59 protein-coding genes (1 of these 59 running past the window's edge) are annotated in these 55,906 nt (G+C 68.5%); 23 read left to right on the top strand and 36 right to left on the bottom strand.

Annotated features, from left to right (window positions below):
• Together H7J06_RS06060 and H7J06_RS06065 are read right to left on the bottom strand one after the other, a co-directional pair.
• Positions 1–19, bottom strand: the beginning of a protein-coding gene (locus H7J06_RS06060) for a dienelactone hydrolase family protein (RefSeq protein ID WP_264037761.1). Its footprint begins 785 nt before the window's first position; 19 of the gene's 804 nt are visible here — the first part of the coding sequence; its start codon is at positions 17–19; the stop codon falls past the left edge of the window.
• 8 nt (positions 20–27) lie between these two features.
• Positions 28–660 (bottom strand): DUF4245 domain-containing protein, encoded by a 633-nt coding sequence (locus H7J06_RS06065; protein WP_264037762.1) that lies wholly within the window; start codon positions 658–660, stop codon positions 28–30.
• A 53-nt stretch (positions 661–713) separates the two neighbouring features.
• Between H7J06_RS06065 and glpX the strand changes: the two genes are divergently transcribed.
• Both glpX and H7J06_RS06075 read left to right on the top strand, forming a co-directional pair.
• Positions 714–1,775, top strand: coding sequence for a class II fructose-bisphosphatase (gene glpX, locus H7J06_RS06070; RefSeq protein ID WP_264037763.1), 1,062 nt, complete (start codon positions 714–716; stop codon positions 1,773–1,775).
• A 42-nt stretch (positions 1,776–1,817) separates the two neighbouring features.
• Positions 1,818–3,233 carry a class II fumarate hydratase gene (locus H7J06_RS06075; protein WP_264037764.1) on the top strand — a complete coding sequence of 472 codons (1,416 nt, stop codon included), beginning with the start codon at positions 1,818–1,820 and terminating at the stop codon, positions 3,231–3,233.
• On the opposite strand, the gene H7J06_RS06080 is transcribed toward H7J06_RS06075, so the two are convergent.
• The 6 genes from H7J06_RS06080 to H7J06_RS06105 all read right to left on the bottom strand — a co-directional run bounded on the left by H7J06_RS06080 (position 3,230) and on the right by H7J06_RS06105 (position 10,532).
• Positions 3,230–4,435 carry a cation:proton antiporter domain-containing protein gene (locus tag H7J06_RS06080; RefSeq protein WP_264037766.1) on the bottom strand — a complete coding sequence of 402 codons (1,206 nt, stop codon included), beginning with the start codon at positions 4,433–4,435 and terminating at the stop codon, positions 3,230–3,232. The two genes, H7J06_RS06075 and H7J06_RS06080, sit on opposite strands and share 4 nt — an antisense overlap.
• Before the next feature lie 9 nt (positions 4,436–4,444).
• A complete protein-coding gene (locus tag H7J06_RS06085) occupies positions 4,445–5,320 on the bottom strand; it encodes a polysaccharide deacetylase family protein (RefSeq protein WP_264037767.1) in 876 nt (291 codons plus the stop codon).
• Between the two features lie 86 nt (positions 5,321–5,406).
• Positions 5,407–6,693 carry an RNA 5'-3' helicase PhoH2 gene (gene phoH2 / locus H7J06_RS06090; protein WP_308205712.1) on the bottom strand — a complete coding sequence of 429 codons (1,287 nt, stop codon included), beginning with the start codon at positions 6,691–6,693 and terminating at the stop codon, positions 5,407–5,409.
• Between the two features lie 240 nt (positions 6,694–6,933).
• On the bottom strand, positions 6,934–7,761 hold the full coding sequence (locus tag H7J06_RS06095; RefSeq protein ID WP_264037768.1) for an acyl-ACP desaturase: 828 nt from the start codon (positions 7,759–7,761) through the stop codon (positions 6,934–6,936).
• 58 nt (positions 7,762–7,819) lie between these two features.
• Positions 7,820–9,277 carry a glycine hydroxymethyltransferase gene (locus tag H7J06_RS06100; protein ID WP_264037769.1) on the bottom strand — a complete coding sequence of 486 codons (1,458 nt, stop codon included), beginning with the start codon at positions 9,275–9,277 and terminating at the stop codon, positions 7,820–7,822.
• A 46-nt stretch (positions 9,278–9,323) separates the two neighbouring features.
• Positions 9,324–10,532 carry a DUF885 domain-containing protein gene (locus tag H7J06_RS06105; RefSeq protein ID WP_264037770.1) on the bottom strand — a complete coding sequence of 403 codons (1,209 nt, stop codon included), beginning with the start codon at positions 10,530–10,532 and terminating at the stop codon, positions 9,324–9,326.
• A 30-nt stretch (positions 10,533–10,562) separates the two neighbouring features.
• Here H7J06_RS06105 and coaA point away from each other — a divergent pair, with 30 nt between their 5' ends.
• Entirely contained in the window at positions 10,563–11,501 is a 939-nt protein-coding gene (coaA, locus tag H7J06_RS06110; protein ID WP_264037771.1) for a type I pantothenate kinase, read from the top strand.
• Here the strand turns inward: coaA and H7J06_RS06115 are convergent, their stop codons facing one another.
• From H7J06_RS06115 to H7J06_RS06130, 4 genes are all read right to left on the bottom strand, one after another.
• Positions 11,502–11,912 carry a hypothetical protein gene (locus tag H7J06_RS06115; protein ID WP_264037772.1) on the bottom strand — a complete coding sequence of 137 codons (411 nt, stop codon included), beginning with the start codon at positions 11,910–11,912 and terminating at the stop codon, positions 11,502–11,504.
• A gap of 104 nt (positions 11,913–12,016) precedes the next feature.
• Complete coding sequence (locus H7J06_RS06120; protein ID WP_264037773.1) at positions 12,017–12,427, bottom strand: hypothetical protein; 411 nt, start codon at positions 12,425–12,427, stop codon at positions 12,017–12,019.
• Between the two features lie 99 nt (positions 12,428–12,526).
• The gene (locus H7J06_RS06125) at positions 12,527–13,894 is read right to left on the bottom strand and encodes a hypothetical protein (protein WP_264037774.1); all 1,368 of its coding nucleotides are present in this window, start codon (positions 13,892–13,894) and stop codon (positions 12,527–12,529) included.
• A 56-nt stretch (positions 13,895–13,950) separates the two neighbouring features.
• On the bottom strand, positions 13,951–14,748 hold the full coding sequence (locus tag H7J06_RS06130; protein ID WP_264037775.1) for a (2Z,6E)-farnesyl diphosphate synthase: 798 nt from the start codon (positions 14,746–14,748) through the stop codon (positions 13,951–13,953).
• Between the two features lie 56 nt (positions 14,749–14,804).
• Between H7J06_RS06130 and trhA the strand changes: the two genes are divergently transcribed.
• Positions 14,805–15,536 (top strand): PAQR family membrane homeostasis protein TrhA, encoded by a 732-nt coding sequence (gene trhA / locus H7J06_RS06135; protein WP_264037776.1) that lies wholly within the window; start codon positions 14,805–14,807, stop codon positions 15,534–15,536.
• A 74-nt stretch (positions 15,537–15,610) separates the two neighbouring features.
• Here the strand turns inward: trhA and H7J06_RS06140 are convergent, their stop codons facing one another.
• The 4 genes from H7J06_RS06140 to mca are packed head-to-tail and all read right to left on the bottom strand — an operon-like array spanning position 15,611 to position 19,118.
• Positions 15,611–15,985 (bottom strand): nuclear transport factor 2 family protein, encoded by a 375-nt coding sequence (locus tag H7J06_RS06140; protein ID WP_264037777.1) that lies wholly within the window; start codon positions 15,983–15,985, stop codon positions 15,611–15,613.
• 10 nt (positions 15,986–15,995) lie between these two features.
• On the bottom strand, positions 15,996–17,981 hold the full coding sequence (locus H7J06_RS06145) for a thioredoxin domain-containing protein (protein WP_264037779.1): 1,986 nt from the start codon (positions 17,979–17,981) through the stop codon (positions 15,996–15,998).
• Positions 17,971–18,255, bottom strand: coding sequence for a hypothetical protein (locus tag H7J06_RS06150; RefSeq protein WP_264037780.1), 285 nt, complete (start codon positions 18,253–18,255; stop codon positions 17,971–17,973). The genes H7J06_RS06145 and H7J06_RS06150 overlap by 11 nt, the downstream gene beginning before the upstream one ends.
• Positions 18,252–19,118 carry a mycothiol conjugate amidase Mca gene (gene mca / locus H7J06_RS06155; RefSeq protein WP_264037781.1) on the bottom strand — a complete coding sequence of 289 codons (867 nt, stop codon included), beginning with the start codon at positions 19,116–19,118 and terminating at the stop codon, positions 18,252–18,254. The genes H7J06_RS06150 and mca overlap by 4 nt, the downstream gene beginning before the upstream one ends.
• 132 nt (positions 19,119–19,250) lie before the next feature.
• On the opposite strand from mca, the gene H7J06_RS06160 reads away from it, so the two are divergent.
• From H7J06_RS06160 to H7J06_RS06170, 3 genes are all read left to right on the top strand, one after another.
• Complete coding sequence (locus H7J06_RS06160; RefSeq protein ID WP_264037782.1) at positions 19,251–19,673, top strand: DUF4307 domain-containing protein; 423 nt, start codon at positions 19,251–19,253, stop codon at positions 19,671–19,673.
• Between the two features lie 217 nt (positions 19,674–19,890).
• Positions 19,891–20,382, top strand: a complete 492-nt coding sequence (greA, locus tag H7J06_RS06165) for a transcription elongation factor GreA (protein WP_264037783.1) — start codon at positions 19,891–19,893, stop codon at positions 20,380–20,382.
• A gap of 19 nt (positions 20,383–20,401) precedes the next feature.
• Positions 20,402–21,064 (top strand): GOLPH3/VPS74 family protein, encoded by a 663-nt coding sequence (locus tag H7J06_RS06170; RefSeq protein ID WP_264037784.1) that lies wholly within the window; start codon positions 20,402–20,404, stop codon positions 21,062–21,064.
• On the opposite strand, the gene H7J06_RS06175 is transcribed toward H7J06_RS06170, so the two are convergent.
• Positions 21,050–22,228 (bottom strand): cystathionine gamma-synthase, encoded by a 1,179-nt coding sequence (locus tag H7J06_RS06175; protein ID WP_264037785.1) that lies wholly within the window; start codon positions 22,226–22,228, stop codon positions 21,050–21,052. The two genes, H7J06_RS06170 and H7J06_RS06175, sit on opposite strands and share 15 nt — an antisense overlap.
• Before the next feature lie 56 nt (positions 22,229–22,284).
• Here H7J06_RS06175 and H7J06_RS06180 point away from each other — a divergent pair, with 56 nt between their 5' ends.
• Positions 22,285–23,451, top strand: coding sequence for an acyl-CoA dehydrogenase family protein (locus H7J06_RS06180; RefSeq protein WP_264037786.1), 1,167 nt, complete (start codon positions 22,285–22,287; stop codon positions 23,449–23,451).
• Here H7J06_RS06180 and H7J06_RS06185 read toward each other — a convergent pair.
• The 6 genes from H7J06_RS06185 to H7J06_RS06210 all read right to left on the bottom strand — a co-directional run bounded on the left by H7J06_RS06185 (position 23,435) and on the right by H7J06_RS06210 (position 28,726).
• Positions 23,435–23,935, bottom strand: coding sequence for an RDD family protein (locus H7J06_RS06185; RefSeq protein WP_308205713.1), 501 nt, complete (start codon positions 23,933–23,935; stop codon positions 23,435–23,437). The two genes, H7J06_RS06180 and H7J06_RS06185, sit on opposite strands and share 17 nt — an antisense overlap.
• A complete protein-coding gene (locus H7J06_RS06190) occupies positions 23,920–24,519 on the bottom strand; it encodes an Rv1078 family RDD domain-containing protein (RefSeq protein WP_264037787.1) in 600 nt (199 codons plus the stop codon). Before H7J06_RS06190 ends, H7J06_RS06185 begins: the two co-directional genes overlap by 16 nt.
• 19 nt (positions 24,520–24,538) lie before the next feature.
• Entirely contained in the window at positions 24,539–25,639 is a 1,101-nt protein-coding gene (locus H7J06_RS06195; protein ID WP_264037789.1) for a DUF2189 domain-containing protein, read from the bottom strand.
• An 83-nt stretch (positions 25,640–25,722) separates the two neighbouring features.
• Positions 25,723–26,073 carry a DUF4190 domain-containing protein gene (locus H7J06_RS06200; protein ID WP_264037790.1) on the bottom strand — a complete coding sequence of 117 codons (351 nt, stop codon included), beginning with the start codon at positions 26,071–26,073 and terminating at the stop codon, positions 25,723–25,725.
• 176 nt (positions 26,074–26,249) lie between these two features.
• Entirely contained in the window at positions 26,250–27,644 is a 1,395-nt protein-coding gene (locus H7J06_RS06205; RefSeq protein ID WP_264037791.1) for a cystathionine beta-synthase, read from the bottom strand.
• Positions 27,645–27,673: 29 nt separating this feature from the next.
• Complete coding sequence (locus H7J06_RS06210) at positions 27,674–28,726, bottom strand: alpha/beta hydrolase (RefSeq protein ID WP_264037792.1); 1,053 nt, start codon at positions 28,724–28,726, stop codon at positions 27,674–27,676.
• Positions 28,727–28,920: 194 nt separating this feature from the next.
• Between H7J06_RS06210 and H7J06_RS06215 the strand changes: the two genes are divergently transcribed.
• Entirely contained in the window at positions 28,921–29,886 is a 966-nt protein-coding gene (locus H7J06_RS06215) for an SGNH/GDSL hydrolase family protein (protein ID WP_264037793.1), read from the top strand.
• Positions 29,887–29,937: 51 nt separating this feature from the next.
• Entirely contained in the window at positions 29,938–31,155 is a 1,218-nt protein-coding gene (locus tag H7J06_RS06220; RefSeq protein WP_264037794.1) for an acetyl-CoA C-acetyltransferase, read from the top strand.
• 55 nt (positions 31,156–31,210) lie between these two features.
• On the opposite strand, the gene H7J06_RS06225 is transcribed toward H7J06_RS06220, so the two are convergent.
• The gene (locus tag H7J06_RS06225) at positions 31,211–32,083 is read right to left on the bottom strand and encodes a DUF559 domain-containing protein (RefSeq protein ID WP_264037795.1); all 873 of its coding nucleotides are present in this window, start codon (positions 32,081–32,083) and stop codon (positions 31,211–31,213) included.
• Between the two features lie 166 nt (positions 32,084–32,249).
• Entirely contained in the window at positions 32,250–33,101 is an 852-nt protein-coding gene (locus tag H7J06_RS06230; RefSeq protein ID WP_264037852.1) for a Bax inhibitor-1/YccA family protein, read from the bottom strand.
• A gap of 170 nt (positions 33,102–33,271) precedes the next feature.
• Between H7J06_RS06230 and H7J06_RS06235 the strand changes: the two genes are divergently transcribed.
• The 3 genes from H7J06_RS06235 to H7J06_RS06245 are packed head-to-tail and all read left to right on the top strand — an operon-like array spanning position 33,272 to position 36,807.
• On the top strand, positions 33,272–34,333 hold the full coding sequence (locus H7J06_RS06235) for an enoyl-CoA hydratase/isomerase family protein (RefSeq protein WP_264037797.1): 1,062 nt from the start codon (positions 33,272–33,274) through the stop codon (positions 34,331–34,333).
• Positions 34,330–35,103 carry an enoyl-CoA hydratase gene (locus H7J06_RS06240; protein WP_264037798.1) on the top strand — a complete coding sequence of 258 codons (774 nt, stop codon included), beginning with the start codon at positions 34,330–34,332 and terminating at the stop codon, positions 35,101–35,103. Before H7J06_RS06235 ends, H7J06_RS06240 begins: the two co-directional genes overlap by 4 nt.
• Before the next feature lie 9 nt (positions 35,104–35,112).
• Positions 35,113–36,807, top strand: coding sequence for an alpha/beta hydrolase (locus H7J06_RS06245; RefSeq protein ID WP_264037799.1), 1,695 nt, complete (start codon positions 35,113–35,115; stop codon positions 36,805–36,807).
• Here the strand turns inward: H7J06_RS06245 and H7J06_RS06250 are convergent.
• Both H7J06_RS06250 and H7J06_RS06255 read right to left on the bottom strand, forming a co-directional pair.
• Entirely contained in the window at positions 36,778–37,191 is a 414-nt protein-coding gene (locus H7J06_RS06250; RefSeq protein WP_264037800.1) for a rhodanese-like domain-containing protein, read from the bottom strand. The genes H7J06_RS06245 and H7J06_RS06250 overlap by 30 nt on opposite strands.
• A complete protein-coding gene (locus tag H7J06_RS06255; RefSeq protein WP_264037801.1) occupies positions 37,192–37,731 on the bottom strand; it encodes a cysteine dioxygenase in 540 nt (179 codons plus the stop codon).
• 123 nt (positions 37,732–37,854) lie between these two features.
• Between H7J06_RS06255 and lpqV the strand changes: the two genes are divergently transcribed.
• The gene (gene lpqV, locus H7J06_RS06260) at positions 37,855–38,292 is read left to right on the top strand and encodes a lipoprotein LpqV (RefSeq protein WP_264037802.1); all 438 of its coding nucleotides are present in this window, start codon (positions 37,855–37,857) and stop codon (positions 38,290–38,292) included.
• A gap of 148 nt (positions 38,293–38,440) precedes the next feature.
• Positions 38,441–38,665: a hypothetical protein gene (locus H7J06_RS06265; protein WP_264037803.1), complete on the top strand. Its 225-nt coding sequence runs from the start codon at positions 38,441–38,443 to the stop codon at positions 38,663–38,665.
• On the opposite strand, the gene H7J06_RS06270 is transcribed toward H7J06_RS06265, so the two are convergent.
• Positions 38,662–39,030, bottom strand: coding sequence for a VOC family protein (locus H7J06_RS06270; protein WP_264037804.1), 369 nt, complete (start codon positions 39,028–39,030; stop codon positions 38,662–38,664). The genes H7J06_RS06265 and H7J06_RS06270 overlap by 4 nt on opposite strands.
• Positions 39,031–39,082: 52 nt before the next feature.
• On the opposite strand from H7J06_RS06270, the gene H7J06_RS06275 reads away from it, so the two are divergent.
• Positions 39,083–40,057 (top strand): patatin-like phospholipase family protein, encoded by a 975-nt coding sequence (locus tag H7J06_RS06275; protein WP_264037806.1) that lies wholly within the window; start codon positions 39,083–39,085, stop codon positions 40,055–40,057.
• On the opposite strand, the gene H7J06_RS06280 is transcribed toward H7J06_RS06275, so the two are convergent.
• A complete protein-coding gene (locus tag H7J06_RS06280; RefSeq protein WP_264037807.1) occupies positions 40,046–40,900 on the bottom strand; it encodes a patatin-like phospholipase family protein in 855 nt (284 codons plus the stop codon). The genes H7J06_RS06275 and H7J06_RS06280 overlap by 12 nt on opposite strands.
• A 77-nt stretch (positions 40,901–40,977) precedes the next feature.
• On the opposite strand from H7J06_RS06280, the gene H7J06_RS06285 reads away from it, so the two are divergent.
• Entirely contained in the window at positions 40,978–42,021 is a 1,044-nt protein-coding gene (locus H7J06_RS06285) for a zinc-binding dehydrogenase (RefSeq protein WP_264037808.1), read from the top strand.
• Positions 42,022–42,029: 8 nt separating this feature from the next.
• Here H7J06_RS06285 and H7J06_RS06290 read toward each other — a convergent pair whose 3' ends face one another.
• Positions 42,030–43,085 carry an NAD(P)H-dependent amine dehydrogenase family protein gene (locus H7J06_RS06290; protein WP_264037809.1) on the bottom strand — a complete coding sequence of 352 codons (1,056 nt, stop codon included), beginning with the start codon at positions 43,083–43,085 and terminating at the stop codon, positions 42,030–42,032.
• Between the two features lie 109 nt (positions 43,086–43,194).
• Between H7J06_RS06290 and H7J06_RS06295 the strand changes: the two genes are divergently transcribed.
• Positions 43,195–44,394, top strand: a complete 1,200-nt coding sequence (locus H7J06_RS06295) for a lipid-transfer protein (protein WP_264037810.1) — start codon at positions 43,195–43,197, stop codon at positions 44,392–44,394.
• Here the strand turns inward: H7J06_RS06295 and H7J06_RS06300 are convergent.
• On the bottom strand, positions 44,391–46,025 hold the full coding sequence (locus tag H7J06_RS06300; RefSeq protein ID WP_264037811.1) for a fatty acid--CoA ligase: 1,635 nt from the start codon (positions 46,023–46,025) through the stop codon (positions 44,391–44,393). The genes H7J06_RS06295 and H7J06_RS06300 overlap by 4 nt on opposite strands.
• 96 nt (positions 46,026–46,121) lie before the next feature.
• Between H7J06_RS06300 and H7J06_RS06305 the strand changes: the two genes are divergently transcribed.
• Together H7J06_RS06305 and H7J06_RS06310 are read left to right on the top strand one after the other, a co-directional pair.
• A complete protein-coding gene (locus H7J06_RS06305) occupies positions 46,122–46,451 on the top strand; it encodes a hypothetical protein (protein WP_264037812.1) in 330 nt (109 codons plus the stop codon).
• A 75-nt stretch (positions 46,452–46,526) separates the two neighbouring features.
• The gene (locus H7J06_RS06310; protein WP_264037813.1) at positions 46,527–46,835 is read left to right on the top strand and encodes a hypothetical protein; all 309 of its coding nucleotides are present in this window, start codon (positions 46,527–46,529) and stop codon (positions 46,833–46,835) included.
• Positions 46,836–46,895: 60 nt separating this feature from the next.
• Here the strand turns inward: H7J06_RS06310 and H7J06_RS06315 are convergent, their stop codons facing one another.
• Positions 46,896–48,263, bottom strand: coding sequence for a cation:dicarboxylate symporter family transporter (locus tag H7J06_RS06315; protein ID WP_264037814.1), 1,368 nt, complete (start codon positions 48,261–48,263; stop codon positions 46,896–46,898).
• 123 nt (positions 48,264–48,386) lie between these two features.
• Here H7J06_RS06315 and H7J06_RS06320 point away from each other — a divergent pair, with 123 nt between their 5' ends.
• Together H7J06_RS06320 and H7J06_RS06325 are read left to right on the top strand one after the other, a co-directional pair.
• On the top strand, positions 48,387–49,946 hold the full coding sequence (locus H7J06_RS06320) for a sensor histidine kinase (protein WP_264037815.1): 1,560 nt from the start codon (positions 48,387–48,389) through the stop codon (positions 49,944–49,946).
• A complete protein-coding gene (locus H7J06_RS06325) occupies positions 49,943–50,632 on the top strand; it encodes a response regulator (RefSeq protein WP_264037816.1) in 690 nt (229 codons plus the stop codon). The genes H7J06_RS06320 and H7J06_RS06325 overlap by 4 nt, the downstream gene beginning before the upstream one ends.
• A 3-nt stretch (positions 50,633–50,635) precedes the next feature.
• On the opposite strand, the gene H7J06_RS06330 is transcribed toward H7J06_RS06325, so the two are convergent.
• Positions 50,636–51,652, bottom strand: coding sequence for an MmpL3/TtfA transport complex stabilizer (locus tag H7J06_RS06330; RefSeq protein WP_264037817.1), 1,017 nt, complete (start codon positions 51,650–51,652; stop codon positions 50,636–50,638).
• A gap of 538 nt (positions 51,653–52,190) precedes the next feature.
• Complete coding sequence (locus H7J06_RS06335; protein ID WP_264037818.1) at positions 52,191–52,853, bottom strand: DUF3060 domain-containing protein; 663 nt, start codon at positions 52,851–52,853, stop codon at positions 52,191–52,193.
• Positions 52,854–52,956: 103 nt separating this feature from the next.
• On the opposite strand from H7J06_RS06335, the gene H7J06_RS06340 reads away from it, so the two are divergent.
• A complete protein-coding gene (locus H7J06_RS06340) occupies positions 52,957–54,129 on the top strand; it encodes a YbfB/YjiJ family MFS transporter (RefSeq protein ID WP_264037819.1) in 1,173 nt (390 codons plus the stop codon).
• On the opposite strand, the gene H7J06_RS06345 is transcribed toward H7J06_RS06340, so the two are convergent.
• Together H7J06_RS06345 and H7J06_RS06350 are read right to left on the bottom strand one after the other, a co-directional pair.
• Positions 54,105–55,040: a LysR family transcriptional regulator gene (locus H7J06_RS06345; RefSeq protein WP_264037821.1), complete on the bottom strand. Its 936-nt coding sequence runs from the start codon at positions 55,038–55,040 to the stop codon at positions 54,105–54,107. The two genes, H7J06_RS06340 and H7J06_RS06345, sit on opposite strands and share 25 nt — an antisense overlap.
• Positions 55,041–55,095: 55 nt before the next feature.
• On the bottom strand, positions 55,096–55,875 hold the full coding sequence (locus H7J06_RS06350; RefSeq protein ID WP_264037822.1) for an SDR family NAD(P)-dependent oxidoreductase: 780 nt from the start codon (positions 55,873–55,875) through the stop codon (positions 55,096–55,098).
• Positions 55,876–55,906 lie beyond the last annotated feature (31 nt).

Raw genomic sequence — 55,906 nt, forward strand, 5'->3', positions numbered from 1 at the left:
CTGATTCCGGTCCGGGCATTTGTTCTCCTAGACGACGGGCAGCGGAGGCTGCGACTGCGTGGCCGCCGCCAGCGTACGGTACTCGGCGGTACCCGCCGGTCCGGTTACCGCAATCTGCGCCGGGCCCGTCGGACCCGCGAGGCGGGTCGTCCACACCGGGCGGGAGTCGTCGCCGCCCTCGTAGACGATCCAGCGCACGCCGTCGACGTCCTGGGTTCCCGTGGGCACCACGTCGGCGTCGATCCACCTGACGAGGCTCGGCTCGTCGGCGTCGCTCTGAATCAGGCTGATGAACATCCCCGTCGGGGCCAGGAAACCGGTCCGGGAGATGACCGCCCGCGCCGGACGTCCGTTCTCGCTGCGGCCCCCGTCGATGCTGGCGCGCGAACCGGAGTTGGCGTGCCACCCGTCGGGCAACCGCGGCAAACGGATCGGAATCTTCAGCGTCTGCGCGTCGGCCTTCATCGCCGCGGCGGTGTCATACGGCATCACAGGACCCTGACCAGGCCCGTTCGGCGCAAAGGAGCACATTCCCAGCACCCCCGCCAGCAGGATGCAGACCAGGACCAGCGGCGCCATCGACCAGAACATGTCGCGGCCGTCCTGCAGGAGCCGCGACTTGGCCGGCTTTGGTTCCGGAGCCGCCTGGGGTGTGGTCACTCCGCCAGTATCCCAGCTCCCCAACCGTGAATCGCTAATGGGAGAATCTGCACATGACTGCGCCTGATGCTCCTTCCGCAAGCGGCTCGTCGCGATCGCGACGCGAGGCCCCGGATCGCAACCTCGCCCTGGAGTTGGTGCGGGTCACGGAGGCAGGCGCGATGGCCGCGGGTCGCTGGGTCGGCCGCGGCGACAAGGAGGGCGGCGACGGAGCCGCCGTCGACGCCATGCGTGAGCTGGTCAACTCGGTGTCCATGCGCGGCGTCGTCGTCATCGGCGAGGGCGAGAAGGACAACGCCCCGATGCTCTACAACGGCGAAGAGGTCGGCAACGGCGACGGTCCGGACTGCGACTTCGCCGTCGACCCGGTCGACGGCACCACGCTGATGGCCAAGGGCATGCCCAACGCCATCTCGGTGCTCGCGGTGGCCGAACGCGGCGCCATGTTCGACCCGTCGGCGGTGTTCTACATGAACAAGATCGCCGTCGGCCCGGACGCCGTCGACGTCCTCGACATCACCGCACCGATCGGCGAGAACATTCGCCGCGTCGCGAAGGTCCGCAAGTCCTCGGTCGCCGACATCACGGTGTGCGTGCTCGACCGACCCCGGCACAGCCAGCTGATGGCCGACGTCCGCGAGGCGGGCGCCCGCATCCGGCTGATCTCCGACGGTGACGTGGCGGGTGCCATCGCGGCCTGTCGCCCCGGTTCGGGCACCGACATGCTGGCAGGCATCGGCGGCACCCCCGAGGGCATCATCACCGCCGCCGCCATCCGCTGCATGGGCGGCGCCATCCAGGCCGTCCTCGCCCCCACCGACGACGCCGAACGACAGAAGGCGATCGACGCGGGCCACGACCTCGACCGCGTGCTGCACACCGAGGACCTGGTGTCCGGGGAGAACGTGTTCTTCTCCGCCACCGGCGTGACCGACGGCGATCTGCTCCAGGGCGTCCGCTACTTCGGCGGTGGCTGCACCACGCAGTCGATCGTGATGCGCTCCAAGTCCGGCACCGTCCGCATGATCGAGGCCTACCACCGCCTCTCCAAGCTCAACGAATACTCCGCGGTCGACTTCACCGGCGATACCTCCGCCGCATATCCGTTGCCGTAGCACAGTTTTCATCCCCCACACCACCAACGAAACAGGGAGCAGATGTCCTCCGACAGCGCAGTCGAGACCGAGTACCGCATCGAGCACGACACCATGGGTGAAGTCCGGGTGCCGAAGAGCGCCCTGTGGCGCGCTCAGACGCAACGCGCGGTGGAGAACTTCCCGATCTCGTTCCGGCCCCTGGAGCGCACCCAGATCCGCGCCCTCGGCCTGCTGAAGGGCGCCTGCGCCCAGGTGAACAAGGACCTCGGTCTGCTCGACGCCGAGAAGGCCGACGCCATCATCGCCGCGGCCGCCGAGATCGCCGACGGCAAGCACGACGACCAGTTCCCCATCGACGTCTTCCAGACCGGGTCGGGCACCAGTTCCAACATGAACGCCAACGAGGTGATCGCCTCGATCGCGAAGGCCAACGGCGTCGAGGTCCACCCCAACGACCACGTCAACATGTCGCAGAGCTCCAACGACACGTTCCCCACCGCGACGCACATCGCCGCCACGGAAGCCGCTGTCCGGCACCTCATTCCGGCACTCGAGGTGCTGCACGAGTCACTCGGCAACAAGGCCAGGCAGTGGCGCACCGTGGTCAAGTCCGGCCGCACGCACCTGATGGACGCCGTCCCGGTGACCCTGGGCCAGGAGTTCGGCGGCTACGCCCGCCAGATCGAGGCCGGCATCGAACGGGTCAAGGCCACGCTCCCCCGCCTCGGCGAACTGGCCATCGGCGGCACCGCCGTCGGCACCGGCCTCAACGCGCCCGACGGCTTCGGCGCCAAGGTCGTCGACGTGCTGGTCGACCAGACCGGGATCGCCGAATTGCGCACGGCCGTCGACTCGTTCGAGGCGCAGGCCGCCCGCGACGGACTCGTCGAGGCGTCCGGCGCGTTGAAGACCATCGCCGTGTCGCTGACCAAGATCGCCAACGACGTCCGGTGGATGGGCTCCGGACCGCTCACCGGCCTTGGCGAGCTTCAGCTGCCCGACCTCCAGCCGGGCAGCTCGATCATGCCGGGCAAGGTCAATCCCGTTCTCCCCGAAGCCGTTACGCAGGTGGCCGCCCAGGTGATCGGCAACGACGCCGCGGTCACCGTCGGCGGCCTGTCGGGCGCCTTCGAACTCAACGTCTACATCCCGATGATGGCGCGCAACGTGCTCGAGTCCTTCACGCTGCTGTCCAACGTCTCGAAGCTGTTCGCCGAGCGGTGCATCGACGGCCTGGTCGCCAACGAGCAGCACCTCCGTGAGCTCGCCGAGTCGTCGCCGTCGATCGTCACGCCGCTCAACTCGGCGATCGGCTACGAGGAGGCCGCGAAGGTCGCCAAGGAAGCCCTCAAGGAGCGCAAGACGATTCGGCAGACCGTCGTCGACCGTGGCCTGATCGGCGACAAGCTGTCCGAAGAGGAGCTGGACAAGCGCCTCGACGTGCTGAAGATGGCGAAGGTGAAGGACGGCGACTAGGTCGCCGCGCGCGCCGGGGTCGAGCTCAGCCACCTGATCCCCGGCCACGCCGACAGGCTGTGCAACACCAGGCTCAGTGACACGGTCACCGCGACCACCTGGATGATCAGCGACTCCTGCTCGATGCTGCCGCGTTCCAGCACGAGTAGGCCCAGCACCAACGTGCCGATGCCGCGCGGGCCGAACCAGCCGATGAACACCCGCTCGCGCACCGGCACGTCACTGCGCAGCAGTGCCAGGCACACCGCGACGAGGCGTACGCCGAACAGTGCGACGATCGCGAACACCACGACGCGCCAGCTGACGTCGCGCCACCCCACGATCACCGCGTAGCCGCCGAACAACGCGAAGACGGTCAGCTCGAGCAGCTGGCCGGCGGCGTCGGACACGTGCGTCTCGGGCCGCGAGCCCGCGCGGCGCGCCGCATGGGCGAAGGCCAGACCCCCGGCGAAGGCCGCGACGAAGCCGCTGCCGTGCAGTATCTCGCCGACCTGGAAGCACACCAGCGCGACGGCCAGCGTGGCGAGCTGCGCCCAGATGTCGCTCATCCAGCCGCGTCGTCGCGACCTGCCAATCACCCAACCGCCGGCAGCCCCGATGGCCAGGCCGACGGCCACCGACACCAGTTCGGTGCGCACCAGGAAGTACCCCCAGTGCACGTCGGAGTCGGTTCGCTCCGAGGCGAACGCCACCGCCGCCAGAAGGGCCGCGAGGGCGAAGCCGTCGTAGAACCCGCTCTCGGTCGACAGGGCGTGGCGGATCCGCTCGGGAACGCTGTCGTTCTCCAGGAGCGCGTCGATCAGCGCAACCTCGGTCGGCGCGACGATCGCGGCCAGACACACCGCCTCCCACGTCGGCATCACCGGGAACAGCAGCACCGCGGTCCCGACGCCGAGCGCGATGGCCAGCGGGATGCCGATCACCAGCAGACGGAAGGTGACCTTGCGGCGACCGACGACCGCGGACAGGTCGAGCTCGGCAGCCTGGTTGAACAGGATCACCGTCAACGCGAGCTGCGCCAGCACCGTGAACGTCGAGGTGTCCGGACCACCCTCGAGAAGGTTGAACCCGAACGGCCCCAACGCCATTCCGCACAGCACGAAGATCAGCGCGGGCGCCAGGTACCACTGCTTGACCAGACCCGAGACGACCGCGTAGGCGAGCACCAACAGCGTCAGAACGAACGCGGTGGCCGTCGTCATGAGGTGTGGTCAGGCCCCATTGTTGGGGCCACCGGAGTTCTGGTTCGGAATGTCGGTGATCGGGAAGTTCGGCATCGGCGCGGGTGACGGCGTGTTGGGCAGCGTCGGGATCTCCCCGGGCGGGATGTCGACCAGCTCGTTGACGGGCGGGCCGTTGTCGCGGCTGCCGTAGGTGCTGCCCGGCGCACGCTCACCGAGCATCTGGGTGACGGTCACCATGTGGTAGCCGTTGGCCTTGAGCACCGGGAGGAACTGCTGCACCAGGTCGACGGTCGAGGAATACGAATCATGGAACAGCACCACGGAATTCGGCTTGATCTGGCTCATCAGCATGTAGCGGGTGGCCGCGGTGTTGCCGTCGTTGGCCCAGTCGAACGGGATGACGTCCCAGTTGATGTCGGCCAGCCCCTGCTTCTTGGCCTCCGCCAGCACCTGGTCGTCGATCAGACCGCCTGCAGTGCGAACGAGCTTGGGGCGTTGACCCGTCGCGGCCTCGATGGCGTCACTGGCCTTGCTGAACTGGGCCGGGATGTCCTCGGGCGGAATCGTGGTCATGTTGGGGTGTTCCCAGGTGTGGCTGCCCAGTTCCATGCCCGCCTCGACCACGCGCTTGGCGCCCTCGGGATTGGCGGCCACCTTGTTGCCGATCTCGAAGAACGTCGCCTTGGCGTCGTTGGCGGCGAGGACCTGAAGCAACCGGTCGGTGTACGGGCTCGGACCGTCGTCGAACGTCAGCGCGATGCACTTGTACTGCGAGCAGTCGACCTCGTCGGCCTTGGCCACGTGGCCCGTCAGACTGCCCACCACGACGATGGCCACCCCCGCGCACACGCCGATGACGGTGCGCCAGTAGGACCAGCTGGGCTTTTCGGGGCGCTTTCGCACCAGCACACCTTACCGACCGGGCCTGACTCTGCGTCCAGCGCGACGACGTGCGAGTACGGGTCGCACTGGACGCAGAGTCGGGGACGTCAGGGCAGCGCGCCCGGGCTGAACTCCTCGAGCATCTCGGTCACCAGCGCGGCGATCGGCGAACGCTCACTGCGCAGCAGGGTGATGTGGGCGAACAACGGGTGGCCCTTGAGCTTCTCGATCACCGCCGCCACGCCGTCATGCCGCCCCACCCGCAGGTTGTCGCGCTGGGCGACGTCGTGGGTGAGCACCACCCGCGAGCCGGCGCCGAGGCGCGACAGCACGGTCAGCAGGACGTTGCGCTCCAACGACTGCGCCTCGTCGACGATGACGAAGGAGTCGTGCAGCGAGCGGCCGCGGATGTGGGTCAGTGGCAGCACTTCGAGCATGCCGCGGGCATGCACCTCGTCGAGGACCGCCGGGCTGGCCAGTCCCTCCAGGGTGTCGAAGACGGCCTGCGCCCACGGGCCCATCTTCTCGCTCTCGCTACCCGGCAGGTAGCCGAGATCCTGGCCGCCGACCGCGTACAGCGGCCGGAAGACGACGACCTTGCGATGGGTGCGGCGTTCCAGCACCGCCTCGAGGCCGGCGCACAGCGCGAGCGCCGACTTGCCGGTGCCCGCCTTGCCGCCGAGGGAGACGATGCCGACCGACTCGTCGAGCAACAGGTCCAGGGCGACGCGCTGTTCGGCTGACCTTCCCCGGAGGCCGAACACCTCCCGATCGCCACGGACCAACTGGACCCGCTTCTCGGCGTTCACCCGGCCCAGCGCCGACGAGTTGCCGCTGAGCAGGCGAACACCGGTGTGGCAGGGCAGGTTTCGGGCCTCTTCGAGGTCGACCTCGCCGTCGGTGAACAGCGCGTCGATCTCGTCGGCGGCCACGTCGACCTCGGCCATGCCGGTCCAGCCCGACGCCACGACGTCTTGGGCGTGGTACTCGTCGGCGGGCAGGCCGACCGCACCCGCCTTGACGCGCAGCGGGATGTCCTTGCTGACGAGGGTGACCAGTTTGCCCTCGGCGGCCAGATTGGCGGCGCAGGTCAGGATCCGCGCGTCGTTGGTGCCGGTGCGGAAGCCCGCGGGCAGCACCGACGGGTCGCTGTGGTTGAGCTCGATCTGGAGCGTTCCGCCTTGCGTGCCAATGGGAATCGGCTGATCGAGTCGCCCGTGTTCGAGGCGAAGGTCGTCGAACATCCGCAAGGCCTGCCGCGCGAACCAGCCCAGCTCGTGGTGGTGCCGCTTGTCCTCCAACTCACTGATGACGACGAGGGGCACGACGACTGCGTGTTCGGCGAACCGACTGCATGCCCAGGGATCGGACAACAGCACGGAGGTGTCGAGCACGTAGGTTCTCACCGGGGTTGAGGCGGACGAATCGATCACGTGGCGCTCCTAGGCCCGTGCGGCACCGCACGAACTCCCTCGGTGGATACCGCGGTACCAGGACCGGGGCCGGCCCCTTCGTCGAAACGACGGGTACCGCCCGGATAGCAGAGCATGTCGGCCATCGAAGCCGACGCTACTCCCGTGCCGAGGATTGCGCCGCGCAGGCGCGCCGTGGCCGAAATGTGACCACGCTGTTAACTATTTGGCGACGAATTCCGCCAGTGCGGGAGCGTCCGCGACGCCCCACGCGCCGACGCGATCGGAGAGCACCTTGCGGCGGGCCGCGTCGTCGAAGATCCCGGCGTCGGCGACGACGCGGACCTTGTCGGCGTAGGCGTCGATGTCGGCACCGATGGCCTCGAACTCGGCGGCGCGGCTGGCGATCGCGGCGATCGTCTCGTCCCGCTGGGTGGTGAGGCAGTGCGCGACGAGGTTGGCGAAGAACTCCTCGTGACGCTCTTCGTCCTTGGCGATCCGGCCGACCATCGACGCCAGGATCGGCTCGGTGATCTGGGCCTGCAGGTTGCGGCAGAAGACGGCGTGCGCGCGCTCGAGGAACGCCATGAAGACCAGCGTCTCGATCTGGCTGTACCTGTCGGCGCGGTAGCCCTTCATCACGTGCTGGACGCGGACGTCCTCGTTGGCGCTGGGGTCGATCTCGCGCGTGACCACCAGGTAGTTGCGCAGCGCGACGGCGTGCAGATGCTCCTCGGCGGTCCACCGGCCCAGCCAGCGGCCCCACTTGTCGTCGAGGATGAAGTGCTCGACGAGCTCGCGGTGATACCCGGCGAGGTTGTCCTTGACGATGAGGAGGATCTCGAGCGCGTCGGTCACCGGCTTGGGCAGCGTCACCGACGACTCGTCCCAATCCGTGCCGCCGAGGAAGGCGAAGTTCTCCCCCTTGTCGAACGGCACGAAGTCGTGCGCGTACCACATCTCCTCGGTCGCGACGTGGCGCGCCAGGTTCTCCTCGACGACGGGCTCGAGCTCGAGGGTCAACGCATTGGCTACGGGCTTCTCTGCCATGAAACTAACTGTAACCCGTGGACACACGTTCCCCGAAATCGCCGGGCGGCGTGTCCCGTCAGAGGGTCAGACCGGGGTACAGCGGGTTCGCGGCCAGCAACTCGGCCGACGCGCTGCGGACGCGCGCGGCCACGCCGTCGCCCAGCACGTACTTGGCCTTCGAGGAGCCGTCGGGCTGGGTGTTCTTCAGCACCTCGACGACCAGTTCGGCCACGCGGTCGAAGTCCTCCGGACCGAACCCACGGGTCGTCAACGCCGGGGTGCCGAAGCGGATGCCGCTGGTGTACCAGGCGCCGTTGGGGTCGGCCGGGATCGAGTTGCGGTTGGTCACCACGCCGGCGTCGAGCAGTGCCGACTCGGCCTGGCGGCCGGTCAGCCCGAACGACGTGACGTCGAGCAGCACGATGTGGTTGTCGGTGCCGCCGGTGACCAGACGGGCACCGCGGGTCAGGAAGCCGTCGGCCAACGCCTTGGCGTTGTCGGCGATGCGCTGCGCATATTCCTGGAACGACGGCTGACGGGCTTCGGCGAACGCGACGGCCTTCGCGGCCATCACGTGTGACAGCGGGCCGCCGAGCACCATCGGGCAGCCCTTGTCGACTGCCGCCGAGTACTCCTCGGTGGCCAGCACCAGACCGCCACGCGGGCCGCGCAGCGACTTGTGCGTCGTCGTCGTGGTGACGTGCGCGAACGGCACCGGATCCTCGTCGCCGGTGAACACCTTGCCGGCCACCAGACCGGCGAAGTGCGCCATGTCGACCATGAAGGTGGCGCCCACCTCGTCGGCGATCTCACGCATCTTGGCGAAGTTCACCCGGCGCGGATAGGCCGAGTAACCCGCCACCAGCACCAGCGGCTTGAACTCGCGCGCGGCCGCGGCGACTTTCGCGTAGTCCAGCAGACCGGTCTCGGGATCGGTGCCGTAGCTGCGCTGGTGGAACATCTTGCCGGAGATGTTGGGCCGGAAGCCGTGCGTCAGGTGACCGCCGGTGTCCAGCGACATACCCATCAGACGCTGGTTGCCGAGCTTGGCCCGCAGCTTCTCCCAGTCGGCCTCGGACAGGTCGTTGACGTTCTTGGCGCCCAGCTCGGCCAGCTCGGGAGCTTCGATGCGCGTGGCGAGGATCGCCCAGAACGCGACCAGGTTGGCGTCGATGCCGGAGTGCGGCTGCGCGTAGGCATACGGCGCGCCGAACAACTCGCGAGCGTGCTCGGCGGCCAGCGCCTCGACTGTGTCGACGTTCTGGCAGGCCGCGTAGAAGCGGTGCCCGATGGTGCCCTCGGCGTACTTGTCGGAGAACCAGGTGCCCATGGTCAGCAGCACGGCCGGCGAGGCGTAGTTCTCGCTGGCGATCAGCTTGAGCGAATCGCGTTGATCGGCGAGCTCCTGGCGCGTCGCCGCGGCGATGCGCGGTTCGACGGACTCGATGACCTTCAGGGCGGCCGTGTATGCGGCGCTCGCGGTCTCGGCGTACTCGGCGCCCAGCGCGGGCGTGGTCACGGCGTCTGCGGTCATGTCACAAGGGTAAACCGCCGGGCGGCGCCGTTACAGACTCGCCCTGCTAGGCCACGTCGGCGCGCAACCCCGACGGCACCAGCGGCTCGTCGAGAAGCCTGCCGAACCGCTCCGTCAGCGTGACCTCGGCGGGACGCGCGTCGAGCCACGCCCGCAACAATCGGTATCCCTCGACGTAGGTGCTGGTGTAGGCGCGCCACAACGGGGAGGACAGGAAGCGCAGCGACTGACGGGCCCGCGTCTCGCTGGTGAGTTGCCACCGCTGCAGGAACGCGACCACGTCGTCGACGTCGCGGTGCTCGTCGTGCAGCATCAGCGCGGCGTCCTGCCGGACGTCGGCCAGCGCAGCCGAGGCCTGCGACACGGCCACCGCCCGTTCGCCGTCGAACCGCAGCCCCAGGTCGGCGTAGATCTCGGTCGCCCACTGACCCCAATCGGGCCCGATCGCCGCGTACAGCGCCAGGTCGGCAAGGCCCTCCGCCATCAGACACTGCGGCGTGTTCACCAGGAAGATCGTCTGCTCGGTCTGATTTTGACCGGCCACTAGCCGTTCTTCTTTGCGGCAATGCTCGGTGTGATGACCCGGGTAGGACTCGTGGGCGACCAGCCGGGGCAGACCCGACATCTGCTGCTTGAGGTCGGCGTTCACCGCGACGGTGGACCGGTAGTCGCCCTCGTAGTAGTTGAATCCCGACCACGGCTTGTCGGTGACGATCTCGTAGTTGATCGTCTCGGCGTCGGGCAGCGGGAAGTCGGCTCGGACCCGGTCGCGCAGGGCGCTCGAGAACGCGTGGATGCATTCCTCGAGGCGTTCCGGTGGGATCTCCTCTGCGCTGCGGTAGCTCTGCATGCGTTCGGCGAGATCGCCGGTGCCGCCCAGGGCTTCGTCGAGCTTGCGGTGCGCCTCGCGGTACTTGTCGGGATCGCCCTTCGCGATGTCCACGTCGAAGTAGTCGTGCACCTCCTGGACGAAGCCGATGTCCTCGCCGGCGAACTTGCGGCCAGCACTGGCCAGCGCCCGCAGGTGCGCCGCTATGTAGTCCGCCCGCTGATCGTCGAGACCGTCGGCGCCGGCCATGTCGGCGATCAACCGCTGCGCCCGACGGGCCAGATCGGCGGGATCCGGCGGCGGTTCCGCGGCGACGACGGCCCGCAGCGCGGGGTCCCCGGTGTAGGAGTCGACATAGCCCTCCTCGATGCGGTCGAACCTCAGACCCAGGAGCAGATACTTACGAATGACGGTGGTGGCGTCCATGCCGTCAACCGTAAATGCAAGACTGACTCCATGGCGCGGACGAGCGAGCCGAGTCCGTACGTCGAGTTCGACCGGAGTCAGTGGCGTTCGTTGCGGATGTCGACCCCGTTGAAGCTCACGGAGAGTGAAGTCCTCGGACTTCGCGGTCTCGGCGAACAATTGGACCTGCTGGAAGTCGAAGAGGTCTACCTCCCGCTGGCCCGGCTGATCCACCTTCAGGTCGCCGCACGCCAGCGTCTGTTCGCCACGACCGCGGAATTCCTCGGTGAGCCGCACCAGAATCCCGACCGCCCGGTGCCGTTCGTGATCGGCGTCGCAGGCAGCGTGGCCGTCGGGAAGTCGACGACCGCCCGTGTGCTGCAGGCGCTGCTGGCCCGCTGGGAACACCATCCCCGCGTCGACCTCGTCACCACCGACGGCTTTCTGTACCCCAACGCCGAGCTGCTGCGGCGAAACCTGATGCACCGCAAGGGCTTTCCCGAAAGTTACGACCGACGCGCGCTGATGCGGTTCGTCACGGCGGTGAAGTCGGGATCGGATCAGGTGTCGGCGCCGGTGTACTCGCATCTCATCTACGACATCGTCCCCGGCGAGCAGATGACCACCAAGCACCCCGACATCCTGATTCTCGAGGGTCTCAACGTGCTGCAGACCGGTCCGGCGTTGATGGTGTCGGACCTGTTCGACTTCTCCGTATACGTCGACGCCCGCATCGAGGACATCGAGGGGTGGTACGTGTCGCGTTTCCTGGCGATGCGGGCCGGCGCATTCGCCGACCCGCAGTCGCACTTTCACCACTATTCGACGTTGACCGACGAGCAGGCGGTGTTCGCCGCCCGTGACATCTGGCATTCGATCAACCGGCCCAACCTGATCGAGAACATCCTCCCCACCAGGCCGCGGGCCACGCTGGTGCTGCGCAAGGACGCCGACCACGCCATCAACCGGCTGCGCCTGCGCAAGCTCTGACTACGCGCGCAGGCGGCGCAGACCCAGATACTGCAGGTCGGCCATCACCAGGGTGTACACGCCGCTGCCGAGGGTCAGCACGATCCCCGTGGTGGTGAGCGGCCACACCCCGGCGAGGACGACGGCGACCGCCGCCACGGTGAAGACGACGTTGCCCACGGTGACGAGGACGCCAGGCGTGCGGACGTGCCTCAGCCGCGACAGGGCGTACACGGCGATCCCGTAGGCGACCAAGAAGGCGGCCAACGAGTACTCCATGGCCGGGGTGGTGCCCGACAGTTCGGCGATGCGGGGCGCCAGCGCGAGGCCCGCGAGTCCGACGACGCCGCTCACGATTGCGTCCAGCCGCATCGCGAATCTCAGGAACGCGTCCTTGGTCCCGGTGCGGGCGGCGGTGGTGATGGTGGTCATGAATCTTCCCTTCCTGGTTGTTTCTTCGAACACTCGATGGCCGATGCGGGCCGCCCGCGGTGACCTCTCGCCTCGCGCGACCGCGCACCGGTGCTCGCGGGGGGTCAGGCCAGCCGGCGGACCCCGAGGTACTGCACGTAGGCCAGCCCGAGGGTGGCGGCGACGGTGGCCAGCATCATGGCCACGCCAAAGCCGGTGAGCGGCAAGACCCCGGCCGCCACGACGGCGACGGCGGCGACCGCGAAGACCACGTTGGCCGCGACGATCCCGACGCCGACGCGCCGGACGAACGACGCGGCGGCCAGCACGTAGAGCGCCGCGCCGTAGCCGCCGAGGGCGGCCCCGGCCAACCACTCCGCGGTGGCCGACAGACCCGAGAGCCGCGACAGCGGATCAGCGGCGAACGCGAGCATCAGCCCAAGGCCCGCGCATACCGTGGCGTCGGCCCGCATGGCGAAGCGCAGCAGGCTGTCCGAACTGTCGGACAGGGGTCCGTGGGAAATGGTGGCGGTCATGGCGGCTCCTCGACGGTGAGGGATGTGGACCCCTCCGACGATGGTCGGAAAGCACTGCCACATCGACGCCGAACGCTGCCAAAGACTGCCAGCTGCAGGTCAGGACGTGTTGTTGACCGACGTCACCCGACTGCCGCGCAGATCGGCGGCGATGACGCGGGCGGCCGCGTTCTGCCAGTTGTGGAGTGAGCGCTGCGGGACCTCCGTGACGAACCACTGCCACGCCTGCTTGGCGACGGGGTCCAGGCCCGCGGCCGTCGCGTTCTGCGCGTACGCCCGCACCCCGACGACGTACGGAAAGTACAGCGAGTTGTAGTGCCGCCACTGCTCGGTGGTGCCGAACTCCCCGCCGTCGCGTGGCCGCAGCGCGGCGATCCGGTCGGCGAGCAGTGCCCGCAGCTCGTTGGCCCGCTCCAGCGGCTGATCGGGTACGCCGCGGCGAGCCAGCCGCTCGTCGAGGACGGGCAGCGCAGTCAGCGGGCTGGCCACCAGTTTGGACAAGTCTCCGTAGTGACCCAGCGCGCGGCGGGTCAACCGGACGAAGGTCTCGTCGTCGACGCCGCGCAACGGATCATCCGACCGCAGCGGCAGCGCGGACTCGGTGCGCCGCAGCGCGGCACGGTCGGCCCGCAGGGTGGGCGAGCGGGAGAACGCAAACCGGTCCAGCACGCCCGCCAACGGGTCGGCCATCACGTTGATGCCGATCGCCACCGCAAGGCTGGTGAACAGCAGCACCGACAGCGCCGAGTGTTCGTCGGTGACCGCCATGCCGACGAGTACCTGACCTCCGAAGAGCGCGGCGACGACCACGCTCCCGGCGAACGACCGCAACATGTCGGCCCGCAGCGCCTGACCCTCGTCGAACGAATCCCACAGTGCCACCGCCACACCCAACAACAACACGTCACAACCCGTGGACGCCAACGCCAGCCAGCTCGGCACCAGGCCCAGCGGAATCACCAGGATCGCGTTGCCCAGGGCGAAGAAGAGGGTGGCCAGGACCACCGAGCCCGTCACCGAGCTGGGCCGCCGCCCGCCGGCCAGCATCCTCGCCATCGCCCCGAGGGTCGCCGCCGAGACGACCGCGAACATCACCCAGTGTCCGGTGCGCAGCGGGCCGTCGACGGAACCGGCCATCGAGGCGCCCAGCAGCGCCAGTGCGGCGACCACCACGACCGCCGAGATCTCCCCGACCCGGCCACGCCAGGTGTCGCCGGGCCGCGCCAGCTCCAACAGCACCGCGAACCACGCCACGCCGGGCACCACGACCAGGTACACCTCGACATGGCTGAGCAGCCCCGCGTGCGACGTGCCGAGGTGGCGGACCGCGTCGAGCGCCACCACCACCGCGAAACTCGACAGCCCCACCGCGGCGAGGACGAGAACGGGTTTGCGGGGATCGCGCGCCAGGAGATACAGCCCGAGCCACCAGCTCAGGCCGAACACCACTGCCGACATCGCGGCCACGGGTTCAGTCTGACATGGTCGTCATCCCCGGTCGCTGCGCTCCTGCCCGCCGGGGCCTAGCGGCCGTAGCGCCGGTCTCGCAGGGTGTAGTCGCGCAGGGCACGCAGGAAGTCGACGCGACGGAAGGCCGGCCAGTGCGCCTCGGTGAACCACATCTCCGAGTACGCGCTCTGCCACAGCAGGAAGCCCGACAGCCGTTGTTCGCCGGAGGTCCTGATCACCAGATCGGGATCGGGTTGGCCGGAGGTGTAGACGTTCTCCGAGATGGCTTCGACGGTGACCGAGTCGACGAGCTGCTCGGCCGTCGCACCGTTGGCGAGTTCCTTGCTCAGCACCGCGCGGACGGCGTCGGCGATCTCCTGACGACCGCCGTAGCCGACGGCGACGTTGACGTGGAAGGCACCCGCGGGTGCCGTGCCGACGGTGCCGTCCACGGCGTCGCGGAGGCGTCGCGCCGACTCCTGCCCGAGCAACTCGAGATCGCCCACGGTGCGGACGCTCCAGCGGTTGACGGGCGCGCAGATCTCCTCGACGACGTCGGTGATGATGGCGATCAGCGAGGCCAGCTCGGCCGGATCGCGCTGCAGATTCTCGGTGGAGAGCAGGTACACGGTCGCCATCTCGACGCCGGCCTCCTGGCACCAGCGGAGCATCTCGGCGATCTTCGCGGCACCCATCAGGTAGCCGTAGCTCACGTCCGCGTGACCCTCGTCACGCGCCCAGCGCCGGTTGCCGTCGCACAAGACCGCGATGTGCCTTGGCAGTTGGGATTTCGATCTCGACAGCTGGTGACGCAGCCGTGCCTCGTAGACCCGGTAGGCCGGTTCCTTGAGCCGCGGGGGAATGAGTTCCACGAGGATCCAGACTACTGTGATGAACGGGTCCACCCATGCCAGATGGCGGAGGCGACATGGCTACTTCGATCGACACGACCGACTCAGATCCGCCCGTCGGCCACCGCGAGGCGGAGGATCTGCCCGAGGCCGTTGCGCAGTTCCTCGGTCGGCCACGCGCACGCGGTTGGATTCACCTCTACTCGGCGATCGTCGCCACCATCGCGGGCACCGCGCTGGTGTCGGTGTCCTGGGCGCTGGAGGGCACCCGCGCGGGCGTCGCGACCCTTCTCTACGCGCTCACGATCGTGGCGATGTTCGCGGTCAGCGCGACCTACCACCGGGTGACCTGGGTGTCGCCGACCAAGCGCAAGTGGATGAAGCGCCTGGACCACTCGATGATCTTCCTGTTCATCGCGGGGAGCTACACGCCGTTCGCCCTGCTGGCGTTGCCGTCCAACCAGGGCATGCTGCTGTTCTGGATCGTCTGGGCGGGTGCCCTGGCGGGTGTGCTGCTGAAGATGTGCTGGCCGTCGGCGCCGGCGTGGGTGGGCGTGCCGCTCTACCTGCTGCTCGGCTGGGTGGCGGCGTTCTTCATCGTGCCGATCATGCACGGCGCGGGCGTGGCGGCGCTGGTGCTGCTGATCGTCGGCGGCGCGCTGTACAGCATCGGCGGCGTGCTCTACGGGCTCAAGTGGCCGAACCCGTGGCCGACGACGTTCGGTCATCACGAGTTCTTCCACGCGTGCACCGCGGTGGCGGCGATCTGCCACTACATCGCGATGTGGTTCGCGGTCTTCAGCAACTAGAGCTCGCCGAGACAGCGTCCACGGTCGTCGGGCAAGCCGATCGACGACCGTGACTGCTGTCTGGACGAACGTCGCTAGAGCTGCGTGACGTTCTCCGGGCCCCAGTAGGCCTTCATCGCCGTGATCTTGCCCTCGTCGTCGAATGCCATGACGCTGAGGAGCTCGAGCCGCATCCGGCCGCTCTCGCCGAGATCCAAGGTCAGCGTCCATAGGTAGGCCGCCTCGTGGCCGAGTGCCCGCAGCGTGATGATCTCGGTCTCGCCCTTGGCGCCAAGGGCGCCCTTGTAGAACCCGAGGATCGCCTGCCGCCCGATGTGCACCTCGCCGCCGACCGGATCCTCGACCGTGGCGTCGTCGGCGTACAGGTCGGCGATCTCGTCCGGCTTGGCCTCGCCGACGAGTTCGAGGTAGCGATTGACGTTCTGCGTGATCAGCTCGGCGCTCGGCATGTGCCGCACGCTACACGGCTGCGCCGAGCGCGGCAGCGAGATCTTCGGCCGTCGTGACGGGAAGGTCGCACACGTGCCCGCGGCACACGTAGGCCGCGTCGCGACCACCGATCCGGTCACGCCCGCGCAGTAACTCCGACGAGTCGACCGCTCCCCCGACCACCATCGCGCCGCCCGGCGCCAGCCGTCTGGCGTCGTCCAGCAGCGCCGAATCGAGGGGGTCGCACGCCACTGCGATCTGCAGCGGTCCGCGCACCGCGGCCTCCGCCACGGCGAGCCAATGACCGCCCGAGCGTGGCAGTTTCGCCAGAATCGTGGTCGCCGCCGCAAGCGACGCATGGGCCGCCGAGGCGTACCGCTCGGACCCGGTCAGGTGCGCGGCGAGCTGCAGCGCCTCGGTGATCAGCGACGCCCCCGACGGGGTTGCGCCGTCCAGCGGATCCGACGGCCGGACCATCAACCGCTCCGCGTCGTCTGCGGTGTCGAACCAGCGTCCCTCGCGGTCCGGATCGGCGAAGTGGTCGAGCGCGACGTCCAACAGCCCGGTGGCCGCAACCAGCCACTCGGGGTCACCGGTCGACTGGAACAGCACCAGCAGCCCCGTCGCCAACCCGGCGTGATCTTCGAGAATGGCCGCGCTGTCGCCGACGCGGCCGCCGAGGCTGGCGCGGCGGAGCCGGCCGTCGACGACGTGCAGGTCGACGATGGAGCGCGCGCATTGCGTTGCGGCGTCCAGGAATTCGGGTCGATCCAGGGCGACGGACGCCTCGGTGAGCGCCGTGATCGCGAACCCGTTCCAGGCCGTCACCACCTTGTCGTCACGGGCGGGCTGTGGCCGCCCGAGCCGCGCGGCGAGCAGCATCGTGCGCGCCCTGACGAAACGCGACAACGAGTCGGGGTCGTCGCGCAGTTGCAGCACCGAGGTGCCGTTTTCGAACGTTCCACCCTCGGTCACCCCGAAAAGCGTTGCGGCCCAGTCGCCGTCGTCGTCGCCGAGCACCTCGCGCAGCTGTGCCGGTGTCCACGCGTACGTAAGCCCCTCCACGCCGTCGGCGTCGGCGTCCAGGGACGAGGTGAACATCCCGCCCTCGCCGAGATCGCGCACGATGAACGAGGCTGTCTCATCGGCGATCTTGCGCGCCAACGTCTCTCCGGAGCGTCGCGCCCAATGCGCGTACACCCGCAGCAGCAGCGCGTTGTCGTAGAGCATCTTCTCGAAGTGCGGCACCACCCACGACGCGTCGACGCTGTAGCGGGCGAAGCCGCCGGCCAGCTGGTCGTAGATGCCACCGCGAGCCATGGCGCCGAGCGTGCGCTCGACGGTCGCGAGCACGCCCGCGTCACCGGTGCGCTCGACGTTGCGCAGCAGTGCCTCCAGCAGTGCCGACGGCGGAAACTTGGGGGCCCCGCCGAAGCCGCCGCGTGCGACGTCCTCGTCGGCGAGCACGCCGGCGACGGCCCGATCGCATACCGCGGGTTCCAGTGCGGGACCACCGCCAGGCAGTCCGGACGCCATCGCGGCGAGTTCGCCGGCGATGTCGTCGGAGGCCTGCTCCACCTCGGCGCGCCGGCTGCGCCACGTGTCGGCGACGGCGGCCAACAACTGCAGGAACCCCGCCTTGGGGTAGTACGTGCCGCAGAAGAACGGCCGACCGTCCGGAGTCAGGAAGCACGTCATCGGCCAGCCACCCTGACCGGTCAGCGCGACCGTCGCCGTCATGTACACGGCGTCGAGGTCGGGGCGTTCCTCGCGGTCGACCTTGACGCAGACGAAGTCGGCGTTCATGGCCACGGCCACCTCGTCGTCGGCGAACGACTCGTGTGCCATCACGTGGCACCAATGGCAGGCGGCGTAACCGATCGACAGCAGGATCGGCACGTCCCGCGCCGCCGCCTCGGCCAGCGCGTCGGCGCTCCACTGCTGCCAGTGCACCGGATTGTCGGCGTGCTGGCGCAGGTAGGGGCTGGTGGCGACCCCGAGGGCGTTAACCGCCACCGTCTGGACGACCGCCCTTGGTCAAGCCGGGATCACCGGGCTCGACGACGGTTCCGTCGTCGACGGCCTGATCGGGTTCGGGGTGCTCGGGATCGAACGATTCCGGCAGCTTCTTGAGGTGCTTGTTCATCGACCAGACCAGCAGGAACGTGCCGATGAGCAGCACCACGATGACCACCAGGCCGAACGGGCTGGCCTTGCCGAAGTCCGGCCCGGTGTCGCGCGGCGCGTCGTCGGCAAGCAGCCCGACGACGAACAACAGGTTGTCGGTCACGGGTCGATCCCGGCGAACAGGTCGTCCTCGGGCAGCGTCACGGGGATGCGCGACCGCGCCAACTCGTACTCCTCCGTCGGCCACAGCCGCTGCTGCCACTCCATCGGAGTGGTGAAGAAGAAGCTCTTCGGGTCGATCTGCGTGGCGTGCGCGATGAGGGCCGCGTCACGCTGCGCGAAGTACTTCGAGCACTCGACGCTGGTGGTGATCCGGCTGTCGATGACGTCGAGTTCGGGATCCCAGTCCTTGAGCCACTTCTCGAACGGCCCCACTTGGCCGTTCCTGGCGAACTCGTCCTGAAACGCCTGCATTCGCTTCCGCAGGAATCCGTGGTTGTAGTACACCTTCGACACGGCCCACGGCTCGCCCGCGTCGGGAAACAACCGATAGTCGGCGGCGGCCTCGTAGGCGGCCATCGACACCTCGTGGCACCGGATGTGGTCGGGGTGCGGGTAGCCGCCGTTCTCGTCGTACGTGGTCAGCACGTGCGGCCGGAACTCGCGGATCGACCGGACCAGACGCTCCGTCGACTCCACCAGCGGCACCAACGCGAAGCAGCCCTCGGGCAGCGGTGGCAGCGGGTCGCCCTCGGGCAGACCGGAGTCGACGAACCCCAGCCATTCGTGCTCGACGCCGAGGATCTCCGCGGCCTTCGCCATCTCGTCGATCCGGATCTCGTGGATCCGGCCGTGCACCTCGGGCAGGTCCATGGCGGGGTTCAGGATGTCGCCCCGCTCGCCGCCGGTCAGCGTCACCACCTTCACGCGGACGCCCTCGTCCACGTACTTGGCCATCGTGGCGGCGCCCTTGCTCGACTCGTCGTCGGGGTGGGCGTGCACCGCCATCAAACGCAGTTCGCTCACGTATGCCTATCTTGATCTCTCGCCATGGTCGTCACGGTTCAACCAATTGGGGTGCCCCTATAGTTCCAGTCCTAGTCCGATCTTCCGAACCCAGACCCATGCTGGCCATCCGACGGAGGGGTGAATCACCACGTGATCGAGCGCCCCGCCGCCCGCTACGGGCGGCAACGGCTGGCAGGCAGCTCTCGTCGCCGGCTGGTAGCCGTGCTCTTCGTCGTGATCGTGGCCGCGGGCGTCGCCCTGGCGCTCGTCGCCTACCAGCGGCTCGGCACGGGTGAGGTCAAGGGCGACCTGGGCGGCTACCGGCTGGTCGGTACGGACGGAGTCGAGGTCACCATCAGCGTCACCCGCGACGACCCGTCGCGGCCGGTGGTGTGCATCATCCGCGCCAGATCGGTCGACGGCGCCGAGGTGGGTCGGCGCGAGATCTTGGTGCCGCCGTCGACCGCGGCAACGGTTCAGGTCTCGGCGATGGTGAAGGCCACCCGGCAGCCCGTCGTCGGCGACGTCTACGGCTGCGGCACCGAGGTTCCCGGATACCTCAAATCACCCTGACGACGTTTGGCCGAGACGGGCGTCGGGCAACCGTTCGAAGAACGCCGAACAGCCAATACGTGAAAAACGGTTGACTTGGCGGTGCTAAGATGGGGTTGTACACGGTTCCCATCGGAGCCGTGTATTGCTGATTTTATGCGCCCTCAGCGCCTGCGATTGCGGCATACGCCGAACATTCCCCGCTGACTAGCGCGAGACGAAGACAGGAGCGCGAGACATGACGGATACCCAGGTCACCTGGCTCACCGAAGAGGCTTTCGACCGGCTGAAGGCCGAGCTCGACCAGCTCATCGCGAACCGACCAATCATCGCCGCCGAGATCAACGACCGTCGCGAAGAGGGCGACCTCCGCGAGAACGGCGGCTACCACCAGGCCCGCGAGGACCAGGGGCAGCAGGAGGCCCGGATTCGACAGCTCCAGGAGTTGTTGAACAACGCCAAGGTCGGCGAGGCCCCGAAGCAGTCCGGCGTCGCGTTGCCCGGCTCGGTGGTCAAGGTCAAGTTCGTCGACGGCGGCGACGTCGAGACCTTCCTGATCGGCACTCGCCAGGAGGGCGTGACCGACGGCAAGCTCGAGGTCTACTCCCCCAAGTCGCCGCTCGGCGGCGCGATCATCGACGCCAAGGTCGGCGACAAGCGCAGCTACGTCGTCCCCAACGGCAGCACCATCGAGGTCGAACTGCTCAGCGCGGAGCCGTACCACTCCTGACCTGATCGACGGTCCGTTCATGGCGCAGATTGCCGAAGACCTCTTTCTCCTGCTTCTGGACAACGCCACCGCTCAACCCGCGCTGGAGCGTCAGCGGCGGGAACGCGTGCTGGCGGCCGGCGTTCTGCTGGACCTCGCGTTGGCGTGCCGTGTTCGGCCGTCGGCACCCGGTGACGCCGTCGAGCAGGGCCGGCTGGTCGCGTTGCAGGCTGGCGCCTCCGCCGATCCCGTCGGAGAACCCGCGTTCGCGCTGCTGCAGAGGCAGCCGCTGTCGCCCGAGCGCGCGGTGGCCAAGGTGAGCAAGGGCGTGCAGGACGTCGTGGCGGTTCATTTGGAGCGGCTCGGGCAGATCAGCCGCGTCAAGGTGCCGTCGTCGCGCTTCAAGCCCCTCTACGCCTGGCCACTAACCCGTCGCGAACGCGTCGCCGCGGCCCGGACCGATCTGCTGGCGGCGTTGTTCGACCGACGACCGCCCACTGCGGCGACGGCGGCCATCATCACGGTGCTGCACGCCGCCGACGGGCTCGGCGCACTTCTGAGCCTCAACGACCGAGGCTGGCGATGGGTGCACTCGCGCGCCACCGAAATCTCCAGCGGCAGCTGGGTCGACGAATATCCGACGGCGCTGCCGGAGGTCAACCTGGCGGTCACCGCCTCCGCGTTGCGCTCAGCCCTTTCCTAGCGCCTGTTCCAGGTCGCCCAGCAGGTCGGCGACGTCCTCGATGCCGACGGACAACCGGACCAGGTCGTCGGGGACCTCGAGCTGCGAACCCGCGGTGGACGCGTGGGTCATGGCGCCGGGATGCTCGATCAGCGACTCCACGCCGCCGAGCGATTCGGCGAGGATGAAGATCTCGGTGCGCGCGCACAGGTGGTGCGCCGCGTCCCGGCCGCCCTTCAACCGGGCGGACACCATCCCGCCGAACCCCGACATCTGCCGGGCCGCGACGTCGTGGTTGGGGTGGGTGGGCAGGCCGGGGTAGAGCACCGCGTCGACGGCGGCGTGCTCGGCGAGGAACTCCGCCACCCGAGCGCCGTTGGCGCTGTGCCGTTCCATCCGCAGCGACAGCGTCTTGAGCCCACGCATCGTCAGGTAGGCGTCGAACGGGCCGGGCACCGCGCCCGCACCGTTCTGCAGGAACGCAAACGCCTCGTCGAGTTCCTCGTCGTTGGTGAGCAGGGCGCCGCCGACGACGTCGGAGTGCCCGCCGATGTACTTCGTCGTGGAGTGCAGCACGATGTCGGCGCCCAGGGCCAGCGGTTGCTGCAGGGCCGGTGAGGCAAAGGTGTTGTCCACCAACACTTTCACGCCCGCGGCCGAGGACAGCTCGGCGATGCCGGCGATGTCGGCGATCGTCAGCAGCGGGTTCGTCGGCGTCTCCACCCACACCAGCTTGGTGGCCGGGGTGATCGCGGCGCGAACGGAGTCGAGGTTCGACAGCGCTACGGGGGTGTGCGTCACGCCCCACTGGGAGAAGACCTTGTCGATCAGACGGAAGGTGCCGCCGTAGGCGTCGTCGGGGATGACGACGTGATCGCCGGGGCGCAGCACGGCCCGCAGCGTGCAGTCAGTGGCCGCCATGCCCGAACTGAAGGCGCGCCCGAACGTGGCGCCCTCGACCGCCGCCAGGCCCGCCTCGAGGGCCGCGCGGGTCGGGTTGCCGGTTCGCGCGTACTCGTAGCCGCCGCGCAAGCCGCCGACGCCGTCCTGGGCGAACGTGGAACTCGCATAGATCGGCGCGTTGACCGCGCCGGTCGCCGGATCGGGCCGGTAACCGGCGTGGATGGCCCTGGTCGCGGGACCGTAGGCGCGGTACGCATCTGCCTTGGAACGCTGCTCACTCATCGCCGTTCAGGGTAACGGTGTCGAGTATCGGCGAGCGCCGGTGTAGAACTTTCAGCATGTCCACGACGATCGAAAGTCTCCTCGACCTCGACACGCTGCTGACGCCCGAGGACCTCGAGCTGCGCACCATGGTCCGGCAGTTCGGCGATTCCCGCCTGCGCCCGCACATCGCCGAGTGGTTCGAGACCGGCGACGTCCCGGTCCGCGACCTCGCCGTCGAGATCGGCAAGCTCGGCCTGCTCGGGATGCACTTGCAGGGATACGGCTGCAGCGGGTCGTCGGCCACCGCCTACGGGCTGGTGTGCCAGGAGCTGGAGGCCGTCGACAGTGGCTTGCGCAGCCTGGTGTCGGTGCAGGGTTCGCTCGCGATGTTCGCCATCCACCGCTGGGGCAGCGAGGAGCAGCGGGAGCAGTGGTTGCCCGGCATGGCCGCGGGCGAGCTGATCGGTTGCTTCGGATTGACGGAGCCGGACTTCGGTTCCAACCCCGGCGGCATGCGGACGACCGCCCGCCGCGACGGGTCGGACTGGATCCTCAACGGGTCCAAGATGTGGATCACCAACGCCTCGATCGCCGACGTGGCCATCGTCTGGGCCCGCGCCGACGAAGGCGTGATCGGGTTCGCGGTTCCCACCTCGACGCCGGGCTTCTCCGCGCGGGCGATGACGCACAAGATGTCGCTGCGCGCCTCGGTCACCTCCGAGTTCAGCCTCGACGACGTCCGCCTGCCCGACGACGCCAAACTACCTGGCGCACGCGGCCTCTCCGGTCCGTTGGCCTGCTTGTCCGAGGCGCGGTTCGGCATCGTGTTCGGGTCGGTCGGCGCCGCGCGGGATTGCCTGGAGACGACGTTGGACTACGTCGGCACGAGGGAGGTCTTCGACAAGCCGCTGGCCGGCTACCAGTTGACGCAAGCCAAGATCGCCGACATGGCCGTGGAACTGGGCAAGGCGCAACTGCTGGCGCTGCACCTCGGCAAGCTGAAGGACGACGGCAAGATCAAGCCGGAACAGGTAAGCTTCGGCAAGCTCAACAACGTACGCGAGGCCATCAAGATCGCCCGTCAGTGTCGAACCCTGTTGGGCGCCAACGGCATCACGCTGGAGTACCCGGTCATCCGCCACGCCAACAATCTGGAGTCCGTCCTCACCTACGAGGGCACCTCGGAGGTGCACCAGTTGGTGATCGGCGAGGCGCTGACGGGCGTCAGCGCGTTCCGCTGACCACCGTCGACGACAGCTTGTCCGCGAAGGTCTGACTCCTTCGGTCCCACAGCGGCCACAGGAAGCCCACACCGACGGGCACCACGTCCGCGAGGTGGGTCAGGTGGCGAATCACCGACCGCCAGAAGCCAATCGGTTGCAGCGTCGTCGCGTCGAGCACCCGGATCCCCAGCAGGCCCTTGCCGAGGCTGGAACCGGAGCGTCCCTGACGCAGCCCGACGTTCCACAGCGCGTAGCCGACGATCGCCGACCAGCAGGCGACGAAGCACCACAGGCCCAACGTCGTCGCACCCGAGTCACCGCACTGCGGGCCGAGATCACGCACGGACGGATCCCCGTCGCACAACGGGTTTCGCGTCACCCAGACCAGAGCGACGGCCACGACCGCAAGCACTACGACGGGGAGCAGGTCGACCACGGTCGCCACCACCCGTCGCCACCACGGCGCGTAGGTCGCTCGCTCGGGGATCAGATCGGCACGCAGACGGTCTTGACCACCTTGTCGACCAAGGACTGACCCTTGGGATCCCACAGCGGGAAGAGCACCGCGACGAGCCACGGGACGAAGCACAGGGCGTAGGCGACGACGTAGACGACCTCACGCAGCAGCGACTTGCTGACGCCGACGGGTTGGCCCGTGTCCTCGCCGACGACCTTGAACTTCATGACACGCTTGCCGATGCTCGAGCCCGTGCGGCCCTGTTTCACGCCGAGGTTCCAGATCACGTAGAGCACTGCGACGACCTCCAGGACGGCGTAGACCGCCCAGGCCGCGCCCGTCGGGCCGTTGGTGCCCGTCGGGCAGAAGTCACCGATCTGATACCCGGAATCGTCCACGATGCAAGCGCTTTCGACGTTCTGCATGGTGAACAGGACGATCGAGCCGATCCCCGAGAGGATCGCGACCGGAACCCAGTCGACGAGCCACGCGAGCACACGGGTGAGCCACGGCGTGTACTGCAGGGCTCCGCGGCCACCGTCGGCCGCGGAGCCTCCGCGCTGTACGTAGCCACCACCCGGAGGAGGTGGCACGTATCCCCCACCGGGAGGCGGGGGTGGGTTCGTCATCGTCGACCCTTCGTCGTCGCTACGGAGTCAGTGGTGCGATCTGGCCGCCGGTCAGCGTGCGGTATGCGTGCACCAGGTACAGGTAGGCCACCGGCCCCGAGACCAGGACGCCGATGCCGCACACCAGCACACCGATCACGGCGATGACGGCGGTGATCAGCCAGGTGAGCAGTACCGCAACGAAGTTGGCCTTGACGATGTCAATGCTCGCCTTGATGCCGTCGATCGGCGACAGGCCACGCTCGACGATCGAGACGGTCGTGAACAGCGTGAAGATCGTCACGATGAGGCCCGGGATGATGCAGAGGATCGAGCCGATCGTGGAGGCGATGCCGACGATCAGGCTGGCGATCAGCACGCTGCCGACGTTGCGGGGCTTGAAGAACGAGCCGATCTGCACGGGTGTCCCGTTGGCGATGTCGAGCAGGCCGCCCCAGTACGCCGACGCAACCGCCCCACTGATGACGAACAGCACCAGGTAGCCGACGATCATGGTCAGGATGCTCGCCACGCCGAAGCCGGCGTCGTAGGAGTAGCTGAACCCGCTGCCGTCATACGAGTCGTAGGTGCTCGTCGACGTGGGCGCCAAGGCGCTCGCGGCGAAGTTGATGAGCCCGTAGATCGCGCCGAGTACGACTGCGTAGACGAGCGTCGCCACGATGAGCGGGACGGCGTTCTTGGTGAACTTGTTCCACGCCCAGCCGAACGTTTGACCGATGTCGACCTGGTTGTTGGCCGGGGGCGGGTAGCCGCCCCCGTAGCCACCCTGGGCTCCGTAGCCACCCTGAGCCCCGTAGCCACCCTGGGCTCCGTAGCCACCCTGGGCCGGGTAGCCGCCCTGCGGCGGGTAGTAATCGCCCTGGGGCGGAGGCGGATAACTGCCAGGAGGGGGCGGTGCGGATCCGCCCTGCGGTGGTGGAGGCGGCGGGTAGCTTCCCTGCGGCGGCGGAGGCGGCGGGTAGCCACCCGGGGGCGGCGGCGGTGCGCCGTAGCCACCCTGAGGAGATGGCGGCGGGTAGTTCCCCTGTGGGGGCGGTGGGTAGTTGCCCTCGGGCGGTGGGTAGTTGCCCTCGGGCGGTTGGTATCCGCCGCCCTCGGGCGGCTGGGGTGGGTTGGTCATGTCACGTCCTCAATCGGTCGGTCGTCGGGGAGTATCGTCACGCCGCCGAGCACGGCGAACGAAGTTGACTGTGCGAGTAGGGGTTACGTGGAGAAATAGACAAGGGACACGACGACGCTGAGCACCAGCGACACCGCGCCGACGATGACGCCCGCCAGGGCGAGCCCGTGCCCGGCCTGACCGGTCTTCTTGATCTGGTTCATGGCGACGATGCCCAGGACGATCCCGACGATGGCCCCGACTCCGCAGAAGAGTCCGATCACCGAGCAGATCAGGGAGGCGACGGCGAGGTTGTTGTTGCCGCGCGCCGGAACGGGCTCGAATCCGCCGTATCCCCCTGGTGGGGGATAACTTCCAGGTGGAGGCGGGGGCGGATAGCTCCCCGGAGGCGGGGGTGGGTAGTTCCCCGGAGGCGGCGGCGGATACTCGGTCATGAACGCCTTCCAGTGATCACGTGCGGGGTCTGAGCGCTGTTACCCTACCCGAGAACTTGCTGAGGGCGACGGCTAAAAAGCGAACCTGGTTACCCTGTTGATCTAGATGACAAACGCGGAGCGCCTGGCCTGGCCGACCGGTTTGCCCAGCATCGGGGGCCGTCAGCCCGGCAGTTCTACCGCCGTGCGCTGCCGTTGGACAGGAAGCCCAGCAAGTCGTGCCGCGTCAGCACGCCGACGGGCTTGCCCTCCTCGACCACCATCACGGCGTCGATTTCACGCAATGTCTTTGCCGCAGCACTCACGAGTTCACCGGCGCCGATCAGTGGCAGGGCCGGGCTCATGTGCTGCGACACCGCGTCGGCGAGCTTGGCCCTGCCCTCGAAGACCGCGGAGAGCAGTTCGCGCTCGGACACGCTTCCCGCCACCTCGCCCGCCATCACCGGGGGCTCGGCGCCGACGACGGGCATCTGGGACACGCCGTATTCGCGAAGGATCCCGATCGCGTCGCGCACCGTCTCCGAGGGATGGGTGTGCACGAGGTCCGGCAACGCACCCGACTTGCCCCGCAACACGTCTCCGACGGTGGTCTGCTCGACGGAGCCGTCGAGCCGGTCCCGCAGGAAGCCGTAGGACGACATCCACGAATCGCTGAAGATCTTCGAGAGATAGCCCCTTCCGCCGTCTGGCAGAAGGACGACGACGACGGCGTCGGGCCCGGCCTCCTCGGCCACCCGGATGGCGGCCACCGCGGCCATCCCGCACGACCCGCCGACCAACAGTGCCTCCTCGCGGGCGAGGCGGCGGGTCATCTCGAAGGAGTCGGCGTCGGAGACGGCGATGATCTGGTCGGTGACGGTGGGGTCGTAGGCCGACGGCCAGAAGTCCTCCCCCACGCCCTCGACGAGGTAGGGCCGGCCCGTGCCGCCGGAGTACACCGATCCCTCGGGGTCGGCGCCGATGATCTTCACGGCCCCGCCCGACACCTCCTTGAGGTAGCGACCAGCACCGGTGATGGTCCCGCCCGTGCCGACGCCGGCCACGAAGTGCGTGATCTTGCCGTCGGTGTCGGCCCAGATCTCCGGACCCGTCGTCTCGTAGTGGCTCGCGGGGCCGTTCGGGTTGGAGTACTGGTCGGGCTTCCACGCTCCGTCGATCTCGCGCACCAGGCGGTCCGAGACGCTGTAGTAGCTGTCCGGGTGGTCCGGCGGCACCGCGGTCGGCGACACGACGACGTCGGCACCGTAGGCGCGCAACACGTTTCGCTTGTCCTCGCTGACCTTGTCGGGGCACACGAAGATGCACTTGTAGCCACGCTGCTGTGCGACCAGGGCAAGCCCGACGCCGGTGTTGCCGGACGTCGGCTCGACGATCGTGCCGCCTGGCTTCAGCTCACCGCTTGCCTCGGCGGCGTCGATCATCTTGATCGCGATGCGGTCCTTGGAGCTGCCACCGGGGTTGAGGTATTCGATCTTGGCCGCCACGAGCCCGGCGCCTTCGGGCACAACGGAGTTCAGCCGAACGAGAGGCGTGTTGCCGATGAGCTCACTGATATGACCTGCGATACGCATGCGTCCATCGTGTCAGGCGCGCGTTCGGGTTACCAGGTCGCCTCTCGGATGTAGGCGCCGATCTGCTTCAGCGACCGCGTCGCCTCCTTCACACTTGGCGCCGCCAACTGGAAGACATGCATCTGACCAGGCCAGACGTGCACTTCGACGGGCACGCCCGCCGCGGCGAGCATGTGCGCGGCCTTCCTCGCGTCGTTGAGCAGAACCTCCGAGCCCGAGACGTGGATGAGGGTCCGCGGTAGGCCGGTCTCGACGTGGTCGAGCGGTTCGTACACTTCCTCGGCCCTGCCGTCGACGACGTGACGCTTGGCCGCGCGCTCGATCAGATCGACGAGCGCGTCGAAGGCCTTCGCCGGAAACATCGCGTCGGAGTGCGAGTTCGGATGTTGCGCGCGCCCCTCGTTGTCGATCTCGAACAGCGGTGACATGGTCACCATCGCCGCGGGCAGCTCGCCCTCGAGGTTCAGCCGCTCGGCCAGCGCCAGCGACAGGTAACCACCCGCCGAGTCGCCCGCCAGCACGATCTGCGACGGGTCGTAGCCCTTGAGCCGCAGCCACTGATAGGCGTCGTAACAGTCGTCGACGGCCTCGCCGATCGAATGCTTCGGGATCATCCGGTAGTTGACGACGAGCGCCGGACTGTCCGCAAACCGGGACAGGGCGGTCACCAGCCGTCCATGCGTGTTCGCCCCACACGTGAGGAATGCGCCGCCGTGCAGATAGAGAATGACGCTGCGTTTGCCGTCGGCGGGCAGTACTCCAGCCGCCCGGACGAGTTGAGCGGTGCAGTTCGGGAGCCCGATGGTGGCGCGGACGGTGCCGGGGGCGGGCCGCAGCACACGCGCGGCGAAGTCGACCACGCCGAACGGCCATGGCATCCGTGGGATGTAACTGCCGACGGCGAGGGTTGGCTTGATTGTCATCATCGCGCCTAGAGCAAACAACCTACCGGCGATGCTCGGGCCGTCTTCGACCACTTCGACCGGGGCGCCGTCACTGACGGGGAACCGCCGCGTTTTACGCGTCCTACCACCGCTTACGCCGGTTCCGTACGATCCCGAAACTTCACTAGGTGCGGTCATCGTCACCACTTCCCTACGCCAATGTAGTGCCCGGTGCGGTTAATGCTTAGCCAACCCCAGGTAATTTAGCTTGACACCTGCCAAATGTTCAACGAACGGAGAACCCGATTTCGTACCGCACTTGATACCGCACCGTGACCGGCCGTGACCGGTACGACGCAGATAACCCGTCGAGACGCCCCTAAACTGGTCGCGTGGTCATTCGTGCACCGCGTAGGTCGACCATTGCCTTGGCAGCGGCCGCCACACTCGCGTCGACGGGCTCCGCGTACGTCGGAGCCCGTAACCTTCTGCACGTCCAGGCCGACCAGGCCCGCCAGGTCATCCCCAAGTCGTGGGCCGTCCCACCGCGGGCCGACGGCGTCTACCTGCCCGGCGGTGGACCGTTCGAGAAGTGGCATCGCGGGGTGCCGTTCGACATCCATCTCATGGTCTTCGGCGACTCGACCGCGACCGGCTACGGATGCACCGTCGCCGACGAGGTGCCCGGCGTGTTGATCGCCCGCGGCCTCGCCGATCAGTCCGGCAAGCGAATCAGGTTGATCACCAAGGCAATCGTCGGCGCCACGTCGAAGGGCCTGTCCGGACAAATCGACGCGATGTTCGTGGCGGGCCCGCCGCCCGACGCCGCCGTCGTGATGATCGGCGCCAACGACGTCACCGCGCTCAACGGCATCGGGCCGTCCGCACGCCGCGTCGGAGCTGCGGTGCGCCGACTGCGTGGCAGCGGAGCCGTCGTCGTCGTGGGCACCTGCCCGGACTTCGGCGTCATCACCGCCATTCCGCAACCGCTGCGTACCGTCGCCCGCACCATCGGCCTCCGACTCGCCCATGCGCAGGCCGTCGAGGTGCGCGCCGCGGGCGGAGTCCCGGTGCCGTTCTCGGCGCTGCTGTCCTCGGAGTTTCAGCAGGCGCCCGAGGAGTTCTTCTCCGACGACATGTTCCACCCGTCGGCGGCGGGCTACGCGCTGGCCGCCCAGCAGTTGCTGCCCGCACTGTGCAAGGAACTCGGCGAGTGGAGCGACGACACCGACGTCGAGCCGGCGCTGGAGGCGCGGGCCGGCGACGATTCCGTGTTGGCTCGCCTCGGCGGGGTCACGCGGTTCTGGCGGCGCACGACGGGCGTACCCGCGCCGATCGTCGCCACGGTCACGGGTTAAGTTCGCTCTAGCCTTCACCGTTTCGAGAAGCCAATGAACTAGGAGTTCGCCATGCCCGAAGCCGTCATCGTCTCGACCGCCCGCTCCCCCATCGGCCGCGCCAACAAGGGTTCGCTGGTGGACATGCGGCCCGACGACCTGGCGGCGCAGATGGTCAAGGCGGCGCTGGACAAGGTGCCCGGGCTCGATCCGCGCGAGATCGACGACCTCATCATGGGCTGCGGTCAGCCCGCGGGCGAGGCGGGCTTCAACGTCGGGCGCGCGGTGGCCGTCGAGCTGGGCTACGACTTCCTGCCCGGCACCACGGTCAACCGGTACTGCTCGTCGTCGCTGCAGACCACCCGGATGGCGTTCCACGCGATCAAGGCCGGCGAGGGCGACGCCTTCATCTCCGCGGGCGTCGAGACGGTGTCGCGCTTCATGAAGGGCAGCGCCGACGGCTGGCCGGACGTCAAGAACGGCGTCTTCGCCGACGCGCAGTCCCGCTCGGATCAGGCCGCGGCCGGGGCGACGGAGTGGCACGACCCGCGCGAGGACGGCCTGGTGCCCGACGTGTACATCGCGATGGGCCAGACCGCCGAGAACGTCGCACTGTTCACCGGCATCAGCCGCGAGGACCAGGACCACTGGGGCGTCCGCAGCCAGAACAAGGCCGAGGAGGCCATCAACAACGGCTTCTTCGAGCGGGAGATCTCGCCCGTCACGCTGCCCGACGGCACGGTCGTCTCCAAGGACGACGGCCCGCGCGCCGGCACCACCTACGAGAAGATCAGCCAGCTCAAGCCCGTCTTCCGGCCCAACGGCACCATCACCGCCGGCAACGCGTGCCCGCTCAACGACGGCGCGGCTGCCGTGGTCATCATGAGTGACACCAAGGCCAAGGAGCTGGGGCTGACGCCGCTGGCGCGCATCGTGTCGACCGGTGTGTCGGGGCTGTCGCCGGAGATCATGGGCCTCGGCCCCATCGAGGCGTGCAAGCAGGCGCTGGCGCGGGCCGGCAAGTCGATCGGCGACATCGACCTCTACGAGATCAACGAGGCGTTCGCCGTGCAGGTGCTGGGCTCGGCCCGCGCGCTGGGCATGGACGAAGACAAGCTCAACGTCTCCGGTGGCGCGATCGCCCTCGGCCACCCGTTCGGCATGACCGGTGCCCGCATCACGGCCACGCTGCTGAACAACCTGACGACCTACGACAAGACGTTCGGCCTGGAGACCATGTGCGTCGGCGGTGGCCAGGGCATGGCGATGGTCATCGAGCGCCTGAGCTAGCCGCAGGCCGTCCAGGCACCCAAGCACCCGTCGAGTGTGCGTACAGATCGCGACTTCACGGATTTTCGCGATCTGTACGCACACGCGATTGCCAGGCCCGCTGCACCCGCGCCAGGACGTCCGCCGGCCGGTTGGCCTTCGCGACTCGAATGACCTGCCACCCAAGCTCGTTCACGAATTCCATGCGGACGATGTCCTTGGCGAACTGCGCCGAGTCGGTCCGATGGTGGTCGCCGTCGTACTCGACCGCGAGTTTGACGTCGTCCCATCCCATGTCGAGGAAGTACGTCGGCTGCCCATATGCGCCGCCTACCGGAATTTGCGTCCGCGGCCGCGGGTAACCCGCGCGAATGAGCACGAGCCGCAACCATGTCTCTCTGGGTGACTCCGCGCCTCGGTCGTAGAGTTCCAACACGGCAGGCAGCTTCCGCACGCCGGGCGATCCCGGGTGTCGACGCGCCACCGCCATCACCGCGTCGACGGCCAAACCCGTTGCGTTGCCAAGCGCGTCGATCCGCTCGATGCAACCGTCCAGCGGACCCCGGCGACCGAGGTCGAATGCCGTTCTCGCCACCGTGGTGACCCAGATGCCGTCAACTCGCTCGACTTCGCCGGACAGGAGGCGGTCGCGGCGGGTCTTGACGCCTCGTGGTGGTCGCGCATTCGGCCATATCAGTTCAACGGGCACGTCGTCGGCGATCCAGCGACTGCCGTGCATCGCGGCTGCTGCCAGTCCGCAGACGACGCCGTCACCGTACGTCCACTGCCACGCGCCGCGGGTCCGCTGCCGTAGCGTCGGCTCGGCATCTTTGGGCAGGTAGATGTCGGGAAGAATCGCTCGATAGCGCGTCCGCAATCGATACTTGTTCGGCACGCGTCCGTTGACCAGAGCCTCGCTGCCGATGAATGGGTTCGTTCTGTCGTTCACGTTCAGCAGCATCGCGACGGTGAACGACGCCAACGCCCGTCGAGTGTGCGGACAGATCGCGATCTGTGGATGAAACGCGATCTGTGAGCGCACTCGATGGAGAGGCCGTCCGAGACAGCAGAAAGCCCGTTCGCACTACGCGAACGGGCTTCCCTGGGTAGCGCTGCTAGTCGTTCTGGAAGTAACTCAGCAGACGCAGGATTTCGAGGTACAGCCACACCAGCGTCACGGTCAGGCCGAGCGCAATGCCCCAGCCCGCCTTCGACGGAACGCCCGCGCGGACCATCTGGTCGGCGGCGTCGAAGTCGATCAGGAAGCTGAACGCCGCGAGCGCGATGCAGAGCAGCGAGAAGCCGATCGCGATGGGGCCACCGCTGCGCAGTCCGAAGCCCTCGCCGCCGCCGACGCCGAAGATCGCGAGGACGACGTTGAGCAGCATCAGGGCCATCACGCCGAACAGGCCGGCGATGATCATGCGGGTGAGCTTCGGCGTGACGCGGATGGCGCCCGTCTTGTAAACCACGAGCATGCCGAAGAACACGCCGAACGTAGCCACGATCGCCTGGGCGATCATGCCGGGGCCACCCGTGGAGACGAGGTTCGCGAACAGGAACGACGCGGCACCGAGGAACAGTCCCTCGAGCGCGGCGTAGCTCAGCACGATCGCCGGGTTGTCCTGCTTGCGACCGAACGTCGCGATCAACACCAGCGCTAGGCCACCGAAGGCGCCGACGAGCGTGAACGGCATCATCAGGCCGAGGTTCTGCGACACCAGGAAGTACGACACCACGGCGACCGACGACAGCACGGCCAGCGTGATGCCGGTCTTGGTGACGACGTCGTCGATCGTGAGCGGTCGGGAGACCTGGCTCGACTGATCGGTGTACGGCTGAGCCGCGTACGGATCGGCCTGTGTTGCCGCCGCGCCGTAACCGGCGGCTCCGCCACCGAATTGGGCATATCCGCCGCCCTGCTGCTTGGGCAGGGAACGGAATACCGGGTTGCTGCTCTCGCGCACCGTCGGTTCCTCTCGTGTGCTGGGTTCGTCGGGGTGACGAACGTCGTCGAACATTCAGTCAACGTCTGGCGACTCGGACCGGTTCCCGGCCTCGTCGGTCTAGCTGTGAACTTCTTGGGAAAGATTACCCGTGTCGCTTCGGCCTGGGGTCACGATCTAGATTGCACACCGTGCCCGAAAACGAGGATCTCCTAGTAACTGTCGAGAATGGCGTGGGTCTTGCCACCCTGAACAGGCCAAAGGCCATCAATTCCCTCACCCACGGCATGGTCACCGATCTTGAGAGCGCTCTCAGGAACTGGGCCGACGACGACGCCGTGCACACCGTGCTCCTCACCGGCGCCGGCGAGCGCGGACTCTGCGCGGGCGGTGACGTCATCGCGATCTACCACAGCGCCAAGTCGGACGGCTCCGAGGCGCGGTCGTTCTGGCACGACGAATACCTCCTCAACGCCTACATCGCCCGCTATCCCAAGCGATACGTCGCGATCATGGACGGCATCGTGATGGGCGGCGGGGTCGGCGTGGCCGCTCACGGCAGCGTGCGCGTGGTCACCGACACCACCAAGATGGGCATGCCCGAGGTCGGCATCGGCTTCGTCCCCGACGTCGGCGGCACCTATCTGCTGTCGAGGGCACCGGGACGGCTCGGTCTGCACGCCGCGCTCACCGGGGCACCGTTCTCTGGGGCCGACGCCATCGCGATGGGCTTCGCCGACCACTTCGTTCCCCACGACCGGTTGGACGACTTCACCGACTCGATCGTCGCCGACGGCGTCGACGCGGCACTGGCCGCGTTCGCCGTCGAGCCGCCGCCGAGCCCCCTGCTGACACAGCGCAGTTGGATCGACGAGTGCTTCGGCGGTGACACCGTCGTCGACGTCGTCGACGCTCTGCGCGCCAAGGGTCCCGGGCCTGCCGAAGACGCCGCCAACCACATCGCCAGCCGATCCCCCATCGCGGTGGCGGTGGCCATGGAGTCGGTACGGCGGGCGGCGCACCTGAATACGCTCGAAGACGTCCTGCGCCAAGAGTTTCGGACCGCCTGCGGGGCGCTGCGGTCCCACGACCTGGTGGAGGGCATCCGCGCGCTCCTCGTCGACAAGGACCGAAACCCGAAGTGGTCGCCGCCGAGTCTGGCACTGTGTTCCAAGGACGACGTCGAGAAGTACTTCGCGCCGGCCGACCCGGACCTGGTGTTCCCCACCGAACGAGAAGGAGCCGAACGATGAGTTACGAGACGATCCTGGTCACCCGCGAGGGCCGCGTCGGCACCATCACCCTGAACCGGCCCAAGTCGCTCAACGCCCTCAACAGCCAGGTGATGGTCGAACTGACCACCGCCGCAGCGGAATTCGACGCCGATTCGGGCATCGGTGCGATCGTCGTCACGGGCAACGAGAAGGCCTTTGCCGCGGGCGCCGACATCAAGGAGATGGCCGACCTGTCGTTCGCCGACGTGTTCGCCGCCGACTTCTTCGCGACGTGGTCGACGTTCGCCGCCACGCGGACGCCCACCATCGCCGCGGTTGCGGGGTACGCCCTCGGCGGCGGATGCGAGCTGGCGATGATGTGCGACATCCTGATTGCCGCCGACACCGCCAAGTTCGGCCAGCCGGAGATCAAGCTCGGCGTGCTGCCGGGAATGGGCGGTTCGCAGCGGCTCACCCGCGCGATCGGCAAGGCCAAGGCGATGGACCTCATCCTGACCGGGCGCACCATCGACGCCGCCGAGGCCGAACGCAGTGGCCTGGTGTCGCGCGTCGTCCCCGCCGACACGCTGCTGGAGGAGGCCAACGCGACCGCCGCCACCGTCGCCGGCATGTCGCTGTCGGCGGCCCGGATGGCCAAGGAAGCCGTCAACCGCGCCTTCGAATCCTCGCTGACCGAAGGCCTGCTCTACGAGCGTCGACTCTTCCACTCCGCCTTCGCCACCGACGACCAGACCGAGGGCATGGCAGCCTTCAGCGAGAAGCGCCCACCGAACTTCACGCACCGTTAAGGTGCGGTGGTGACCGATACGGACACCACGACCGACGAGCGACCCCCCGTCGCCTCCGAGCCCACCCCGCGACCGGACTGGTGGGTACGTCACTACACGTTCTTCGGCACCGCCTTCGGCCTGGTGTTCATCTGGCTGTCATTGACGCCGTCGCTGCTCCCCCGGGGACCGCTGTTTCAGGGCCTGGTGAGCGGCGCGGCGGGTGGCATCGGTTACGGCCTCGGCGTGTTCGCGGTGTGGTTGGTGCGCTATATGCGGTCGGTCAACACCAGCCCGCCGGCGCCGCGGTGGGCCTGGATCGCCCTCGTCGTCGCGGGCCTGATCGGCCAGACGTTGGCCGTCATCGGGTTCCACGTCTGGCAGGACGACGTTCGGGACTACATGGGCGTGCCCAGGCTGGACTTCTGGGACCACCCGCTGACCGCGGTCCTGTCGATCGTCTTCCTGTTCACCTTCGTCGAGATCGGCCAGCTGGTCGGCAAGTTGGTGCGATTCCTGGTCAGGCAGCTCGATCGGGTTGCGCCACCGCGGGTTTCGGCCGTCGTGGTGGTCACGCTGTTGCTCGTCCTGACCGTCGCCCTCCTCAACGGCATCGTGGTGCGGTTCGCCATGAGCACACTCAACAGCACGTTCGAGTCCGCCAACGACGAGGAGGATCCCGACTTCGCCGCCCCCACCACGCCGCTGCGGTCCGGTGGACCGGAGTCGCTGGTCAGCTGGTCCTCCCTCGGGCATCAGGGTCGCATGTTCATGGCGGGCGGCCCGTCGGTGGACGATCTGTCGAAGTTCAACGGGGCCAAGGCCGTCGAGCCGATTCGCGTCTACGCCGGATTGAGCTCCGCCAAGGGTTTCAAGGCGGCCGCCGAACTCGCCGCCCGCGAATTGTTGCGCACCGGGGGCCTGAACCGCGCGGTGGTCGCGGTGGCCAACACGACGGGCACCGGCTGGATCAACGAGGCCGAGGCGGCGTCGCTGGAGTACATGTACAACGGCAACACCGCGATCGTGTCGATGCAGTATTCGTTCCTGCCGAGTTGGTTGTCGTTCCTGGTGGACAAGGAGAACGCGCGCCAGTCGAGTCAGGCGCTCTTCGAGGCCGTCGACGCCCTGGTGCGCACGATGCCCGAGGCCCGTCGGCCCAAGCTGGTGGTGTTCGGCGAGAGCCTGGGCTCCTTCGGTGGCGAGGCGCCGTTCCTGTCGCTGAACAACCTCATCGCCCGCACCGACGGCGCGTTGTTCTCCGGCCCGACGTTCAACAACACCATCTGGACCACGCTGACGGCCGAGCGCGACGCGGGATCACCGGAGTGGTTGCCCGTCGTCGACGGGGGCGAGAACGTCCGGTTCGCCGCCGACGCCTCCAATCTTCAACGGCCGCAGGCTCCCTGGGGCCAGCCGCGGGTGGTGTACCTGCAGCACGCCTCCGATCCCATCGCGTGGTGGAACCCCGATCTGTTGTTCTCCAAACCTGACTGGTTGCGCGAACCCCGGGGCGCCGACGTGTCGCCCGAGATGGAGTGGATCCCCGTCGTGACGTTCCTGCAGGTGTCTGCCGACATGGCGGTGGCGGTCGACGTGCCCGACGGCCACGGCCACGTCTACGTGCGCGACGTGGCGAACGCGTGGGCGGCGATCATGCAGCCGCCCAACTGGACTCCCGAGAAGACCGATCGGCTACGGCCGCTGCTGCGCTCCGACGAATGACGCGCTGAGCACGTCGAGCACCCCGGCCGCCTTCAGGGCGTGGTAGCCGCCGACGACGTCGGTGGACCGGTGCAGACCCAGGTCGACGAGGGCGGCCGCGGCGAGGCTCGACGTGTAGCCCTCGGAGCACAGCACGATCCACTCGACGTCGTCCCCGACGGCCTCGGGCACCCGGGCGTCGCTGGTGGGGTCGCAGCGCCACTCGAGGACGTTGCGTTCGATGAGCCGGGCCGCGGGGACGTCGCCCTCGGCGGCACGCTGGGCGGCCGGTCTGATGTCGACGAGCAACGCGCCGCGCTCCAGGGCGGCCGGCACGTCGGCTGCCTCGATCCGGGTCAGCTTCTCGCGCGCGGACTCCAGGACGGCGTCGATTCGGCTCGGCATCTAGTCCCCCTCGGGCTTGTCCGTCAGCTCGGTGCGCTCCCGCCGCAGCGTGTTCCGGTCGGTGACCTCGTAGTAGGACATCGCGGTCAGCGGCGGCGAGTAGGCGTGCACGCTCAGGGTAGGCGTCGAGATCCGGACGGGCTCGCCGGCGGGACGGGAAGGCGCCCAGACCACGTCGTGGACCCAACCCAGCGGGAAGCCCGCCTGGTCACCGGCGTCGAGGCGGCGCTCCCGCAGAGCACCGCCGTCCCAACGGGTTTCGACGAGCGCTCCGGACACCACCGTGAGGGCGCCCAGCGAACCACCGTGATCGTGCAGTTCAGTGGACCGCTCGGGCACCCAGCTGATGAGCCACACGTCCAGCTCGTCGTCGCCGTGCAGGCGGGTGAACCAGCGCTCGTCGGTGGGAGGCCCGCCGACGGGCAGGACGTGGTCGTAGCGGCCCGACAGGACGTGGTCGGCGGCGACGTCGGTCGCCTGCAGCAGGTCGGGGATGCGGAGCCGGGTGGGAGCGACGACGGACGTGAAGGCAAGAGACATGTGAGGGAGACTCCAGGGTGTACCGGGAAGAGGGGACGGTCAGGGGGCGGGCGTCACGCCCGACAACACTCCCGACGACTGGTCCGTTCCAACACGCTGGCGAGTGTTGCATAGATTGGCAGCATGCGCAGCTACCCGATCTCGGCCGCAGCGGTCCTCGCGGTCCTCCTCGCCGGCTGCTCGTCGGGTTCCGGCGGAGGCGACGCGACACCGTCGTCCACGGCGGCCGGCGGTGCGACGACGACCACGACCACCCTGCAGACCCACACCGCCGAACCCGGGGCGACCGGGGTGTCCCCGAACGGCGTGACGACCGCCGTCGGCGCGCCGGCGCAGTCGACCGAGGACGAGTACTTCCAGGCCTGCCACGCCGCGAAGGTGTGGATGCAGCAGCGCGGCGGCGATCAGAAGGCACAGTTCGAGCCGTACCTGGAGAGCGTGCAGAAGTCGGACGCGCCCGGCCCCGGCACGTTCGACACGCCGTGGTCGCGACTGCCTCCGGCTCGGCAGGCGGCGGTCATCGTGGCGGCCGACGCCGCGGCCGACGACCTCTGCGGCTGAGTACCCAGCCCTTTTAATCACGCGGGTCCGAAGGCCGGGCCGACACCGGTCCGAATGCCAAGGCAGACAAACAATTAGGTCGTCTACGCGTTTGTGGCGCCGGTCACAAAGTTCGGTACTATGTGTCCCTCATCACCTTGGAGGGCTCATGATCGGACCGGACAACGGCAAGCTGGCACCACCGCAGACCGCTTTGCCCCGCGCTGCCGGCGGCTCGATCAACGGCATGCGAATCCTCATGGGCCTGTTGCTGTTGGCCATCGCCGTGGGCGCCGTCACCGGTGTGCTCGTGGCGCTCTCCAGCGGCCAGCCGACCATCGCCCTGATCATCGGCTTGGTGGCGGCCGCCTTCTTCACCAGGGTGGGCTGCTAGCCCCCTGCGTTGAACACCAGGCAGAACGGGTGCCCCGCCGGGTCGCGGTAGACCCGGAAGTCGTCTTCGCCCACCGCGTCGGTGACGCGGGTCGCGCCCAGCGCCAGCACCTTTGACTCCGCCTCGTCGACGTCGTCGACCTCGACGTCGAGGTGGAACTGCTGCGATCCCCGGGGGTCGGGGAACGTCGGCGGCTCGTGCTCGGGCGCCAACTGAAACGCCAACCGCCCGTGGCTCGGTGCCGTTAGCACCACCCACGTGTCGTCCTGCGCCTCCACGTCACCGCCGAGCACACCGGCGTAGAACGCGGCGAGTTGCCGTGGATCCCTGGTGTCGAGCACCACCGAGCGAAGTCGTCCGATCACGAGTGAGGGGGTTGCCGCTTTCGCGGCGATCCAACCCGTTGACAATGGATCGATGCGAGTGGCGCTCAGTCTCGGCAGCGGCGGTGCCCGGGGGTACGCGCACATCGGGGTGATCAACGAGCTGCGCGACCGCGGTCACGACGTCGTCGGCATCTCCGGATCGTCGATGGGCGCGCTCGTCGGAGGGCTGGCCGCCGCCGGCAAGCTCGACGAGTACACCACGTGGGCGACGTCCCTGACCCAACGGGCCGTGCTGCGTCTTCTGGACCCGTCGCTGACGTCGGCCGGGGTGCTGCGCGCCGACAAGATTCTCGACGCCGTCCGCGAAATCCTCGGCGACGAGAAGATCGAGGACCTGCCGATTCCCTTCACCGCGGTCGCGACGGACCTCATCGCCGGGAAGTCGGTGTGGCTGCAGCGCGGTCCGGTCGACGCGGCCATTCGGGCGTCGATCGCGATCCCGGGAGTCATCAAGCCGCACGTGCTCGACGGCCGACTCCTTGCCGACGGGGGCATCCTCGACCCGCTGCCGATGGCACCGCTGGCCGCGGTCAACGCCGACCTGATCATCGCGGTCAGTCTCGGCGGCGACGATCCCACCCGGTCCACTCCCGAACCCAGCCCGGCCCCGGGGCCGACCACCGAACGCCTCAGCCGAATGTGGCGCAACACCACGGCATTGCTCGACACGACCACCGCCCGCGCGCTGCTCGACACCCCCGCGGCCAAGACGGTGCTCAGCCGGTTCGCCAACGACGGGGTCGAGATCGACGACCACGACGACCACACCGAAGTCGTGGTCCCGAGGCTCGGCGGCTTCGAGGTGCTGAACCGCTCGATCGACATCGCGCAGGCCGCCCTGATGCGGCACACCCTTGCGGCCTATCCGCCGGACCTGCTGATCGAGGTGCCTCGCACGGTCGCGCGAAGCCTCGAGTTCCACCGCGCCGAAGAGGTCATCGAGGTCGGCCAGGAACTGGCTGCGGCCGCCCTCGACACCCTGACGCCGCCGACGTCACACGCCTAGGAACCGCGCGATCCGGTCTGCGTGGCGCCGCCCTTGCGCACGCCCCGCGTGTGCCGCCGGGATTCGGCAGGCCGGATCGAGCGGGTTGGGGCCGAACGCGGCGATCGCCTCGTCGTCGGCGAACACGGCAAGGGTCTCGCCGGGGAAGGCGGCGATCTCGGCCGGGGCGCCGACGCCGAACGGCGTCGGCGTCGACTCGCTCGAGGGCACCAAGACGACGATCGCGTCGCAGTCCGCGGCGGCGGACACGTTGACGCTGCTTCCGACGCCGCCGTCCATGAACCGACGATCGCCGATGCTCACGGGCGGCCAGACCCCCGGCACCGCGCAGCTCGCCGCCACGGCGTCGACGAGCGCGACGCCCGAGTCACGATCGAGGATCACCAGCTCGCCCGTGTCGACATCGATTGCGGAGATGCGCAGCACCCTGTCCGGCCACTCCCGGGAGGGCAACCGGTGGCCGATCACGGCGCGGCGGACCGGTTCGGGAACCGTGTCGGCGGCCGCCGCGATGGCGCCGATGCGCCGCAGCCGCTCCTCGAGCGTGGCGCCGGGTGCCGCCATGGCGCTGGTGAAGAATTCCATCACGTCGTCGATGCTGGCTCGTGGCAGAAGCTCGTGGGTCTCGGTGGCGACCTGGGCGTCGAAGAGCGCCCCGAGGTCGGTGCCGCTCCCGAGCTGCGCCGCCACCGTAGACCCGGCCGACGTGCCGAGCAGCACGTCGGCGGCGAGGAGGGCACCCGCTGCGTCGGGCGCCTCGTCGGAGATGCCCGCGAGGACCCCGGTCTCCCAGGCAATGCCCGCTAGTCCTCCGCCGGCCAACACGAGTCCACGTTTCGTCACGGGTGCCGAGTGTGCCAGGTATTGCCCCGTCGAGCCCTGGTACCCTCTGGTACCAGGCGTCTGACGAAGGGAACGGCATGGTTGGGACGATGAGGGCGCAGCGCTTCTACGCCGACTCCAAAGAGATTGCGGTGGAAGACGTCCCGATCCCGGAGCTGGGCCCCGGGGAGGTTCTGGTCAAGGTCGCGTTCTGCGGAATCTGCCATTCGGACCTCAGCCTCATCAACGGAACGTTCCCGTCGCAGCGGGCGGTGGTGACCCAGGGCCACGAGGCGTCGGGCACCGTCGCCGCGCTGGGCCCGGGGGTCACCGGGTGGGCCGAGGGCGACCGCGTGGTGGTCGCCGCCGGCCGGCCGTGTCTGCAGTGCGTCAACTGCCGGCGCGGTGACGTGTCGAACTGTCTGCAGATCCGGCTGATGGCGTTCGCCTACGACGGCGCCTGGGCGGAGTACACCGTCGCACAGGCCTTCGGGCTCACCAGGATTCCCGACAACGTCTCGCTGGAGCAGGCCGCGATCCTGGCCGACGCGGTGTCCACTCCCTACGGTGCCGTCGTGCGCACGGGCAAGGTCGGCGTCGGAGAGTCGGTGGGCGTGTGGGGCGTCGGCGGCCTCGGGACGCACGTGGTGCAACTGGCTCGCCTGGTCGGGGCCGCACCGATCATCGCCGTGGACGTCAAACCCGCGGTCCTGGAACGCGCCCTGGCCGTCGGCGCGGACTACGCGTTCGACGCCCGCGACGACGCGCTCGGAGACAAGATCCGCGACGCCACCGGTGGTCGCCAGCTCGACGTGGCGTTCGACGCCGTGGGGCTGAAGTCGACGTTCGAGCAGGCGCTGGGCAACCTGACCGTCGGCGGCCGCCTCGTCGGGATCGGCATGAGCGCAGACGTCCCGTCGGTCGGTTCGACGGCGATGTTCAACCTGCTCAAGTGGCAGGTGCTGGGCCACCTCGGTTACCAGAACGCCGACATCGGCACGCTGGCCACCCTGGTGTCGATGGGGCGGCTGGACCTGTCCCGCTCGATCAGCGACATCGTGCCCCTGGAGGACGTGGCCAGGGGCATCGAGAAGCTGGACAAGGCAGAGGGCGATCCGATCAGGATCCTCGTCCAGCCCTGACTCGGGGTCTACCGCAGGTGCGGTGCGGCCTTGCCGCTGATCAACGGCAGGTCGAGATAGGTGGCGATGCCGGGTTCGGCGGCACACACCGCGGGAATCGAATTCACGCAGTGTGCTGCCGTCGCGACGATGCCGTTGTTGCTCTCCAGCCCCTCTGCGACGCTGTCGGGCTGGAAGCCCTTGACGGTGACGGTGAAGTCGGGATTGCCCTTCACCTCCATCTCGTAGCGTTCGCCGGCGGGCCCGAAAGTCCATGGCGGATCGAGGTTCTCCTGACCCATGAACCAGTTGACAGTGATGCGGACGACCACCTCGCCACCAACGAGGGCCTCCCAGTGGAACTTTCGGCCGGCAACCTGACCCGGTTGGATGGCGCCCATCGGCGAGTCGATGGGCGCGGTGGCCACCGCGATCTCCTGGGTGGCCCGGATCTGCGGGTCGGCGGCGAAGCCCATTTCGTCGACGCACATCCGGACGGACTGGATGAAGCCGCCGTCGAGTAGTTTCTGCATGGGACCGGTCAGGGCCTTCTCCGGGGTGTCGCCGAAGCCCATCACGTACCTCAGCACGTCGGGGGCGTCGTAGGTCCGCAGATCCGAGAACTCCTCGGCGCGAACGAATGTCACGCTGGTCGACATGGTCGACAACACCAGCGGGAACTTCTCGCTGATGCCGCCGGGTGCGATGCCCGTGCCGTGCAGGGTGACGCCACCGGCGAGGGCGGCGTCGCGCATCGGACCCGCCTCCTTCTCCCCCGGATAGAACCATCCGACGGGCGTGACGACGTTCTTGCCCGAGCGCAGCAGCGCCGTGACCTCGTCGGGGTTGGGCAGCAACGGGGAGTAGATCACCGCGTCGGCCTCCAGGGCCAGGATCGCGTCGACGTCGTCGGTGGCGACGACGCCCAGCGGATCACCGCCGACGAGTTCGCCGACGTCCTTGCCGCTCTTGGCTTCCGAGTGCACCCAACAGCCGACCAGTTCGAGATCCGGGTGTTCGAGCACGCCCCTGATCGCGGCGACACCGACACCACCGGTCGCCCACTGCACTACTCGCAACGCCATCGTCACTCCCGTCGGGGCCTCGGAACTAGAACACGTTCTACCCAGATGTACACCACCCGAGCCCCCGCTGTTATGTTTCGACGAACGCAGCGTCGCGAAGGAGCAGTCGATGGCCAGAAGCAGCAACAAGGTGTTCGTCGTCGGGGTCGGGATGACGAAGTTCGAGAAGCCGGGCGCCCGCGAGGGATGGGACTACCCGCAGATGGCCAAGGAGTCGGGCACCAAGGCACTCGATGATGCCGGCATCTCCTACGACGCCGTCGAGCAGGGTTACGTCGGCTACTGCTCGGGTGACTCGACGTCCGGCCAGCGCGCCCTCTACGAACTCGGGATGACCGGCATCCCGATCGTCAACGTGAACAACAACTGTTCCACCGGCTCGACCGCGCTGTATCTCGCGGCGCAGTCCATCCGCGGCGGGCTGGCGGATTGCGTGCTGGCCCTGGGCTTCGAGAAGATGCAGCCGGGCTCCCTCGGCGGCGGCGCCCAGGACCGCGAGTCGCCCCTTGGCAACCACGTCAAGGCCCTCGCGGCGTTCGACGAGTTCGCGTTCCCCGTGGCACCGTGGATGTTTGGTGCGGCGGGCCGCGAACACATGAAGAAGCACGGCAGCACCGCCGAGCACTTCGCGAAGATCGGCTACAAGAACCACAAACACTCGGTGAACAACCCGTACGCGCAGTTTCAGCAGGAGTACAGCCTCGACGACGTGCTCGGCGCCCGGATGATCTCGGATCCGCTGACCAAGTTGCAATGCTCGCCGACGTCAGACGGCTCGGGGGCCGCGATCGTGGTGAGCGAGCAGTTCGTCGAGGACCATGGACTGGCCGAGCAGGCGGTGGAGATCGTCGGCCAGGCCATGACGACGGACTTCGCCAGCACCTTCGACGGCAGTGCCGCCAACGTCATCGGCCACGACATGAACGTCAAGGCGTCCCAACAGGTCTACCAGCAGTCCGGCCTCGGCCCGGAGGACTTCCAGGTGATCGAGCTGCACGACTGCTTCTCGGCCAACGAGCTGTTGCTGTACGAAGCGCTGGGGCTGTGCGGTGAGGGCGAGGCACCGCGGCTGGTCGACGACGGTGACACCACCTACGGCGGCCGCTGGGTGGTCAACCCGTCGGGCGGGCTGATCTCCAAGGGCCACCCGCTGGGCGCCACCGGGTTGGCCCAGTGCGCCGAGCTGACCTGGCAACTGCGCGGCACCGCCGACAAGCGTCAGGTGGACGGCGTCACCGCCGCGCTGCAGCACAACATCGGCCTCGGCGGCGCGGCGGTCGTCACGGCCTACCAACGCGCCGAACGCTAGTCGCGGGCCTCGAGCACCTCGTAGGCACCGTCGGCGTGGCGCGCCCGGATGGTCTTCTTGTCGTACTTGCCGACGCTGGTCCGGGGCACCGCGTCGACGAAGGTCCAGCGTTCGGGCAGCCACCAGCGAACGACCTTGTCGGCGAGGAACTCTCGTAACGCCGCGGGGGTGGCCTCGGCTCCCTCGTGGAGCACCACCGCGGCCAAGGGGCGCTCCTGCCAGCGCTCGTCGGGCACGCCGACCACCGCGGCCTCGAGCACGGCCGGGTGCGCGATGAGGTGGTTCTCGAGCTCCACCGAGGAGATCCACTCGCCGCCGGACTTGATGACGTCCTTGGCGCGGTCGGTCAGGGTGACGTAGCTCAGCGGGTCGATGCGGCCGACGTCGCCGGTGCGCAACCATCCGCCGGCGAACTTGGAGTCGTCGTGGTTGCGGTAGTAGGAGCCGGTGATCCAGGGTCCCCGGACCTCCAGTTCGCCGACGGCCTTGCCGTCGTTGGGCACCGGCTCGCCGGCGTCGTCCACGATGCGCACCTCGACGCCGCACATCGGCCTGCCCTGGGTGGCCCGCAACGCCCAACGCTCGTCGTCGGAGGCGCCCGGCGGCGGCCAGGCCATCGTCGCCACCGGAGAGGTCTCCGTCATCCCCCACAGCTGCCGGATTTGGACGTCGAACTTCGCCTCGAACGCCTTCATCAGCGACACCGGCACCGCCGATCCGCCGCACGACACCAGGCGAAGCGACGAGATGTCGTGTCCCGGTGAGTCTTCCATGCAGTGCATGACGTCGTTCCAGATGGTCGGGACGGCGCCTGCCACCGTGGGCCGCCGAGTCTCGATGGCATCGATGATCGACTTCGCGTCGAGGAAGCGGTCGGTGAGCACCAGGTCCGCACCGGCCATCAGCGCGGCGTACGGCAGGCCCCAGGCGTTGGCGTGGAACATCGGCACGATCGGCAGCACCGAGTCCTCGGCGCCGATGCCCAGGGTGTTCGCCGAGCAGGTGCTCATGGCGTGGAGGTAGCTCGAACGGTGGCTGTAGACAACGCCTTTCGGGTTGCCGGTGGTACCGCTGGTGTAGCACATCGCGGCGGCGTCGGTCTCGACGATCGCCGGCCAGTCGAACTGCGGGGACTGCCGGGCCAGCACCTCGTCGAAACGCACCACGGCCGGTCCCGATCCGACCAGCGCGTCGACGTCGCCGTCTCCGACCACGAGCACCGTGTGCACCGTCTCCAGCAACGGCAGCACCGCCGCAAGCTGCTCGGTCAGCGACGAGTCGGCGATGATCACCTTGTCCTCGGCCTCGTTGGCGACGAAGCCAATCTGTTCCGGTGACAGTCTGATGTTCAGCGTGTGCAGCACCGCGCCCATCGACGGCACCGCGAGGTACGCGGCGAGGTGCTCGGCGTTGTTCCACATGAACGTGCCGACCCTGTCGTCACCGGCAATGCCCAGCTCCCGCAACGCGTTCGCGAGCCGGCCCACCTGCTCGCCGAGTTCACGGTAGGTGACGGTGCGGTATCTCCCGTCACCCATCGCGGTGGTGACGGTGCGGTCGCCGTTGACCTCGCAGGCGTAGCGCATGATCGCCGTGACCGTCAGCGGGACGTCCTGCATCGTGCTCTGCATGTCGATCTCCGGAGTGGTTGGCGCGTCGACCGCAACGAAAACGTTGCGAGCGGCGATATGGAGGTGAAGGATTTCCTCCAAAGATAGGGGGCGCCGATGCGTCCATCATCGCTTCTCTCCACATTCGTCACTTCTGCCGCGGTAGTCGTCACCTCGCTCGGCACGTCGGCCTCCGCGAGCGCCGACCAGACCGCCCAGGAGAAGATCGACCAACTGCAGTCCGACGGCTTCACGGTCAACGTCGACCGGGTCGGCAGCGGCCCCATCGACAGCTGCGTCGTCACCGGCGTCCGCAATCCGCAGACGCAGACGCGCAACGTCCGCGACTACTACGGTCCCCGCGACGCGAACGGCGACCGCAAGTACCGGATCGTCGAAGTCGTCGTCAGCCGTTCGATCTCGGTGTCGTTGGACTGCAGTACCTGAGTCGCGCCACCCGCGGAGTTCCGCTGACGCGACGAATAGTGGATGATTGCCAGCAACCTGACAGGAAGGCGCCCCATGCGCACGAAGTGGACGATCGCCGCGGCAGCCCTCGGTGTGTGCGGTGCCGCGTTGGCCCCGGCGGCCTTGGCCGGTGCGGAGACGGCTCAGGAGACCATCAGCAAGCTTCAGTCCGAGGGCTACACCGTCACGATCGACAAGATCGGCACGGCACCGATCTCGCAGTGCCAGGTCACCAGCGTGCGCAACCCGCAGAGCACCTCGCAGCTCGTGCCCTACGTCGGCCCCGGCAACAACGGCGACCGCATCCTCGTCCAGCAGCAGACCAGCCAGACCATTTCGGTGTCCCTGGACTGCACCCGCTGAGCCCACGCGCACGAGGAAGAGCCCGGTCGGAATCCGACCGGGCTCTTCGCATGATGCGCCCTATGCCGGTGCAGGGAGCTTCGCCTGCGCCGGCTCTTCGGCGCGTGACTCGTGGTCGTCGACCATCGTCGCCTCGTTGAACGGGTCCTTGCCGCTGAGCACCCTCTCGACCTGTTCGCCGTCCACCGTCTTGGTCCACGAGCCGACCAGCATCGTCGCGACCGCGTTGCCGGAGAAGTTGGTCACCGCGCGGGCCTCGGACATGAACCGGTCGATGCCGACGATCAGGCCGACGCCGTCGAGCAGGTCGGGGCGGTGGCTCTGCAGCCCGCCGGCCAGGGTGGCCAGCCCGGCACCGCTGACGCCCGCCGCGCCCTTGCTGGCGACGATCATGAACACCAGCAGCGAGATCTGCTCACCGATCGCCAGCGGCTTGCCCATCGCGTCGGCGACGAACAGGGAGGCCATGGTCAGGTAGATGGCCGTGCCGTCCAGGTTGAACGAGTAGCCGGTCGGGACGACGACGCCGACGGTGGTCTTCTCGACGCCCAGGTGCTCCATCTTGGCGATCAGGCGCGGCAGCGCCGACTCCGACGACGACGTCGCGAAGATCAGCAGGTACTCCCGGGCCAGGTAGCGCACCAGCCGGAAGATCGAGACGCCGGCGACGGCGCGCAGCAGCACGCCGAGGACGCCGAACACGAACAGCAGGCAGGTGATGTAGAAGCCGAGCATCAGCGTCAGCAACTGGGTGACGGCGCTCCAGCCGGTCTGTCCGACGACGTTGGCGATGGCACCGAAGGCACCGATCGGGGCCAGCCACAGGATCATGGCCAGCACCTTGAACACCAGCTTCTGGACGGCCTCGACGCCACGCAGGATGCCCTCGCCCGCAGCACCCATGGACTGCAACGCGAAGCCGACCAGCAGCGCGACGAACAGCGCCTGCAGGACGTTGCCCGCGGTCAGCGAGGAGAACAGTGACGTCGGGATGATGCCCTGGATGAAGTCCATCAGGCCGCCGGCCTCGTGCGCGGTCTCGGCGAGCTGGTTGCCCTTGTTCGACGTCGACTGGATGTTGAGGCCGGTGCCCGGGCTGAGCAGGTTGCCAACGACCAGGCCGATGGCCAGCGCGACGGTCGACATGGCCAGGAAGTAGACGAACGCCAACCCTCCGACCTTGCCGACGGTGGCGGCGGCCCGCACCTTGCCGATGCCCAGCACGATGGTGCAGAAGATGACCGGGACGATCATCATCTTGATCAGGCTGACGAACATCGTGCCGAGGACGCCGACGCTCTTGCCGACCTCGGGGGCGAGGATGCCGACGGCGACGCCTGCCACGACCGCGACGATGACGGCGATGTACAGCCAGTGCGTGCGGTCTCGTTTCTTGGGTGGGGAGGACGTGTCGACGTGGTCTGTCATGGCGGATGCTCCTTGGTGCGGTCGGCCTGGGTCTGCAAGGGGTCTGTAAGGATGATGTTCCCCCACGTGACCCAGGTCACGCTTTAGTTCATTGTGTTCACCTCGAATCGGTCCGGAGGTCAGATGCGCCAGTGGTGGCCGCGCTCGTTGGCCGGCCAGGCGATCGCGCTTCAGATCGCGGTCATCGCCGTGGTCGTCCTGGTGGGCAGCGCCCTGGCCCTGCTCGACGCCCGGCGGGACGGTGACGCCGCGGCCCGGCAGCAGGTGGTGAGCATCGCGACGGCGCTGGCCGATTCGCCGTCGACCGCGCAGGCGATCGAGTCGGGCCGGGCGACGCAGATCCTGCAACCGGTGACCGAGGCGGTGCGGACGAACACGCAGATCGCGTTCATCACCATCATGTCGACCGACGGAACCCGGTTCACCCACACCGATCCCAGCCAGATCGGCGGCCACTACCTGGGCACCATCGAGCCAGCCATGCGGGGCGAGACGTTCACCGAGGTGTACACCGGCACCCTCGGTCCGTCGATTCGGGCGATTGCTCCCGTGCGCGACTCGTCGCACCGGGTGATCGGGCTGGTGTCCGCGGGCATCACGCAGCAGACGTTGGCCCAGCGGTGGCGCGACCAGTGGCCGATGATCGCCGGCGTCGGCCTCGGCGCCCTGGTCCTGTCGATGATCGGGGTGTGGGCGATCCGACGCCGCCTGCTGCGCCAGACACACGGCCTGCGGCCCGACGAGTTGCGGGTGATGTACGAGCACCACGACGCGATCCTGCATTCGGTGTCCGAGGGGCTCGTCGTGCTCGACCGCGACCGGGTGGTGTTGGTCAACGACGAGGCGCGCCGCCTGCTCGGCCTGGCGCCGGGCCGGGTCACCCAGGCCGATCTACCAGAGTTCTTGCGCGCGTATGCACCTGGCGCCCGCGACGAGGTGCACGTCACCGAGGACCGCGTCCTGGTGGTCAACCGGTCCCGCGTCGCCGACTCCGCGCATTCGGAGGTGGTGACGGTGCGCGACCGCACCGAGTTGCAGGGCGCGCTCGGTGAGTTGAGTTCGCTTCAGGTCCTCACCGATTCACTGCGCGCCCAGGCGCACGAGGCGGCCAACAAACTGCACACCGTGATCACCATGGTGGAGATGGGCAGGCCGGACGACGCGGTCCGCTTCGCCACCGAGGAGCTGGCCCTGTCGCAGCGCCTGGTGGACCGGCTGTCGCACGACGTCGGCGAGCCAGCGCTGGTCGCCCTGCTGCTCGGCAAGACCGCCCAGGCCGACGAGCGGGGCATCGCGCTGACGATCACCGAGGACACCCACCTGCCCTCGGACGCCGACGACGTGCCGCTGTCGGCGCAGGAGATGATCACCGTGCTCGGCAACCTCGTCGACAACGCGATGGACGCCTGCGACCGGGACGACCCCTGGGTGGAGGTGACGGTGGCGCTGGAGCAGACAGAGCTGTTGATGCGCGTGGCCGACAGCGGTGCCGGCATGACGAACGAAGCCTTCGAACGTGCCATGCAGCGCGGGTATTCGACCAAGACCGACACCGAACCCGGGCAGCACGGCCTTGGCTTGGCGCTCGTCGCGCAGGTGGTGCGACGCCACGGCGGAACGCTGACCGCCGACGTGACCTACGGCTCGGTCGTCACGGTGCTCGTCCCGGGGCCCGTCTCGTGATCTCGGTCATGATCGTCGAGGACGACGCCCTCATCGCAGAGGCGCATCGCACGTATCTCTCACGCCTGGATGGCTTTTCGGCCGTGGCGGTGGTGCACACCGCCCGCGACGCGATGCAGACCGCCGCGGCGGCGGCGTCGACCGACGCGCCGGTGGACCTCGTGCTGTTGGATCTCGGACTGCCCGATGCCAGCGGTATCAGCCTGGCCTCCGCGCTTGCCGGGTTGCGTCCCGCGCCGGACATCATCGCCATCACCTCCGAACGCGACCTCGAGATGGTGCGGGCCGCGGTGGCCCACGGCGCGCTGGCCTATCTACTGAAGCCGTTCACCTTCGCCGCGTTTCGCGACCGGCTCGAACGGTATCGGCGTTACCGATCGGCGCTGCCGGCGGGGGTCGACGCCGCCAGCCAGGAGGAGGTCGACCGCGCATTGGCTGAATTACGGGTCACGGCAGACAAGTCCTTGGCTCCGAAGGGCGCCGCACCGCAGACCAACGACGACATCGCCAGGGCGATTCGCGACGACGCCAACGGGTTGACCGCAGACGAGGTCGCCAAGAAGGTTGGCGTGTCCCGCGTGACGGCGTGGCGATACCTCGAGCGGCTCGCCGACGAGGGAACCGTGACGCGCACGACGGACTACGGCGGTGCCGGTCGACCGAAGACGCGTTACCAATGGCGCTGAGACCTAGACGGCAGGCTCGAGCTCGCGCGGCGCCGGCAGGGCCGAGGCGTCGACGAACTGCGAGTACAGCATCGGCACCGACGCGGCGACGGCGTAGGAAGTGACCGCGCCGTCGTAGTCGGCGACGAAGAGCCGCTCGCCACGCAGGGCGATCGCCGACGGGCGCGCGCCGACGGACACCTCGGCGACGACCGCACGGTGCTCGACGTCGACGACCGCGACGTGGTCGTAGTCGACGACGTAGGCCCGCGTGCCGTCCTCGCTGACGACCAACTGCGTGGGCGCCGCGGCAACGCGGACGTCCGCGGTGATCTGGTTGTCGACCAGGTCGACGACGTAGAGGACGCCGCCGTCGGCGATGTCCGAGGTCAAGACGTATGCGGTGCTGTCCATCCCGAGCGCGAGCCCGCGGATGGGTGCGCCGATCTCCAGCGTGCGGCGTACGCGCGCGGTTTCGACGTCCACGGTGAGCAGGCGACTGCTGCGGGAGTCGGAGACGCCGACGTACAGGCGGCGGCCCGTGACGTCGAGGCACAGCGCGTCGATCGTGGCGTCGGCGCCCTTCGCGACGTAGAAGGTGCCGACGCGTTCGGCGGCGACGTCGAGGACGGTGACGTCCACCCCCTCGTCGCCGGCCCGACCCGCGTACACGCGCTTGCCGTCGGCGCTGGTCGCGAGCGCCGTGACGTTGAACGACAAGGGGTATTCCTTGACGACGTCGCCGCCGACGGTGTCGATCACGGCGACGGCGTCGTAACTGGCCGAGGACACGGCCGCAAAGGCACGATCGCCCACGACTGCAACGGCGGTGGGCTGGCCCGCGACCACGGCACCGCGCACGGCGAGGGTGTCGGCGCTCAAGACGGTGATCGAATCGCCGCCGAAGTTGGTGGTCACGACGGTGTCACCGTCGACCGCGATGTCGGAGATCGGGCCGTGCCCGATCGTCGCCGACTTCAGCAGGGCGACGTCCTGATTTCCCACGGTCACGCTGGTCGAGCGCGCACGAGTACTAGCCATGTGTTCGGCACCTCCGCCGGCATCACTGGGGCCGGCAATAGATTCGAGCTGTGACGTTCCCGACGGGAACGTGGTCGTCACCGATTGTAGCGACGGAAGACGGGGTTCCCGGGAGCCGCGAAACGCGGGTGGGCGACACCCACGCGATCCTCTCAGGACATGCTTAGGAAACCTGCTGTTATCACATCGTTATCTTTGGATCGCAACGGTTACATCGCGCTCCACCAGCGTCTTTGGTGCCGTGGCAACTCCACGGCGAACCCCCTGAGAAGTAGTTCAGGTCACGGTTTCTTAGCATTGGCGCCAAAAATGAGCGGCAGATCACACCCGACACGACAGCAAATGTGGCGCCGACGCGCGGCGCGACGGACGCACGTGTCTCACGAGGCCGTTGTGGTCGACGAGGCGGAGGCGACTGGCGGGGCCGAGGAGAATAATTCGTGCCCTGGGCGGCGTTGTAACCAGTGGCTTGGTCCGCCGGTGAATCATCCCCGACACCGGCGGACCGGCCACCAAAAGAGTTGCGGCGACGGCGTTCTCAGCCGTGCTCGACGACGTTGGCGCTGCCGGAGTTCTCGATCTCGGGTGCGCCCGACAGGTACGTCACCCGATCGTTCATCCCGGATGCGCTGATCCGCACCGACGCCTCCACCGTCACCACGTTTCCCATGCCCGACACCGTGACGTCGGCGCATGTTCCGGTGATCACGATCCGGTCGTCGACGCCGCTGACGTTGACCACGCTGTCGTTGCACGCGATGGTCTTGTCCTGACCCACCCCGGCCACGTTGACGAAACCACCGGGCTCGGGGGGCGCCGCGGGAGTCAAAGTCGGTGCCGGTGGCCAATTCAAGCCGCTCCGACTCGGTGGCGGGTCGAACGGGCCGCCGCCGCGGGAGGCGGTGGGACCGTCGTCGGCGCGGTCGACGACGGAGTGGAACGCGGTGGCGACGAACAGGGTGACGCCCCCGATGATCACGGCCACCACCGTGGCCATCACGGCGTAGAGGACCCACGCCCGACCCGAACCCGTCGACGTCGGCATGGGTGGCGAGGGCGGGGCGCCGGAGGGCTGCCGGTGGTCGGCGGCCACCGTGGGACCGCCCGTGTCGTAGACGCTGTGCGTCAGTTCGGTCGAGTGCTCGCTCAGGGAGCGTTCCAGCTCCCGGATCCGCGCCTCCGGGTCGTCGTGCGAGCTCATCGGCCGATGCTCGCACAACGCAGGGCCGGCTGGTAGCCGTTGACTCTCACCAGTGAGGATTTCGGTCGTGGCGGCGGGCGCCCCATTCACCGACCATTGACCGGTGAATCAGATTGTCGCCGAACGCAGCACGGCCGGCTGGGTCCACGCCGCAAGGGGTGCAGCGGCATTGGGCGCGGCGATGGGCATCGGGCGCTTCGCGTTCACGCCCATCCTGCCGATGATGACCACCGGCGCCGGCCTGACCCCCGAGGCGGGTGCCACCCTGGCCACCGCCAACTACGTCGGCTACCTCGCGGGGGCGCTGGCCGCCACGACGTCGCCCCGACTGGCCCGGTCGCCCGTGGTCCTGCGGTCGTCCCTCGTTGCGGTGGTGGTGACACTTCTTGCGATGCCGTTGTCGGACAATCCGATTCACTGGGCCGTCGCACGACTGGTCGCGGGGTTCGCCAGCGCGCTGGTGTTCGTCACCGCCGTCAACCTCATGATGGAGCAGCTGCGCCACCACTCCCCCCACCTGGCCGGGTGGGGCTTCAGCGGCGTCGGCCTCGGCATCGCCGCCTCCGGATTCCTGGTGCTGCTGCTGCCCGCGGGCGTGGACTGGCGGGGCGCATGGTGGACCGTCGCGGCACTCGCCGCCGTGCTGGTCGGCGGTGGCTGGGCGCGCCGGCATCGCCACCTCCCCGACCCGACCGTCGCCGACGTGCGGGACCCAGCCCAATCACCGCGGTCGGGTCGGTGGTTCGTCATCCTGATGGTCTGCTACACCCTGGAGGGCATCTGCTACATCGTCGCGGGAACCTTCCTCGTCGCCGCCATCGAACAGAGCTCGCCCGGCTGGCTGGGGAAGAGCGCGTGGATCGTCGTCGGACTGGCGGCAGCCCCGTCGGCCGCGCTGTGGGCGTGGCTGAGCAAGCGGTTCTCCCACCCGGACCTGCTGGCCGCGGCGCTCGTCATGCAGGCGGCGGGCATCGCGCTGCCCGCCGTGGCACCCGGCCCGGTGGCCGCCCTCGTCGGCGCCATCCTGTTCGGCGTCACGTTCATCGGCGTGAGCACAATCGCACTGGCCTCGGGCGCGCACCTTCGGGTGCCGCGCGCGGTCGCGCTGCTGACCGCCGGGTACTCGGTCGGCCAGATCGCCGGCCCGCTACTGGTCGCGCCCCTCATGCACCGGGGCTTCCACACCGTCCTGCTCGTCGGGGCGGGCGTGGTGGCGTGCGCCGCCGTGACCGCGGCCGTGCTGCGAATCGGCTATCCGGTGCCCGACACCGACTGAGGCGCATGGGGATCGGTCTCCGGCACCCACGATCCCTCGTCGCCGAGGCCGGCGACGCTCACGCCGGCGGTCAGCACGTCGACGACCGCCTGCACCGTCTGGTCGGCCTCCCCGCGGCGCGACACCAACGACCACGTCCAGTACGGCGCGGGATTGACGACGGGACGTGCGACCAACCCCGCGGGCAGCGACTCACCCTGTCCCTTAGGCGAATTGAGCACCGGCCTACCCAGCGTCCGGACGTGCTCGAAGAACGCGGGTCCGGTGATGCCGCCGTCGTCGACCCGCAGCGGGGTCGCCCCGGTGTCGCGCGCGAACTGCTCGCCGTAGCGATTCGACGACGACCACGTCGCGGTGTCGGCGTCGAGCAGGACGACGGTGTCCTTGGCCTCGACGGGTGTGGAGTCGCTTCCGGTGGCCACTGCATACAGCCGGTCGGCGCCCAGGAGGCGTGCTTCCAGGCCCCGCTCGGCGAGGTCGGTGGTCTGCACCCAGCAGATCGCCACGTCGAGGCTGCCCTCCGCGACGCGGGCCGCCTGCGTGTGCGAGGGCAGCACCCAGGTGTCGACCCGCAGTCGCGCGACCCCGGCGACCCGTTCGGACAGGTCGGGCGGACACCACTTCACGTAACCGATGCGGACCGGATCCGAGCGCACGAGACCGCTGGCCTGCCTGCGCAACTCGTCGGCCTGGGCGATCAGCGCGCGGGCACCGGGCAACAGTGCCGCCCCGGACGGCGTCAGCGTGACCGATCGCCGATCCCGTTCGAAGAGGCGGACTTTGAGGTCGTTCTCGAGCACCTTGATCTGCTGCGAGAGCGACGGACTCGCGATGTGGAGCCGTTCGGCAGCGCGGCCGAAGTTGAGTTCCTCGGCCACCGTCACGAAGTAGCGCAGCTGCCTGAGCTCCACGACCGGATCGTAGTCCAGTGGGAGGCCGTGCCTATCCGAGCGCCGCACCCACGGGTTAGTGCGACTTCAGCAGTCGCTGCGACACCTCGAGCATCACCCGCCGCGGCGTGAACCGGTAGCCGGAGGCCAGCAGCTGGTTCGCCAGGCCGGAGACCACGGTGGGCGACGACTTGTCGAGGGCTGCCATCGCCACGTCGACGACCTGCTTGGAGGTCTGCCTGCCGCTGGTGAGGAACTCCTCGCCGGTCCGCGCGAAGAACTCGGTCTCGGTGGCGCCCGGGCACAGTGCGAGCACGCGGACACCGCTGCCGCTGGTCTCCTTCCACAGCGCTTCGGTGAAGGACAGCACGAACGCCTTGGTGGCGCCGTACACCGCCATCCCGGGGGTGGGTTGGAACGACGCGGTGGACGCGACGTTGAGCACCACGCCGTGGCGCGCCGCGGTCATCGCCGGCAGGTAGATCCCGGTCAGCTCGGTCAGCGTCACGCAGTTCAGCTGGACCTGGGCGGCATTGGTCGCGACGTCCTGCCCGACGAAGTCGCCGTGCAATCCGACACCGGCGTTGTTGATTAGGACGTCGACCTGGCGCCCGAGGTCGGCCACCTTTGAGGCCAGGTCGGCGGCCGAGCCGGGAAGCGAGAGGTCGGCGGCGACCACGTCGACCTGCAGACCGGGGTGGGTCTGTAGCAGCCGGTCGCGCAGGGCGGCCAGCTTGTCGGCCCGCCGGGCGACGAGCACGAGATTGGCTCCGCGCCGGGCCAGCTGCACCGCGAATTCCTCGCCGATGCCGCCGCTGGACCCCGTGATCAGGGCGGTGTCGTTCTTCAGGTCCATGAGAGATCTCCATGCAGGTCGGGACGGAGGG

Origin of the sequence: Mycolicibacterium hodleri (assembly GCF_025822245.1) — a bacterium.
GTDB lineage: Bacteria > Actinomycetota > Actinomycetes > Mycobacteriales > Mycobacteriaceae > Mycobacterium > Mycobacterium hodleri.

Coding starts and splice junctions, on each gene's coding strand:
- glpX (WP_264037763.1), top strand. CDS start 714: ATGACTGCGCCTGATGCTCCTTCCGCAAGCGGCTCGTCGCGATCGCGA.
- H7J06_RS06075 (WP_264037764.1), top strand. CDS start 1,818: ATGTCCTCCGACAGCGCAGTCGAGACCGAGTACCGCATCGAGCACGAC.
- H7J06_RS06080 (WP_264037766.1), bottom strand. CDS start 4,435: ATGACGACGGCCACCGCGTTCGTTCTGACGCTGTTGGTGCTCGCCTAC.
- H7J06_RS06095 (WP_264037768.1), bottom strand. CDS start 7,761: ATGGCAGAGAAGCCCGTAGCCAATGCGTTGACCCTCGAGCTCGAGCCC.
- H7J06_RS06100 (WP_264037769.1), bottom strand. CDS start 9,277: ATGACCGCAGACGCCGTGACCACGCCCGCGCTGGGCGCCGAGTACGCC.
- H7J06_RS06105 (WP_264037770.1), bottom strand. CDS start 10,532: ATGGACGCCACCACCGTCATTCGTAAGTATCTGCTCCTGGGTCTGAGG.
- coaA (WP_264037771.1), top strand. CDS start 10,563: ATGGCGCGGACGAGCGAGCCGAGTCCGTACGTCGAGTTCGACCGGAGT.
- H7J06_RS06115 (WP_264037772.1), bottom strand. CDS start 11,912: ATGACCACCATCACCACCGCCGCCCGCACCGGGACCAAGGACGCGTTC.
- H7J06_RS06120 (WP_264037773.1), bottom strand. CDS start 12,427: ATGACCGCCACCATTTCCCACGGACCCCTGTCCGACAGTTCGGACAGC.
- trhA (WP_264037776.1), top strand. CDS start 14,805: ATGGCTACTTCGATCGACACGACCGACTCAGATCCGCCCGTCGGCCAC.
- H7J06_RS06140 (WP_264037777.1), bottom strand. CDS start 15,985: ATGCCGAGCGCCGAGCTGATCACGCAGAACGTCAATCGCTACCTCGAA.
- greA (WP_264037783.1), top strand. CDS start 19,891: ATGACGGATACCCAGGTCACCTGGCTCACCGAAGAGGCTTTCGACCGG.
- H7J06_RS06170 (WP_264037784.1), top strand. CDS start 20,402: ATGGCGCAGATTGCCGAAGACCTCTTTCTCCTGCTTCTGGACAACGCC.
- H7J06_RS06175 (WP_264037785.1), bottom strand. CDS start 22,228: ATGAGTGAGCAGCGTTCCAAGGCAGATGCGTACCGCGCCTACGGTCCC.
- H7J06_RS06180 (WP_264037786.1), top strand. CDS start 22,285: ATGTCCACGACGATCGAAAGTCTCCTCGACCTCGACACGCTGCTGACG.
- H7J06_RS06190 (WP_264037787.1), bottom strand. CDS start 24,519: ATGACGAACCCACCCCCGCCTCCCGGTGGGGGATACGTGCCACCTCCT.
- H7J06_RS06195 (WP_264037789.1), bottom strand. CDS start 25,639: ATGACCAACCCACCCCAGCCGCCCGAGGGCGGCGGATACCAACCGCCC.
- H7J06_RS06200 (WP_264037790.1), bottom strand. CDS start 26,073: ATGACCGAGTATCCGCCGCCGCCTCCGGGGAACTACCCACCCCCGCCT.
- H7J06_RS06205 (WP_264037791.1), bottom strand. CDS start 27,644: ATGCGTATCGCAGGTCATATCAGTGAGCTCATCGGCAACACGCCTCTC.
- H7J06_RS06210 (WP_264037792.1), bottom strand. CDS start 28,726: ATGACCGCACCTAGTGAAGTTTCGGGATCGTACGGAACCGGCGTAAGC.
- H7J06_RS06220 (WP_264037794.1), top strand. CDS start 29,938: ATGCCCGAAGCCGTCATCGTCTCGACCGCCCGCTCCCCCATCGGCCGC.
- H7J06_RS06240 (WP_264037798.1), top strand. CDS start 34,330: ATGAGTTACGAGACGATCCTGGTCACCCGCGAGGGCCGCGTCGGCACC.
- H7J06_RS06250 (WP_264037800.1), bottom strand. CDS start 37,191: ATGCCGAGCCGAATCGACGCCGTCCTGGAGTCCGCGCGCGAGAAGCTG.
- H7J06_RS06255 (WP_264037801.1), bottom strand. CDS start 37,731: ATGTCTCTTGCCTTCACGTCCGTCGTCGCTCCCACCCGGCTCCGCATC.
- lpqV (WP_264037802.1), top strand. CDS start 37,855: ATGCGCAGCTACCCGATCTCGGCCGCAGCGGTCCTCGCGGTCCTCCTC.
- H7J06_RS06265 (WP_264037803.1), top strand. CDS start 38,441: ATGATCGGACCGGACAACGGCAAGCTGGCACCACCGCAGACCGCTTTG.
- H7J06_RS06275 (WP_264037806.1), top strand. CDS start 39,083: ATGCGAGTGGCGCTCAGTCTCGGCAGCGGCGGTGCCCGGGGGTACGCG.
- H7J06_RS06285 (WP_264037808.1), top strand. CDS start 40,978: ATGGTTGGGACGATGAGGGCGCAGCGCTTCTACGCCGACTCCAAAGAG.
- H7J06_RS06290 (WP_264037809.1), bottom strand. CDS start 43,085: ATGGCGTTGCGAGTAGTGCAGTGGGCGACCGGTGGTGTCGGTGTCGCC.
- H7J06_RS06295 (WP_264037810.1), top strand. CDS start 43,195: ATGGCCAGAAGCAGCAACAAGGTGTTCGTCGTCGGGGTCGGGATGACG.
- H7J06_RS06300 (WP_264037811.1), bottom strand. CDS start 46,025: ATGCAGAGCACGATGCAGGACGTCCCGCTGACGGTCACGGCGATCATG.
- H7J06_RS06305 (WP_264037812.1), top strand. CDS start 46,122: ATGCGTCCATCATCGCTTCTCTCCACATTCGTCACTTCTGCCGCGGTA.
- H7J06_RS06310 (WP_264037813.1), top strand. CDS start 46,527: ATGCGCACGAAGTGGACGATCGCCGCGGCAGCCCTCGGTGTGTGCGGT.
- H7J06_RS06315 (WP_264037814.1), bottom strand. CDS start 48,263: ATGACAGACCACGTCGACACGTCCTCCCCACCCAAGAAACGAGACCGC.
- H7J06_RS06320 (WP_264037815.1), top strand. CDS start 48,387: ATGCGCCAGTGGTGGCCGCGCTCGTTGGCCGGCCAGGCGATCGCGCTT.
- H7J06_RS06330 (WP_264037817.1), bottom strand. CDS start 51,652: ATGGCTAGTACTCGTGCGCGCTCGACCAGCGTGACCGTGGGAAATCAG.
- H7J06_RS06335 (WP_264037818.1), bottom strand. CDS start 52,853: ATGAGCTCGCACGACGACCCGGAGGCGCGGATCCGGGAGCTGGAACGC.
- H7J06_RS06350 (WP_264037822.1), bottom strand. CDS start 55,875: ATGGACCTGAAGAACGACACCGCCCTGATCACGGGGTCCAGCGGCGGC.